The organism is Paenibacillus gansuensis (assembly GCF_042684925.1).
Classification (GTDB): Bacteria; Bacillota; Bacilli; order Paenibacillales; family DY6; genus Paenibacillus_N; species Paenibacillus_N gansuensis.
In genome coordinates this window covers 288,018-345,688 of the sequence record NZ_JBHUME010000007.1, presented here as the reverse complement: position 1 = coordinate 345,688, position 57,671 = coordinate 288,018, and the positions used below count along the sequence as shown (strand labels likewise).

The following is a 57,671-nucleotide window of genomic DNA, read 5'->3' as shown; positions in this document are numbered from 1 at the left end:
GAGTCAGGCAAGGAGGTTCGGCAAAAGGCGGCCAATCCAGCTCGCAAGCGAATTATGTAAATATCTCCGTTCAAGGAGACTCCTTGTTCAGTGCGTCTAAAAGTTTAGCCGGGAAAATGAGCCGCACTCCCTACTTTCAACATTTGAAGTTAATCGTGGTCTCGGAAGAGCTGGTTAAGGAGAGCAATGAGCTGCTTCGGGTCATGGACTTTTTTCTAAGGGAAAATCAGATGCGCCGGAGCGTCAACGTCATGATCTCCCGCAGCAAAGCGGCACCCGCACTGGAATCCAAACCGAAAGGCGAAAACTTTCCTGCACTGTATTTAAGCAATATCGCCGATAGTATCCAATCCAGTTCCTGGATGCTTCCTGAAACCAGAATCGGAAATCTGCACGAGCTTCAGCTTAGTAATCACAGTTATGCTGTCCAATATGTGAAAACTGAAAAAAATGAATCCCGCGTCACCGGGGCAGCCATCATGGATGGGCAAAAGCATGAAATGAAAGGCACGTTGACCGATGAGCAAACCCAGGGGCTCAATTTTCTAACGGGAGATGTGAAGGGCGGCGTACTGGAAACCACTGTAAAAGGAGAACCGCTGGCTCTGGAAATTATGCATGCATACCGAGATCTCCGCTTGTTGTCTTCTTCAAGGGGGCATTTCACTTTTCAATTCCGCATTGAAGTGGAAGGGGCTGTAGGGGAAATCCAATCCAACCTTAACCTTGATAAGGCGAAGCTGCTGGAAGAAGCTGAACGGGCCCTTTCAGCTAAAATCATGACAACTGCGAAAGATACGATCAGGACGTTAAAAGGATACCGTACGGATGTCCTCGGGTTACAGCAATATTTGTATGAGAATCACTACAACCTGTGGAAACCTGTCAGCAAGGATTGGGAGGGAGCGCACGGTTACTTTACCGACACCGAAATCCAAGTCCATGCTGATGTGAAAATCAGGAGAATCGGCAATATCATTCAATCGGAGAAGTGAGGGAACTGTATTGGCACATTTATGGGAAAGGATCATTGGATATGCTCCCAGGGGGCAGCTTTTGCTTTGCTGCATCCTATCGGTCCTCATTCCGGTTGTTGTGGAAAGAGCGAACCGTCTGCTGCATAAAGTAAACGATCCTCCTTGGCTGAAGGAGGATCGTCAACAGGAGAAAAACAATGCGGAGAGCGACCAAGCCTGAAGTTGAACACATCCGGGAAGCAAGCGTGCCCTCTGTCAGTGTTCTTCACCCGCCTGCCGGTTCCTTCTGCGCTGCTGGTTCGTCCGTATTTTCTCTTCCATGCCCTGTTCTGTTGCATGGTAGAACGCCGCTCCGTCCAGCCGGTCAGGCAAGTACTGCTGCACGACAAAGTGCCCGGGGTAACTATGAGGGTATTTATAGCCGACGTGGCCTAGTTTCTCTGCGCCTTTATAGTGCGCATCCCTTAAATGATGCGGGACCCCGGCTTCACCGACTGCATCAAATGCCGCCGATACCCGGGCGATCGCTTCAGGAATCGCATTCGATTTCGGGCTTTCCACCGCAAACAGGATCGCCTGCGCGATCACATATTTGGACTCGGGCCAGCCGATTTTGTGGTAGGCGTCCATCGCTGTAACGGACTGCACCATCGCCTGGGGATTTGCCAGGCCGATGTCTTCGCTGCTGGCGACGATCAGGCGCCGCAGGAAGGTCATCGGATCCATGCCGAGCTTCTCGACGGCATAGAGGAACCAGAACAGCGCGGCGTCGCTGGAGCCGCGGACGCTCTTGTGGAACGCGGAGAGGACGTCGTACTGGGTCGACTCGTCCGCCCGGACGGTCGGCCTGCGGATCGACTCCTCCGCGACCTCGAGCGTGACCGCCACGCTGCCGTCAGGCTGCGGAGGCGTGGTCAGCGCGGCGAGCTCCAGCGCGTTGAGGGCGCGGCGGATATCGCCGCCGGCCATGCGCGCGATGTGCTCGAGCGCCTCTTGGTCCGCACGGATCGGCAGCATGCCAAGTCCGTGCTTCTCGTCCTGGAGCGCGCGCTGCATGGCGAGCAGCGAGTGCTGAAAGCCGAGGCTGTGCAGCTCGAACAGCGTCGATCGCGACAGCAGGGCCCCGTTCACATGGTGGAACGGGTTTTCCGTTGTTGCCCCGATGAAGATGATCGTTCCATCCTCCACGGCCGGCAGCAGGGCGTCCTGCTGCTTTGTGTTGAACCGGTGAACCTCGTCGAGGAACAGGATTGTCTTACGCCCGTACAGCGAACGGGTCTGCTTCGCCTGCTCGATCACCTCGCGGACATCCTTCACGGAGGCGTCCACGGCATTGAGCTTAACAAACTCCCCTTGCGTGCGGTTGGAAATGATATGCGCCAACGTCGTCTTCCCTGTGCCGGGAGGACCGTAAAGCAGAATTGACGTCACCTGGTCGGCTTCAATCGCTCTGCGGAGCAGCTTGCCCTCACCGACGATATGTTCCTGCCCTATATATTCTTCCAGCGTCTTCGGACGCATACGGTCCGCTAATAACCGTCCCGCAGGCGTCTCCGAAGCGTTATAACTGAACAAATCCATCTGATCACAACCTTTAAACAACATTCCTTTCATTGTACCATATCTTGTCTCTATCAGCCTTTTCGGCAGCATTTTCTCCCTCATCCATCAGCGCTTATGTCCGCTGCTCTTTATTTCGCCCCTATGGCGGGTAGTTTCCACCCTTTCTCGGACACTTTGATCCCAATATTGATACTTTTATATGTCAAAAAAACCGTTGAAACGGGAGACCCGTTCCAACGGCTGTATTCCGGAGCGATCCGGTTATTTATTGCTGGCGGCCAGCAAATCCTTTACAACCTGGCTTACCATGATCAAACCGACCACCGGCGGCACAAAGGCATTGCTTGCAGGCGGCATTTGCGCTTTGCGGAAGTCCGGGGCGTTCTCCGGCACGATCGCCTGCGTGACATCCTCGCGGGGTTTCAGCGGTTCCTCCGTGGAGAAGACCACCTTCACTCCCTTGCGGATCCCTTCCTTGCGCAGCTTTGTCCGGACTACGCGGGCAATCGGGTCCATGGTCGTCTTAGATATGTCGGAAACCTGGAACTTTGTCGGGTCCATTTTGTTGGCGGCGCCCATCGCTGAAATAATCGGGATGTTGCGCTCGAGGCACTGCTTGATCAGATGGATCTTATACGAGATCGTATCGGAGGCATCCAGCACATAATCCAGCTTGTACTCAAACAGCCTTTCATACGTTTCCTCCGTATAGAACATGTGAAGCGAAATCGCATCGCATTCCGGGTTGATCAGCTTGATCCGGTCGCGCATCAAATCCGCTTTCTTCTGCCCCACCGTTGTAGTAAGAGCATGAATCTGACGGTTGATGTTCGTGATGTCGACGACGTCCTTATCGATCAGGATGATTCGGCCGACGCCGGAACGGGCCAGCGCTTCCGCGGCAATTGAACCTACGCCACCGATACCCAGTACCGCTACGGTGCTGTTTCGCATCGTCTCCGTGCCTTCAGGCCCGATCGCCAGCTCCGTTCTCGAGAATTGATGAAGCATTTATCCGTTCACACTCCCTGATTTCTCCTTGCGCGCCACGCGGATCGAAAGCTGCTCCAGCTGCTTCGGATCTACTTCCGACGGCGCTTGGCTCAACAAGTCCGTTGCACTAGCCGTCTTAGGGAAAGCGATCGTTTCACGCAGGTTCGTGCTTCCGGACAGCAGCATAACCAAGCGGTCGAAGCCGAACGCGATACCGCCGTGCGGAGGCGTACCGTACTCAAACGCATCCAGCAGGAAGCCGAACTGTTCGTTTGCTTCTTCCGGCGAGAATCCGAGCGCGCCGAACATTTTCTCCTGAACATCGCGCTGATAAATCCGCTGGGAGCCGCCGCCCACTTCATAGCCGTTCAGAACGATATCATACGCCTGCGCGCGGATTTGTCCCGGATCGGTCTCGAAGTAGTGCAGATCTTCTTCTTTCGGACGGGTAAACGGATGGTGCTCCGCCACATAACGTTTGGCTTCCTCATCATAGCCAAGCAGCGGGAAGTCCACGACCCATGCAAATTTAAACTCGTTTTCATTAATCAGGCCAAGCTGTTTACCGATTTTCAAGCGCAGGTTACCAAGCACATCCGCAACTACTTTCTTCGTGTCTGCGGAGAACAGCAGCAGGTCGCCTTCCTCGGCGTTCAGACGGTCTTTCAGGGCAGCCATTTCTTCTTCGGAGAAGAATTTCACGATCGGCCCTTTCATTTCTCCGTCTTTCACTTGAATCCAGGCCAGTCCCTTTGCTCCATAGCGGGCGGCGAACGGTGCCAGATCGTCGATTTCCTTACGGCTCCAGCTTGCGCAGCCTTTGGCATTCAAAGCTTTCACCTGACCGCCCTTCTCTACGACGGAGGCAAACACTTTTACGCCGGAGTTAGAAACGATGTCCGATACATCCTCAAGCTCAAGGCCGAACCGGAGATCCGGCTTGTCGGAACCGTATTTCCCCATAGCATCGGCGTACGTAATACGCTGGAATGGACGGGAAATTTCCGCGCCTACCGTCTCTTTCACGAGACGAACCAGCAGCTCTTCCATCATGTCAAGCAGCTGATCCTGCGACATGAACGAAGTCTCGATGTCGACTTGGGTAAATTCCGGCTGGCGGTCCGCACGAAGATCCTCATCGCGGAAACAGCGTGCGATCTGGTAGTAACGCTCCATGCCGCCGACCATGAGCAGCTGTTTGAAAATTTGCGGCGACTGCGGCAGTGCGAAAAACTCGCCAGGATGCACGCGGCTCGGCACCAGATAGTCCCTTGCGCCTTCCGGCGTGCTCTTCGTCAGGATCGGCGTTTCAATTTCTACAAACTCTTGATCGTCGAGGAAGTTACGGAAAATTTTGGCCGCTTTTGAGCGAAGCATCAGCGTCTTTTGCATTTCCGGACGGCGTAGGTCCAGGTAACGGTATTTCAGACGAAGGGACTCGTCGATTTCAATGCCGTCTTCAATAAAGAACGGAGGGTTCTTCGCAGCATTTAAAATTTCAATCTCCGTGATCTGCACTTCGATCTCCCCTGTCGCCAGGTTCGAATTTACAGTCTCGGCATCGCGTTCGACGACTTTCCCTTGAACAGCCAGCACATATTCATTACGGGCACGGTCACCGATTTGAAGCGCATCCCCGGAGAAATCCGGATTAAATACGATTTGGACAAGTCCGCTGCGGTCTCTCAGATCAATAAAGAGCACGCCTCCCAAGTCTCTTCTTCTTTGGACCCAGCCGTTCAGAACGACGGTCTCCCCTACGTTCGCTTTGCTCAATTGTCCGCAATGATGGGTTTTCAACATCATGATTCGAATTTCCCCTTTATTGTTTATTCAAAAATTTCTCGATGAAATTTTCTAAATCCAGTGCTTCCTGCTCGCCTGTTCCCATCGATTTGAGCACAATTTCGCCCCGCTCCAGCTCGTCGTCTCCAAGGATGGCTACATACTTGGCCTGAAGCCGGTCTGCTGACTTCATCTGCGCCTTCATTTTACGTCCGCCGTAGTCTTTCTCAGCAGTGACGCCTTGTGCGCGAAGTTCAAACAACAAGCGGGTTACTTCCCGTTCCGCCTTGTCGCCAAGACCGATCAGATACATGTCCAGCGGCTTGGAAACAGGCAGCTCAACCCCCTGCTTCTCAAGTACCAGCACCAGGCGCTCCATCCCTAAACCGAAACCTACTCCCGGCTGATCCGGTCCGCCTACTTCTGCAACAAGGCCGTTATACCGCCCTCCGCCGCCAATCGTGTCGATCGCGCCGATGCCCTCCGCTTTAAATTCAAAAGCAGTATGTGTATAGTAATCCAGTCCGCGAACGAGCCGTGGATTGATCACATAATTCACCTGCATCGAATCAAGGTACCCTTTTACCATATCAAAATGGCTTGTGCACTCCTCATCTAGGCTGTCGAGGATGGAAGGGGCTCCTTCGAAATACGCCTGATCCACTTTGCAGTCCAGCAGCCGAAGCGGATTGCGCTCAAACCGGGACTGGCAGTCGCGGCAGAGTTTCTCCTTCACTGGCAGGAGAAACTCCTGCAGTTTTGACTTGAACTGTTCACGGATTTCCGGCGTACCGACCGAATTAACCTCAACACGGACTCCGGTTAAACCCAGCTCCTTGTAGAACTGGTACCCAAGAGAGATCACTTCCGCATCCAGGCTCGGATCGACAGACCCGAATGCCTCTATGCCAAATTGGTGAAACTGGCGTTGCCTCCCTGCCTGCGGCCGCTCATAGCGGAACATAGGCCCAACATAATATACTTTGGACAAATCCGGTTCCCCGTAAAGTTTGTTCTCTACATAAGCACGAACCACTCCCGCTGTGCCCTCTGGACGCAGAGTCATGCTTCGGTTTCCTTTGTCTTCGAACGTATACATTTCCTTCTGCACGACATCCGTCGTCTCGCCGACACCTCTGGTGAACAATTCCGTCTGTTCAAAAATAGGTGTACGGATTTCCTTGTAATTAAACCGGCTGCACACCGATTTAGCCTTTTCTTCAATGTACTGCCATTTCTCTACAGTACCCGGCAGCAAATCCTGCGTGCCTGTCGGTTTTTGAAAAGCCATTCCCACTCAACCTCCCTATTCCAACTTCCATAACTGCTGCTATTTAGCACGATCTATACATGCAAAATAAAAAAATCCCCCACCCCTGACATCATTGCCAGGGACGAGAGATTAGAAACCTGAATCACCCGTGGTACCACCCACATTCCGGAGACAACCCGCGAATCGCAATCCACAACGACCCGGCTGTATTCCGCTTTACGGTTAACGCCCGCCTACGCGTACCGGCTACTATGCAGGCAACCCTCATTGCCGCCGTTCGCCGACCGTTCTCCGGGAGGTCTTTCATTCAGCCGTTACAAGGATGCTTTCAGCCAAGGGCATCCCTCTCTAAGTGCGCGGCACTGAACTACTCTGTCCCTTCAACGAATCAAAGGATTAAAATCATAAGTTGAACCTATTTTATATAAGTTGTCAAACGTTGTCAAGTCCAACCCTGTCTGATCTTACGTTGAGAAAGAAAGAAGCCTGCAGCAACGGGCCGCAGGCTTTAAGAAATTATATTAAAAAAGGGGGTCGAGTTCTATTGTAGGCTAATAATGTTAATGGACTGTGTTAATCAGATTACAGTTATATTACAATTTAGTAAGCGGTTTCGACAGCATCCGATGTCAGATCGAATCGACAGGCGGCAGCTCTGCACTGCGCGAAGCTCCGGGTGCGCAGTACTTCGCTTCAAGACGGCCACCCGGCTCTTTCAGGTTCAAGCACATTCGCCGCTGCCGTTCTTTAGATTCGTATTTTTCTCTGGCTGGTCCACGGAGCATGTTCGCCTGTCAACCCTGCATCGCTGCCTAAGCCATAGTTTTCGCCGGCTTCCGCCATCTTGATCGATTCCCGCACATGGTTATGCAGCAGCCTGTTCGTGGAAGACAGCAAGGTTTGTTCTTTTTTGGACTGGTGCATCCGTCTTCTCTCCTTGCTTTTCGTATGCATCCAGTTTGCCCCTTTTTACTGAAAAATAGCCTGGTAAGTCTTTAGTCTACTGTTCTTTGCTGTCCAAAATCAGCGTAACCGGGCCCCAATTCACTAGGCTTACCTCCATCATGGCACCGAATTCACCGGTTTCCACGATCAAGCCCAGCGAGCGCAGCCTGTCATTAAACAGTTCATAGATCTCTCTTGCAGGATCCGGACGCGCAGCCGCCATGAAATTGGGCCTGCGCCCTTTGCGGCAGTCTCCGTACAAGGTAAACTGGGATATGGACAGAATCTGCCCGCCGATATCCTGTACGGACAAATTCATTTTCCCCTCTTCATCGTCAAAAATCCGAAGTCCCGCCACTTTATCAGCCAAATAGCGAACATCCTGCTCCGTATCCTCATGGGTTACGCCTACCAGCAGGACCAGCCCCCGCTCGATGGCTCCCACCTTTATGCCTTCCACCGAAACCGCCGCTTCTTTACTTCGCTGTAATACTACTCTCATAGCAATCCCCTTCCTTGTTTCTCCTAACAAATACCCTCCAGTCTATAGACCGGAGGGCGGCGGTACTTTATTGCATTATTCTCTGCACTGAATAGACATCCTGAACCCGTTTGATCTTCTCAACGACGGATTGTAGATGCTCCGTATTGCGGATCAGGATCGTCATATGGATCATGGCCACTTTATTACGGTCCGTACGGCCGGAAACAGCGGAAATATTCGTCTTACTCTCGGATACCGCCTGCAGCACCTCGTTCAGGAAGCCTCTCCGGTCGTGTCCTGTGATCTCAATCTCTACGCTGTAGTTCGCCTCTACGGCCGTTTCCCAGGCAACATCGATCACACGGTGCACTTCTTCATTCTCCCCTTGGGGAATGTTCATGCAGTCTGCCCGGTGCACGGAAACGCCTCTGCCGCGGGTAATGTAGCCTATGATGTCATCACCCGGTACCGGGTTGCAGCAGCGCGCGAACCGGACCAGCAGGTTGTCGATCCCGTCGACACGAATTCCGTGTGTAGGCCGGGATTTGCGTTCCGCACCGGGAGCTTTGACTTCCTTAATCTCGCTTGTCAGCTGAATCTGTTGGGCTTCCTCAGTTTCCTTGCGCAGCTTCTCTGTCAGGCGAGTGCATACCTGCGCTGCCGTAATGCCGTTAAATCCGATGGCGGACAACATATCTTCAATATCGTTGAAGTTAAATTTACGGGCTGCTTCCAACAGCTTCTCGTCTGTCAATAAAGTAGGCGGGTCGATCCCCAGACGCTTCAGCTCCCGCTCAAGCGCTTCTTTGCCCTTGATGACGTTCTCTTCCCGCTTCTCTTTCTTGAACCACTGCTTAATTTTCGTCTTCGCGTGGGAAGATTGGGCAATCTTGATCCAATCCTGGCTCGGTCCGTACGAATGCTTGGAAGTCAGGATCTCGATTATATCGCCGGTCTTCAGCTTATGATCGAGCGGAACGATTCTTCCGTTGACCTTCGCTCCGATCGTCCGGTTCCCGACTTCAGTATGAATCCGGTAAGCAAAATCCAGCGGAACGGAACCGGCCGGCAGCTCGAACACTTCGCCTTTCGGTGTAAAGACGAACACCGCATCCGCAAAGAAGTCCATTTTCATCGATTCCATGAACTCCGAGGCGTCTCTTGCCTCATTCTGCAGCTCAATAATTTCACGGAACCAGGCAACTTTGTCATCGAACGGGGCGGCCGCACCCGGCGCGCCTGCAGGACCGCCCGTGCCTTCTTTGTAAGCCCAGTGGGCGGCGATCCCGTATTCAGCCGTCTGATGCATATCCCAGGTGCGGATCTGCACCTCGGTAGGCTCGCCCTTCGGTCCGATTACCGTCGTATGCAGAGACTGATACATATTGGCTTTCGGCATGGCAATATAGTCTTTGAACCGTCCGGGCATCGGCTTCCATAATGTATGAATGATGCCTAGCGTAGCGTAACAGTCTTTAATGTTGTCCACTATGATCCGGATGGCAAGCAGATCGTAAATTTCGTTAAACTGCTTTGCCTTCACCGACATTTTCGTATAGATGCTGTAGATGTGCTTGGGCCGACCGGAAATATCTCCTTCAATGCCCATCTCGCTCAATTTCTCTTTGATTTTATCAATAATGTCCGAAATATACTGTTCCCGTTCCGCCCGCTTCTTCTGCATCAGATTTACGATACGGTAATACTGCTGCGGATTCAGGAACCGGAGGGCGATATCTTCCATCTCCCACTTAATAGCGGAAATACCGAGACGATGAGCGATCGGACAGAAAATATCCAGCGTTTCCTGCGCGATCCGCCGCTGGCTTTCCTCGGACTGATATTTCAATGTACGCATATTATGAAGCCGGTCCGCCAGTTTGATGAGGATGACACGGATGTCCTGAGCCATAGCGACGAACATTTTGCGGTAGTTCTCGTTCTGCTGCTCTTCCTTGGACTTAAACTGGATTTTCTCCAGCTTAGTTAACCCGTCCACCAGCATGGCGCACGTATTACCGAAGTTCTCCCGTACGGCTTCTAAAGATACCGTCGTATCTTCGACCACATCATGCAACAGAGCCGCAATAATGCTGGTTACATCCATCTGCATGTTCACAAGGATATCAGCAACCGCCAGCGGATGCAGAATGTACGGTTCCCCCGATTTCCTAACCTGGCCATGATGGGCTTGATCGGCAAATTCGTAAGCATCCCTGATCCGGTTAAGGTCAGATTCCTTCATATATGCAGCTGCCTTCTCAATTAATTGCTCAATGCCCATGAATGGATCCTTTCTAATAAAAAAGAGACCGCCTGCGCGCTCTTAGAGTTTTATCTAATTATGCCCTTGAAACCGCGTTACGTCAACCGCGCAAGCGGACTTTCGAAGCATTTTCCGATAGATGATCCGACAAAATACGACAACACCCGATCGAATTGTCTGTTTTTTTCAAAAATAGGGGCTGACCCTATATGAAGTTTTTGCTAAGATGGGAATGGTTATCATATATATCGGTTTTAAAGGGAGGCTTGTTTTTTTGCAAAAAGTTATAGAAGTTCACGAACGACCACCGCTGGTCAAAACGATTCCGCTCAGTCTGCAGCACCTGTTCGCTATGTTCGGATCCACTGTACTGGTGCCGTTCCTGCTGAAGGTAGATCCGGCTGTCTGCCTGCTAATGAACGGGATCGGAACCTTGTTTTATCTGCTCCTATGCAAAGGCAAAATCCCCGCTTATCTGGGTTCGAGCTTTGCTTTCCTTTCCCCTGCGGGAGCGGTGATAGCAACGCAGAACGGCGGAGGCTATGCAGCTGCCTTAGGAGGGTTCATAGCGGTAGGTGTTGTATTCTCATTGGTTGCTTTATTAATCAAGTATGCAGGCACAAAATGGATAGACGTCGTATTCCCTCCTGCTGCTATGGGCGCCATTGTCGCCGTCATCGGATTGGAACTCGTGCCGGTAGCGGCCAATATGGCGGGATTGATTTCCGGCGGAAACCCGGAATGGTCACCTGATGGGAAAGTCATCACGGTTTCCCTGGCTACCTTACTGGTCACCATTTTGGGAACCGTGCTGTTCCGCGGGTTTATGAAAATCATTCCGATTCTTGTCGGCATCCTGATCGGCTATGTGCTTGCTGCATTCCTGGGCCTGGTCGACTTTCAACCTGTAAAAGAAGCCGGACTGTTCGTCGTTCCTGAATTTACTGCCCCGGTCTTTAACTGGTCCGCCATTGCAGTCATCCTGCCCGCTGCTCTGGTAGTAGTTGCGGAACACATCGGGCACCTGATCGTCACCGGCAACATCGTCGGGAAAGACCTGTCCAAGGATCCGGGCCTGCACCGCTCTTTGCTCGGTAACGGTTTGTCGACCATTGTCTCCGGTTTTGTCGGAGCAACCCCGAATACTACATACGGGGAAAATATCGGGGTATTGGCCCTGACCAAAGTGTACTCCACTTTTGTTATCGGCGGAGCTGCCGTGATTGCGATCCTCCTGTCTTTCTCCGGCACGCTGTCAGAACTGATTCGCAGCATACCCCAAGCCGTCATGGGCGGTGTCTCGCTCCTCTTGTTCGGAGTGATCGCGGCTTCCGGCCTCCGAATGCTGGTGGAAAGCAAGGTGGACTACTCCAAGCCTGTAAATTTAATCCTGACCACGGCAGTTCTAGTGATCGGACTTTCAGGAGCAAAAATTACGTACGGCAATTTCTCGATCAGCGGCATGGCGCTGGCAACGGTCGTAGGCATTCTGCTCAGCCTCCTGTTTCACCTCTTCTCCCGGTGGAATTGGACTAATGAAGAAGTAAACTAACAAAAAAGCTGTCGGTCATCCCAAAACGGGAATAGCCGACAGCTTTTCTTTTTAGTATTGCATAAGGGTAAACACTTCAATGCCTTTCATCTTCTCACGGCCGGTCAAGTACGTCAGCTCGATCAGGAATGCGGCGCCGACCACTTCTCCGCCCAGCTGTTCCACCAGGTTGATTGCCGTTGCGATCGTCCCTCCGGTTGCCAGCAGATCATCGGCGATCAATACGCGCTGGCCCGGCTGGATTGCGTCGTTATGCACGGCCAGTTTGTCTTTCCCGTACTCCAGGTCATAACCTGCTTCAATCGTTTGAGACGGGAGCTTACCGCTTTTGCGGATAGGCACGAAGCCTACACCCAATGCATAAGCCAAAGGTGCGCCGACAACAAAGCCGCGGGCTTCCGGTCCGGCAATGACATCAATTTTCAAATCTTTGACAAGCTGTTTCAGCTGATCGATTGCTTCTTTATAGACAGGGCCGTTGTTTAGAAGAGTGGTAATATCCTTAAAGCGGATCCCCTCCTGAGGCCAGTTCTCGATTACACGGATATACTCTTTGAAATTCATACGATTTCCTCCAATAATAAGGTGTTTTGCATTGGGGCCAGATGCCCCGTGAACCAGGCAGTCAGTTCGCTTGCGCTGGAGTAGACCAGCACTTGTTCCGCTTCGATATGGTCCACACGCCTGCGATAAGCAAGCGCTGACGTTAATTCCTGTTTGGACGGTGAAGCGGCGCAGCGGACATAGTCATCTGACTTCTCCGTAAACGATAATTCTTCGAACACAGAAAGTATAAACCCGCATATCGAATCAGACAACCCTAATCGGCGGCGAAGAAACTGCTGGAGCTCGCCTGTACGCAAATTCCATTGCTCTTTCGACTTGAGGGCGGCATACACTTTCTTAAAATCATCCCTGGACGGAAGCGTTAAACCTGAGCTGCCGCCGTCCTGAGATGAAAAGACGGCATAAATCCTCTCCATAGCTTGCCCATTTTCCAGTATTCGGACTACACTCTGCAAGCAGCCAGGCAGCGTATACAGTACCAGGTTCTTTGCTTCGGAGATCGGCACTCTTCTTGCGCTGTCATTTACCGGGACAGCCTTCCCCTCCGGTGTCCACGCCCAGATCGACAGCATTTCAAGCATCGGCCGGTTCGCCAGCTTCTCTGCTGCATCCGGTTCGGCAATCACTGCAGTTAACTCACCGCCTGCAGGGAGTTCCGACAGCTTCTCTTCAGGTTTCGGCATGCCCCTCCAGTCAAACACCTGCAGGTGCCGGACCCTGAGATCCTGAACTAAAATCTGCGGCTTCCGGACACCGTTCCATTCGTTGACGGAAATCTCCCCCAGCACATCCAAGCTGGAAGTTGCGGACAACGCATGCACGAGCTGCGGCCGATTAAACGCCACAGCCTCAATGGGGACGCTGCCGCCGGCGGCGTCGCAGAGAGTCAGCTTCACATGCTGGCGCTCTTTGCCCATCGTGCGGATCTCTTGAATGCGCAGCCCTTCAAAGACGAACCGCGGTGATGGATTCGCCATACCGAACGGGGCAAGCGATTCCATGAGCCCGATGGACTCCATCGTCACCTCAGCCAGCCTGCAGGCCAGATCGGCGGACATCACAGGCTGCAGATCCTCTGCAGTGAGCTGTTCCTCCGCCTCCTGATTGAGCGCCTCCCGCAGCTGCGGCAGTTTCTCACGCGAAATGGTCATTCCAGCGGCCGCCTGATGGCCTCCGTAATGATCGAACAGTCCGCTGCACGAACTGAGAGCACGGTATAGGTCAAACCCGGGAATCGAGCGCGCGGAGCCTTTGCACTTGCCGGTTTCTGGATCGATGCCGAGAACGATCGTCGGCCGGTAATATTTCTCCAGCAGCTTGGAAGCGACAATTCCGATAACTCCGACATTCCAGCCTTCTTTGGCCACTACAAGCACCTTATCGGCGGCTAAGCCTTCATCCTCGACCTGCTGCATCGCCTCGGCCGTCATCTCTTCCACAATCCGCTGGCGCTCTTTGTTCATGGCGTCCAGCGTATAACTAAGTTCTTCCGCTTCCTGCTCGTCCTCCGTTGTCAGGAGCCTGACACTAACACTCGCGTGATCCAGCCTGCCTGCTGCGTTCAGCCTAGGCGCCATAGCAAAAGCAATATTGCCTGCCGAAACCTGCTCCACAGACACCCCTGAAGCCGTAAGCAGCGCCCTAATGCCGGGATTGGCCGTCGTCCTCATTTTCTTTAATCCCAGCTTAGCAATGACCCTGTTTTCTCCAGTGAGAGGCATCAAGTCCGCTATCGTTCCGATGACGGCTATCTCCAGCAGTTCCTCAGGAAATCTGCCAAGCAGCGCGTGGGCAAGTTTCCAGGCAACACCGACGCCGGCCAAATGTTTATAAGGATATGGACATCCCGGCAGCTTCGGATTAATCAATGCGTATGCTTCGGGAAGCACTTCGGGAGGTTCATGATGATCGGTGACGATCACATCGATCCCCAAGCTGTTGGCATGCGCAATTTGTTCCACAGCACTGATTCCTGTATCCACTGTAATGATCAAGCTGATACCTGCCTCTTTGGCTGCATCCAGCGCAGCCGTATTCAGGCCGTACCCTTCCTTAGCCCGATGCGGTATGTAGAAATCAAATTCAGCATTCAGCCCTCTGAATAAATGGATCATTAAGGATGTGCTGCTGACCCCGTCGGCATCGTAATCCCCGTAAATCCGGATTTTCTCTCCTGTATCGAGGGCATGCCGTATCCGGGACACCGCTTCCTTCATCCCGCGCAGGAGCAACGGATCATGAACGTGTTCCGCTCCTCCCTCAAGAAACAGCCTTGCTTCCTCCGAAGAGGCGATTCCCCGGGTTAGCAGCAGTTTCATCAGCAGGGGATGAACGCCCCAGTCCGAAGAGAGGCGTCCGATTTCAGCTTCATCATGTTCTGTTATGTTCCATCTTGCTTTTGCTTGAAGCATTCCAACCTCCTATTGAAGCAGCGTCGGGATCGGGTCTTGATTGGAATCAACCGACTTTTTATAAGGGTATCCCGTTTCATACGGCGATACCTGAACCTGCACGTCGCTTATGTGTGTATAACGTTTTTTAATATGAGCTTTCACGGTTTTTGCCACGTCTTGCCCTTCCGCTACAGTGATTAACGGGTTAACGCTGATTTTCATTCGCACGGCAACATAGTGCCCGGCTTCCCTGCCTTCGATCTCATCCACTGTAATAACTCCGTGAATTCTCTGCACCAGCTCAGTCAGTTCTTGAGTATGTTCGTAAACGGCAGTATCGGCGTTCTCCGCAGACCGCAAAGCACTGGTTATGGTTTCGTACCCGTTTCGAAGCATCAGCAATCCGCAAAGAACGGCAGCCGCACTGTCAAAATACAACAACGGTTTCGCATCCAACCTGCCGCCGGCGTACGATAAAACGGCCCCAACCGCAGCTATGCCTGTTATCCAGACGCTCATAGCTTCAGCATTCTCTGCTCTATGTTCGGAAGCTTGCTTACGGCGTCTAAGAAGAAAAAATCCCCTCAAAAGAAAGGAAAACACCAGAATTACCGGGATATATAAGGCTGGAGCTTCCGGGAGACTGCCGAACAGGGACTGACCGGCCCGAAGCACTATTTCCAACCCCAAGACAACAACCACAACGGAGGAGAGCAGCGAAGAAGACCGTCCTTTGTTTCGCGGTTCCGCAGCCGGGTCGGCTCCATGAACGGCTGACCTTTTGACATCGGAAGCCATAGAAGCATATCGGACCGTCTTGCCTGCGGATACCGCGGCATCGGCTAACATTGCCTGGCTTGAACCAAGCAAGCCCAAGACCGCCTTTCCTGAGGCTAACAGTAAATGAGCTGTCATGGCCGTCCAGGCCGCCAAAGCCTGCTGCCCTATACGCTGTACGGACATCCTAGTTCCCTCCAACTTCAAGTTTTCGCCCAACCGATTGAAAAGCCGCGTATGCACGCGGCTTTAAAGTTCTATGCAGCTACTTTCTTTTTCTTTAACAATGCGTTCTTACGGAACCAAACCCACAATGGGGTGGAAATACAGAGCGATGAGTATACGCCGCTTGTCAAACCGATAATCTTAGCCAGAGCGAACAGTTTAATGGACTCGCTGCCGAAAATAAACAAGCAAAGCGCCGCAATCAACACCGTAATTACTGTATTGATGGAACGTGCCATTGTCTGCCAGATACTTTGGTTAACCAAGTCTCCCAAATCTTCTGCCGTCTTGATCTTCGCATGACGCAGATTTTCACGGACCCGGTCAAAAATTACAATTTTATCGTTAATTGAGTAACCTACTGTCGTCAGTACGGCCGCCACGAAAGGCAAATCCACTTCAAAACGGAAAATGGCGAAGAATGCAATAACCATTAATGCATCATGGAAAATGCCAATAACCGCTGCAAGTGCGATCGTCCAGTGGAATCGGATACTTACATAAATCATAATCAGAATGCTCGCAATTAATACCGCTTTTATTGCATTATTACGAAGCTCAATTGCTATATCCGGAGAAACTACGTTTACTTCCGGCGAAACATCTTTACCGAATTTCTCGGCAAATTTCGCATTAATCGTTTTGATCTGCTCATCAGTAAGCACCTCGTCAAATCTCATCGATGTATGCTTATTGCCGTTCCCCATCGTCACTTCAGCCAGCTTCGCATCGGTCTCCCCGACAACTGCCTCAATATCCTTCTGCGGGACAGCTTTTCCCAAAGCGTACTCAATGTTGGTTCCCGCTTTAAAATCGACACCGTAATTCAGGCTGAAGAATATCAGCATGATGAGTCCCGTTACCAGGATGAAACCGGAAAGTCCGTAGAAGATTTTGCGGTTTTTGATAAAGTCGTATTTGTTCTTATAGTCCACGGATCTCGTCCTCCTTCACGCCAAAGTAGGCCGGTTTGTTGAACGCCTTGCTCTTGATCAGCAGGTTCAACAATATGCGGGACAAGAATACGTTCGTTATCACGCTCAGCACTACACTTAAAATACTGGTTAATGCAAAACCGCGGATCGCGCCGTTACCGATATAGTAAAGAACGGCACTGGCGATAATATTCGTTACATACGCGTCCATAATCGTACGGAACGAGTGTTTGGAACCGGACTTCAAGGAAGAAAGAAGGCTCTTGCCGCTTCTCATCTCCTCCTTAATTCTTTCGTAAGTAATAATGTTGGCGTCAACCGCCATCCCGATACCGAGTACAAAGGCTGCGATCCCCGGCAGGGTAAGCGTTGCATTCATAAGATCGAATACAAGCAGCAGGAGCCAAGTATAACTTATCAGACAGATCGCCGCCACCACGCCTGGAATCCGGTAGAAGAACAGCATAAACAGCAGGATCAGCACGGAGCCGATAACAGCTGCTTTCACCGTTTGCTGCAGAGACAGCTTACCAAGGGAAGCTCCTACGCTCTGCGTATACTTCTCCGTCAGTTTCAGAGGCAGCGCCCCCAGATTGATGGTGTCCGCCAAATTCTTGGCTTCGTCGTAAGTGAAGCTGCCCGTAATCGTGGCAACACCGCCTGGTATCGCTGAATTGACACCCGGATTGGAGATCATCTGCTCATCCAAATAAATGCCCAGCTGCTTACCGATCAAGTCACCGGTTACCTTTTCGAATTTGGAAGCATCCTTCAACTTAATCTGTACAAGCGGCTGGCTGGAATTATCATAGCCTACACTCGCGCCACCCTGCACAAAATCGCTTCCGCGCAGTTTGATGTTGCCTTCCGGATCACGGAACGTCAGGTCTGCAGGTTTCTTCAGCGTCTTACGGATCTCCTCTTCGTTCATCGTACCGGCCAATCTAACCCGGATACGGTCCTTGCCTTCGGTTGTAATTTCCGGCTCGGCGATCCCCTGAGCATCTACCCGTTTCTCCAACGCGCGGGCTGTTTCCGTGAGCGAATCGGCTGTAACGGATTGTCCTTTCTCAATCGGTTCTGCGACATAAAGTATCTCGAAGCCGCCTTTCAAATCCAGACCAAGCTTAATGCGGTCAAGAAGCGCAGGGCTTGTCCCTGCAATGACTCCAAAAGTCACTATGACTGTTAAAATAAATGCCGCTATCCTTTTAAAGTCCATAACTGCGAATAGTCCCCTTTCAAATCCTCAATATTCCCATTATAAATTCTATTTCCCAAAAAGGAAAGCCGGGACGGAAAGCGTATTCTCGATGCGGAGTAAAGGTTTCGAACTCTTTCCAGTATTTGTTGCTGCCGCGGTTCTTGCCGAATTTATCTCCCGGCAAAGAAAAAGAACCGGATCAGAATCCGGTTCCGCGGTAAGCGTTCATCGTCATATGGTTCATCAGCTGCGTTGCCTTTAGCGACAAAATATCGTTAACCATCCGGTGAAGCGCCGGCGTTCCGTTTTTCTTGTACTTGCTGCTCGAACATTCCCATATATCTGCCGCAGTTACATGTTCATAACCGATCATTCGGAACTCGTCAGCTTTGCTCGCGCACAGCTGTTTCATCGTTCTTGTTGTGTCCGCGTCCAGTCCGGACTCTGCAAAGGGGTCTTTCGGGGGTTCCCCCGCCAAGTTCATCGAGTATAACATCTTAAGCCCTCCTCTACCTTGCCTATCAACCATGGATTCGACTTTCCTTTCCTGATTCCTGCCGGAGAAGAGCCGTTCCTTGAAAAATATAGCATGTCTGCCTGTTGGACGTGCATATGGTTTTAATAGTACATGCTTATCCTGTGAAAAGAAAGAAGGGAATGATTTTGACCAAGCAATCCTTCATCAAAGGCACCATGATCCTGCTGGCTGCCGGCATTATCAACCGCATTCTAGGCTTCGTTCCCCGGATTACGCTTCCGCGGGTAATCGGTGCCGAAGGAGTGGGATTATACCAGTTGGGCTATCCCTTTTTCATTGTCATTTTGACGATCATTACAGGAGGCATTCCGCTGGCTATCGCCAAGATGGTTGCGGAAGCGGAAAGCGAACGGAATGAAGAAAAAGTGAAACAGGTGCTGCGCACATCGATGATCGTTACGGTTATTGTCAGCATCCTGTTTACTGCAGCCTGCCTTGCGGCCGCGCCGTGGATCACCACACACGTCATCCCCGACTCTCGGGTCTATTGGACTTTTCTCAGTATGACCCCGATGATCCTGATTGTCGGCATTTCCTCAGTGTACAGAGGGTATTTCCAGGGCAGGCACAACATGATTCCTACGGCAAGCTCACAGCTTGTGGAGACAGTGATTCGGATTGCGGGTATGCTTGCTTTTTCGTATATGCTGCTCCCCTATGGTCTGGAATTCGGTGCGGCAGGGGCTATGCTTGGCGTTCTGGCAGGCGAGATAGGCGGGATGGCGGTGCTGCTGCTCCAATTCCGCAAAAACCGTAAAACGGATTTTAGTCCTGTTGACGGAGACACTCTTCCCCTTCAGCCTAAGCAAAATAAGAGTTCTCAAAGGAAAAGCTGGTTAGGGCTTGCCTATTTCGGTAAAATCATGAGGATAGCCGTGCCGGTTACCGGAGGAAAGCTGGTCGGTTCGTTTTCTTACCTGTTTGAATCCATCATGATCGCCCGCAGCCTCGCCATTGCAGGCATAGCGGTAAGTGAAGCTACAACTCAATACGGAGCTTTACAGGGAATGGTGATCCCCATTCTGCTTCTGCCCAGCGCTTTGACGTATTCCCTTGCGGTTTCGCTTATCCCGTCGTTATCGGAAGCTGCAGCGAGAAACGACATGAAAATCATCCATAAAAGGCTCCACCAGTCCCTTAGGCTTGCTCTTGTTACCGGTGCCCCATTCGCTGTGCTTATGTATGTGCTTGCTGAACCGCTCTGCACTTTGCTATACGGCAGCAGCGACGTTGCGCCCATGCTGAAAATGATGGCTCCGTTCGCGTTGTTCCTTTATTTTCAGGCCCCGCTGCAAGCGACGCTGCAGGCTCTTAATAAACCGGGAACAGCACTGCTGAATACGTTTATCGGCGCAGCCTTAAAGCTTATCTTGATCTACCAGCTTGCCACCAAGCCGGAGTTCGGCATCATCGGAGCCGTGATTGCCATCTGCGTGAACATCTTCCTCGTTACCGTCCTTCACTGGGGAAGCGTGGCCCGTCTGCTCCGGTTCTCCATGAAAGTAACCGATTTTCTTAAAGTAGCTGCCGGGATGGGCGGCATGGCTCTTACCGTGCTTTGCGTCATGCTCCGCCCTTGGGAGGAGTCACCTTCGCTTCAATTTGTATCAGCCTCCGCTGCCGGCGTGTTTGTATACTTATTATTTATGGTCTGGTTAAAGCTCATCGACCGCTCCGACCTGGAGCGAATCCCTTGGATCGGCCGCAGAATCATAAAGTGGATCTAAAGGCCTTCCCTATTTTTTCTTGTCAACATAAATCCGTCCTTTATGATCTATGGAGCAAAAGAAAACCTGCTTAAAATCGGATGCCCCTTTTTCCTGAATTTGATTTTTCAGCCAAAACCTTGTTTTTCCTATTTTCGCCAAATGGTTGTCCTGCACCTTCCCATCCATAATGAGCGGCAGCGGGAGACCTTCATACCGGTATAAAACCGGCGTGGGGGTCAGCGAAACTTCCCCCTGCTGCTCCGGCCGGTTCCGTTCCTCTTTCGGTATAACGGTCAGTTTACCCGAGGTTTCCAGGATAGCAAACTCAACGTCGGCTACGTTATAAACCCGGTTCTCCCTAAGCTGCAGCAGCAGATCGTCCAGATTATACCTCTGCCTCTGCATCTCCTGCCGGTCTATTTTACCGTGCTCAATCAAAATACTCGGAGGCCCTTCAAACAACAGGCGGAGCCATCTGCTTTTCAACATGACATAGGCAATCCCGATCTGAACGGCTACCAAAACAACCATCGGGAGAATTCCCGGTAACAGCGGCCGCCGAAAATCCTCCAGAACGAAGACGGCAATCTCGGCAATCATAATGGAGATGACCAAATCAAATATCGAAAGCTTTCCAATCTCTCTTTTGCCCATCAGCCTCATCATCAGAAATACGAAAAAATAGATAAAAATCGTCCGCATGGTTAAAATCCATAATTCCACCGTTGGCCTGCCTCCTTATAGAAAGAAGATAAGGTCTCTCCTGACTTGTTATTCCTAGTGTTTGCCGCCACCCGGGCAAGTCATGCAATTTCCGAACGGAGCAAATGTTGGCAGTACGGCAGCTCGTACTATTTTGCAGGACAGGATCATACAATGTGGTAGTTCAGGTTGATCAAGCATTTCCTTATTATTGGGCCTATGCGCCAGGGAGGCAATTTCGATGAATGTACTGAATCCGATCAGCAAGGTGAGTCAGGTACGCATTACTTCCCCTTTACTTTCGGGGTTTGTGACCGGTCTTCTTTGGCTTACGGCAGGAACTGTGCTCCTGTCTTTGGTCCTTACCTACACGGGGATGAAAGAGGAGTCTTTGCCGTCTTATATTTACACGCTCCACGGCATTGCCATTCTGTTTGGAGGTTTATCCGCTGGACGGAAATCCAGGCAAAAAGGCTGGTACTACGGAGGATTAACCGGTCTGATGTATGGCTTGTTCATTTTTATCGTTGGATTTTTAGGGTTTGATGCAGGTGTCACTTTATCGACACTAGTATCTACTGCAGCTTCCTTTGCTGCTGGAGCAGTCGGAGGTATGCTGGGGGTCAATCTGAGGAAATAACTGAATTACCCTTGTCACTCCGAAGTGTGATATACTGAATTGGTTTGGAACACCCATTCCAGGCTGAATGCTTAGGAGGACAAATACATCATGTTTATTTTTCAATCCATGACGAATATATCGATTGCAACGACTGTCGTTGTACTGCTGTTTCTCATGGTCAGCACCCGGCGGTCCCCGCTGGCTGCCGTTACCGCGATTGCTTCCAATTTGCTTAAATCCCGCAGCTATTTGTTCCATTTTGCCGCATTACTCGGGATTTTGTACGTAAACAAGCTGGAGATGAAGGTGGAATCCCAATTCCCAGTGGTTTATGATTTCGCCGCTTTGTTCCATCAGATTGAAGGAAACTTTGTCTATTGGATACAGCATACGTTTATGAACCCTAGTTTGACCTATGTGCTAACCTTTATGTACGTTATCGTCTTTCCTGCTTTGATGATTACGTCTTTATGCATCTATACGACTACGCAAAATTACAGACTGTTTTATGCTACGTGTATTGCCATTATGATGAACTATCTGGTGGCCATTCCTTTCTATCTGTTTGTGCCGGTTAACGAAGTATGGTTCTATCATCCGCAGGTGGATTTCCTGATTCCGTCTATCTTCCCGAGCTTCGAGACGGATTACCGGCCTCTGTCCGGGTTGAATAACTGTTTCCCGAGCCTACACACATCCATCTCGGTTACGGTTGCTTTGCTGGCATACCATTCCGGCAATCGGATCTGGAAATGGATCACCGGGATTAGCGCCGCAGTGATCGTCTTCTCGATCTTCTATCTGGGCATTCACTGGCTCACGGATATGATAGGCGGCGTCCTGCTGGCTATAGCTGCTTCTACTGTCGGCCTTAAGCTGGCTGCAAGAAGCGAAACAGTCGGCAGTATGAACCTAATGCAGCGCGTCCCTTCAAGGCAGAAGATGAGCGGACAGTAATTGCAGGGAAGTCAAAAGTAACGAAAAAAGAGTGCTGCACGGAGATCCGTGCAGCACTCTTTTTGTTATGCATCTTGTTACTTGTTACTTATTACGCTTTCTCTGTTACTTCTGCTGCGGCAGGCGCGCTGGTAACTATCGTGTTTACGGCGCTTCGGTCGAACGTTAGCTTTGTAACGTCATTGACACGCAGCACTACAGTATTTTCATTCATTTCTAGTACGGTACCGTGCATGCCGCCAATCGTTACTACTTTGTCGCCCTTCTTAATGGAAGACAGCATCGAGTTGCGCTGCTTCTGTTTCTTCTGCTGCGGGCGGATCAGCAAAAAGTAGAATACCGCGAACATCAAAATCAGCGGGATAAACATCCCCAACCCGCCTCCAGCTGCAGAACCTTCAGCTGCTACAAATACTTCGTTCATTAATTGACCCTCCTAGAACCCTTTATCATTGTCATGCAAACCGTAAGCCGTGAAAAATTCCTCACGGAAATCAAGAAGCCGGTCATCCATAATGGCTTGTCTCACATTGCGCATCAAGTCCAGCAGGAAATGCAGGTTATGATACGTCGTGAGACGGAGACCAAACGTCTCGTCGGCTTTAATCAAATGTCTCAAATAAGCGCGGGAATAATTGCGGCAAGTATAACATCCGCAGTTCGGATCCAACGGACCGAAATCTCGTGCATACTGTGCATTGCGGACTACAAGACGTCCCTGGCTGGTCATCGTCGTACCGTTCCGGGCAATCCGGGTAGGCAGAACGCAGTCGAACATGTCAATGCCTCGAATCGCACCGTCAATGAGTGCATCCGGAGAACCGACCCCCATCAGATAGCGCGGCTTGTTTGAAGGAAGAAGCGGTACAGTGTGCTCCAGCACCTCATACATGAGATGCTTAGGCTCTCCTACGCTTAAACCACCAATAGCATACCCCGGAAAATCCATGGAAGTCAAATCCAGTGCGCTTTGGCGGCGAAGATCCTCGTGCATGCCGCCCTGTACGATAGCGAACAGCGCCTGGTCGTGCGGACGGCTGTGGCTCTTGAGGCAGCGCTCGGCCCAACGGCTTGTCCGTTCCGTTGATTTCTTGACATATTCATACTCAGCAGGGAACGGCGGGCATTCATCGAAAGCCATCATGATATCGGAACCAAGCGCATTCTGAATTTCCATCGCCACTTCCGGCGAAATGAACAGCTTGTCCCCGTTTAGATGAGATTTGAACGAAACGCCTTCTTCCGTAATCTTGCGCATATCGCTCAGCGAGAACACCTGGAAGCCGCCGCTGTCTGTCAGAATCGGACGGTCCCAGTTCATGAACTTGTGAAGGCCGCCCGCTTCCTTGATCAGATCGTGACCGGGACGCAGAAACAGATGGTACGTATTACTCAAAATAATATGCGCATCCATCTCTTTTAATTCTTCCGGGCTCATCGTCTTTACCGTTGCCTGTGTCCCGACGGGCATGAACGTTGGTGTTTCAATGACACCGTGGGGAGTATGTACTCTTCCGAGACGGGCTCCCGATTGTTTGCATGTTTTAATGTGTTCATACGTTACTGCAGCCAAAATGGTTCCTCTTTTCTTGACTTTCTTATTCGTAAATCAACATTGCATCGCCGAAGCTGAAAAAACGGTACCTTTCCTGAACCGCTTCCTCATAAGCCTTCATAATGTTATTCCGGCCGGCCAAAGCGCTTACCAGCATCACAAGAGTGGATTTCGGAAGATGAAAATTGGTCAACAAGCAGTCCACTATTTGAAATTGATAACCGGGATACATAAATATACGGGTCCAGCCCGATCCCGGCTTAATTTCTCCGCCAGGATTCTTCCCTGCCGCCGTCTCCAGCGTCCTTGCGGAAGTGGTGCCTACGGCAATGACACGCCCTCCGCGGCGCTTTGTCTCGTTCAAGATTGTTGCCGTTTTCTCGGAAACTTCGTAATATTCCTCGTGCATCTGATGCTCTTCAACCGTATCGACGGATACCGGCCGGAACGTACCAAGGCCTACGTGAAGCGTAATGGGAGCGATCGTAATCCCTTTGTCTTCGATCCTGCTCAAGAACTCTTCAGTAAAATGAAGCCCTGCTGTAGGGGCCGCAGCCGACCCTTTATGCTTTGCGTAAACCGTTTGATAACGGTCCTGGTCATCAAGCTGTTCTTTAATGTACGGAGGCAGAGGCATCGTCCCAAGCTGATCCAATAATTCATGAAAAATGCCATTATAACTGAAACGCAGCTTCCTGCCGCCCATCTCCCCTTCAGCGCTGACTTCCGCAGCCAGCATAGGTGAGCCGGTTTCCGTGTTTACGCCGAAATGAAGCGTTGAGCCAAGCTTCACGCGTTTCCCCGGCTTAACGAGTGCTTCCCATTCGTCCCCTTCGGTATTTTTGAGCAGCAGCACTTCTACTTTAGCCCCTGTATCGGCTTTTACCCCGAACAACCGGGCAGGGAGCACTTTCGTATCATTAAGGACAAGAGTATCGCCGGGCCGAAGAAAATCAAGCAGCTGTGTGAACGTCCCGTGGGTTATTTCTCCCGTTCGCTTGTTCAGCGCCAGCAGCCTTGACTCCGTGCGGTTAAGAAGCGGAGTCTGGGCAATCAGCTCTTCCGGCAGGTCAAAATCAAATTGTTCCACATCCATATAAACGTCAGTCCTTACTTATGCTTATTCCATTGTAATAGTATTTCAATATCTTCTGGTAGTCATACCCAGATTCGGCAAGCGCCTTCGCGCCGTATTGCGACATACCGAGGCCGTGGCCGTAGCCGTAGCCGGTGAAACGGAATCGGATATCCGGCGAAGCGACACCCGCTTTTCCTGATCCGTCCATTACCAGCAGACTGCTTTGGGGCAGTTCACGAGGCGAGCCTCCGGAATTCCCGTCCAAAATATAAAGATCGTCCGATGCGTCGCTTTTCTTTATTGCTTGGCCGCCGGCACCAAGTATGGTGTAGTTCCCGGTTTCTTCCACCGTAAATTTCGTGCTTGGCAAGCTGTTAAACAATGAACGGTACAGATCCGGATATTTCACTGTCAGTACCTGGCCATTTGCCGTCATCTCCGTGACCCGGCCGGAAGGCCCGCGCCTTGAAACTTCCAGCGAGGAAAGGGTACCGGATAGTGAGGCAGACGTTTTGCCTTTCATAAAAGAAGCGATCTGCGCGGGCGTATAGGGACCGCGGACCCATTGGTAGGCGTTCGACTGCACCGTCTCTTCCATTATGACCACCTCTTCGCCTCTGGCCGACTTGGCAATGGCGGGATTGTTCACATCATCTACGTAGGGAAGATTCCTTAAGTTGGCGGTATCACTGTTCACTGTAGCCAAGGACAGACCCGCGGTGTTCTTAAAACCTCCGGTTTTCAGCAGATCAGACCTGATGTAGCCGATTTTGCCGTCCTCTGTCAGAACCCTGGACCACTTCGGCAATCCTTTCTGGGCGATCTCATCCGGGCTTTCCACACTTGTGAAATAGGACACCGGCGTTCCCCAAACTTCGGAAGGATCTGCCGTAACGCCGCCGCTATTCGAATAATAGAGCGGTTCTATCAGGTTTCCCTTGGCATCCGTCATGACTTCCCCTGCCGTTCCCTGAACCGCACTCACGGCACCCGGGAATTCCATCTTCAATCCATAATAAGCCTGGTCAGCCGTTGTATCGGAAATATTGGCGATCTTATAAGCCGTTCCTTTGCGCACCGCATAAGTTCTGGCTGCTATCGCTTGAGCTTTCAGCGCTTCCGCAGGCCAGCTGGCACCTAGTTCGGAACTGACAACAGCGTACAAATACTCTTCCATCGGCAGTTCGTTTACCGCAGCCAGCTTGAAGTTGTATTGTGAAAGTTCGAAACCGCCTCTATATACCCTGCCTGACTTCTCTTTCAGGGTAATTCCCGGCTGCCCGGAGCTAACCCATACCTTTGTTCCTCCTGACGGTATGGAAAAGTGCACTACCCCGGGTGCTGCAGACGTATTAAACGAAACATCCGTAAGCTGGAGCAGGTAAGGCGAGGTCGTATCCGCATCCGCAAAAGTTAATCCCGGGACAGCCGCCGCCGCTTTGGTTTTCAGCGCTTCCAGAGAAGCCGTATCGGCCTGCCGGCCGATCCACACGCCAAAGCTCGTGTTGCCAATGGCATCCGCATGAACAGCAATGTACGCTGAAATCCCGGCGTTTCTTATCACGGCTGCCTGAGCGGACGCTTCCTGTTCGGTTGCGTAGTCTCCGGCACTGGCATACAAAGGTCCTGTCAATACGGCCGCTTCCGGCGTGAACATCCCCTGCAAAGCGGAACTGCCGCTCATCCTGGCCTTCGCTTTGACTGCATCGTCCAGTTTCGCGTAAGGTCCAAGCACAACCTGGTAAGTCGTCGTCCCGTTCTTCTCCTGGCTAAAGACGGCAGGCATCTCCCCTGCGGATATCTTCTTATACAGTGTTAAAGCTCTGGTGAAATCCGTCGTCTCCAGCAGCTGTACGCCGTATTGGTTCAAACTGAACCGAACGGCTTTGCCGTCCTGGGTACTGTAGATGGGCAGAATGCCGTCCGGGCTGCGAATTCCGATCTGAAGCCCGCCCGGTGCCGATAGAGTCACGGCGGAAGCCGTAGGTTTATAGGATGCTGTATAATCCCCAAGCAGGGCCACACGAATCGTGCTCATCTTCGGCACTGCCGCCTCCGAAGCCGGAATCCAGCCGGAAGTCAGGATGGTGAACGCCGCTGCGGCCGTGCCCAATTTCCAGACCCATCTGCGGAGTCCGGCGGTTCCTGTACTCTGCTTGGATTTCAGGTATTCTTGCTTCTCATTCCCTTGTTTCAGCCACTCTCTGTACTTTTCGTTCACCTAGATGACCGCCTCTCCAGTTCGTGTTGTTCTTGTATGTTGGTTGTTTCCATTACTCCCCATGTCCAGCATTAAGAGTTCGTTCCCGGCACAGGCAGGCCCAAGTGAGCGTAAGCTGCCGGGGTTACGATCCGTCCCCTTGGCGTCCGCTGTAAAAAGCCGATTTGAAGCAGATACGGCTCATAAACATCCTCGATCGTCTGGCTCTCTTCCCCGATTGTCGCAGCAATGGTATCCAGCCCGGCCGGTCCGCCTTTGAAGCTGTGAATAATCGCCTGCAGCATCTTATGGTCGATCTGGTCGAGACCCAGACCGTCGACCCGGATCAGCTCCAGCGCCTGCCGGGCCAGCTCGAGGGTAATTACGCCGTCGCCGCGCACCTGTGCGAAGTCGCGGACGCGCTTCAGCAGCCGGTTGGCGATTCTAGGCGTCCCGCGGGAGCGCATGCCGATCTCGTATGCGGCTTCCCCGACAATCTGCACCTGCAGAATGTCCGCTGCCCTGCTAACGATGAATGCTAGCTCATCCACCGTATAAAACTCAAGCCTGCTCATGACACCGAAACGGTCGCGCAGCGGCGCTGAAAGCAGACCGGCGCGCGTTGTGGCACCGATCAGCGTAAAAGCAGGCAGGTCCAAGCGCACGGAACGCGCGCTGGGGCCTTTCCCGATGATGATGTCAAGGGCAAAATCCTCCATCGCCGGGTACAGCACTTCTTCCACCGTCCGGTGCAGGCGGTGGATTTCGTCAATGAACAGCACATCACCCTGCTGGAGGTTTGTCAAGATTGCCGCTAAATCACCCGGCCGTTCTATGGCCGGACCCGATGTCGTGCGTATGTTTACGCCAAGCTCGTTGGCGATGATATTCGACAGCGTCGTCTTCCCCAGTCCCGGAGGGCCGTACAGCAGCACATGATCGAGCGCTTCTTTGCGCATCTTGGCCGCTTCGATAAACACTTTCAGATTGTCCTTCACCTGGGACTGTCCGATATATTCGGCAAGATACCGCGGACGAAGGCTAAGCTCTACAGCTGAGTCCTCCATCATTAAATTCGCCGAAATGATCCGGTCTTCCATCGCGGAACATCCCCTCCCGTCTTCCTACCCCGCAAATAAGGCCTGCAGCGCTTTCTTCATCAACACATCCACGCCGTCCGTTTCCGCATCTACCTGCCCGCGGATCGAGCTCCATGCCCGGTCCGTCTCAGCATCCGTATATCCTAACGCCATCAGCGCCTCTTTAGCTTCATACCAGGCATGCCCGCCTGCATAATCCAAGCGGCTGTCGGCAATGGCAGCATCCGAGCCTGCCGAAGCTTCCCAGCCGGCTAAAGGCAGCGCCGAGAGCTTGTCCTTCAAATCAAGAATCATCCGCTGAGCCGTCTTCTTACCGATGCCCGGCAGCTTCGTTAGGAAGGTCACATTCTCCTGCTGAATCGCAGCGACCACAGCTTCCGGCCGGCCGCCGGACAATATGCCGAGTGCCACGCGGGGGCCGATTCCGGATACATCCAGCAGCCGGCGGAACAGCGTCTGCTCTTCCCGGGTTTGAAAGCCGAACAGAAGAATGGCATCTTCCCTTACGCTGTGGTGAATGAACACCGTGCACTCTTCCTCCGCTTTCGGCTGAAAAACAAACGGGTTCGGGCAGAACACCCGATACCCTACACCTTGTACGTCCAGTACGATATATTCCGTTTCCCGGTGCGCCAATCGTCCGCGCAAAAAGTCGATCATCGTTTATGTACCTCATTCATCTTGTTCATTAGTACGGCTGAATGCGCATGGCAGATCGCCACCGCAAGAGCATCCGCAACATCGTCGGGCTTCGGGACCGTCTGCAGATGCAGGAACAGCTTCACCATCTCCTGGACCTGTTTCTTCTCGGCCTTGCCGTAGCCCACTACAGCCTGCTTCACCTGAAGCGGCGTATACTCGCCGATTTGGAGTCCTTTTTGCACTGCGGCAAGAATCATAACGCCTCTAGCCTGTGCCACGGTGAACGCGGTCGTCACGTTGCGGTTGAAGAACAGCTTCTCAATCGCCATCGCGTCGGGCTTATACTTATCAATTAACTGTACTGTGGAATTATACACTTCAAGCAGCCTTACTTCCGGATCCGTATGCGCCTCGGTCTGAATGCTTCCGTATTGGACGGGAACGACCTTATTGCCGATTTTGTCAATAAATCCGAAGCCTACGATGGCAATACCCGGGTCAATGCCTAATACTCTCAACCTGCTCTCTCCCATCTTGCGCAAAAACAAAAAAACAAGCGAACATATGTGTTCACTTGTCCATTATAGCAGAAACCTTATGGGTTGAGAATCCATTTTGCCTCCCGGAAGAAGCAGCCAGTATTATAGAGGGCCTATAGGTCCTGGCTCATCACCCGTTTCGCTTCCTCCACTGCGAAATCGCTGAAGGTCGAGATAACGCTGTTATACTCGTCTACATCCGACACTTTAATCCCGCTGTACAGCTGTTTTAACGTCTCTTCCGGCAGACTGCTTTCCATTTGCTTGACATCCAGTTGAAAGAAGGTCCGGACCGCTTTTTTCTCCCCTTTTTGCGTATCGTAAAGGGTTAAGTTGCCTTTCTCGTCCATTCCAATAAATGCGTTATCCTTGCAAGCCGGAGAAAGGTCTTGGATCTGTTCCTTTACATGAAGCGTTCCATCCGGCGCCATAACTGCACTGTAACGCGGATTTCCAGTAAGCATGGAGATGATCTCCTGTGTGTCTTTGTTACCTACCGGTGTACTTTCCGTGCCGCATAAGTATTCTTTGTCCATGATCACCGGAACCGTCCCCGAAATCCGGCTTAGCGTCTCCACTGTTCCTTCGGTCACTTTATCGACAACGGGTTCCTCCGACGAACGTTTGGCAAAGACTTCAGCAGCCTGCTCATCACCGTTTTGCGACAACGCCCACACCAAGCCGGCGGACAAAAGCAGGAAGCATCCCAGCTGCAAAGTGCGGCGGGCGCGGCGGAGCCTTTTCTTCAATTGCTTGTACAAGTTGGTAAAAGTCAAAATAATCCCCTCTGTCTGTTTTATTCTAGGCGCCTGTTGGTTTTTATTATCATTTTGCCCAGGAGCGCGCAGGTTATTCCAGACGATGGGGAGTTGCTGTACATAAGCTTGGCACGGGCGCAAAAAAGCGCCCTTTCGGGCGCTTTAGCAAACGGAGAAACCGTTATACGTTCGTCCAGGGATTATTTTTTCCGGACTTCGGTTTGGCGGTGTTCCTGATTCGGGATTTCCGTTTTTGAACAGTAATAAATGCCTTCAATTGATCCGACTCGGACTGGCGCTTACGCTTTGGCCTTGAGTCCGTCTCAAATGAACCTTCCTGTTCCGCTTCATTCGTAAATTCCTCGGAAGCAAATTCGTCCGATGCCCTATCTTGAATCAGGGACTCTTCCCTGAAACCTTTGGATGCTCCTTTGACTGCCCCTTTGGTCGCTCCTTTGACCGCCCCTTTTGCTGCGTTTTCGACGATGGGCGCATTCGCGTTTTCATATGGACTGAAATTTGCAAATTGGCTCAAATCGCCCCCGAATGCGGCAGGGATAGAGGAGGTGCCCGGATTCATGTAGCCCGTCATACTATACTCCGGTGTCACACCGGAAGCCGCCGGGAAGCCCTGAGCCGAATAGGCAGGGGCTGCTTGTTCAGGAAGAGCGCCATACCCGTATGGACTTGCGCCGTAAACAAAAGGCTCCATCGGTGTAGGAAAGCCATAATAGGGAGGTACTGGATAACTGCTTGGTCCGCAGCATCCCGGCATGGTTTGCGGATAAGGAATGACTGGTAGCTGAGGCTGTGCCGAGCCGTAAGGCATACCGTATTGCTGTCCGTAAGGCTGACTATATTGCTGACCATATTGCTGGCCATATTGCTGTCCATCTTGCTGGCCATATTGCTGACTATACTGCTGATCATATTGCTGGCCATATGGCTGACTATATTGCTGATCATATTGCTGGCCATATTGCTGGCCATATTGCTGTCCGTAAGGCTGACTATATTGCTGATCATATTGCTGGCCATATTGCTGACTATATTGCTGATCATATTGCTGACCATCTTGTGGGACATATGGCTGGCCATATGGCTGACCGTCGGAAAACGCTCCAAAGGCTGGCTGAGCAGTACTCTGAAGCTGTTCCGATCCCGGGAATCCTCCATAGAATGTCCCCGATCCCGGCACCTGGCCTGCACCGGGGGCTGTTCCCTGGTAGAGTTCCGAGCCTGTGACCTGGCCTGTTCCGGCTGTCGTTCCCGGAAAGATACCTGGTGCCGGAACAGTTCCCTGCAAACTGCCTGCACCTGGAATAGCTGCTCCGGGTACTCCGGCTCCAGGTACGCTGCCGTAATACGACCCTAAACCCGGAAATTGGCCAAAACCTGCCCCGCCGTATGGAGACAAGCCTGGCAAGGAAGGCATGCCTTGAAAACTTCCGCCATATTCACTTCCCCCAGTACCTAGACCTGCGGCCGTTCCTGATCCGGGGCCAAAGCCTGGAGCCCCGTATATCTGCATACCTTCACCTTGCGCTTGAGGGACTGCGCCATAAGGCTGTATACTTCCACCTTGACCCTGCGCTGTCCCATAAGGCTGTATACTTTCACCTTGACCCTGCGCTGTCCCATAAGGCTCCATAACGCCGCCTTGCCCTTGCACTGACCCGTAAGGCTGAATAACGCCACCTTGCCCGTGCACTGACCCGTAAGGCTGAATAACGTCACCTTGACTCTGCGCAGTCCCGTAACCCGATGCTGCGCCAAAATCTGGAGAACCAGGCGAAATGCCCTGCATCATCCCAGTGCTTTCCGCTTCGGCAATTCCCGGATAATCGTCCGGGTTCCACGATTCGTGCTGGAGCTCCGGCACTTTGGGCATGTCATAAAACGACAGCGCTTCAACCGCCGGAATCTGCGTCTGCGCGAACAAGTCTTGAGCTTGATCTCCCGTTTCACCAGGAATGGCATCGACGCTCCCCGACTGCTGTCCTCCCTCCGATAAGGCGGCAAGCTCCCCTTCCTCCATCGAATCCGTCTGTACCGGCGATCCTGCCGGCAGCGTAGCGGCCGGTCCGCCTTCCGGCGCGACCTTCGGAATGTTCACTATCTCCCCGAACAGGAGGGCGTTCGGGTTTTTCAGCTGGGGATTCGCCTTGATCATATCGGCGAGTGGGACATTATACTTTTTGCCCAGCTGATATAACGAATCTCCTTGAACCACCGAATGCGTGTGCACAATTTCGTAGGACGGCGGGGCTGCAGGCTTCCCCTTAGGAATTTTCACCTTCATCCCTACATCGATCTGATTCGGGTCCGCAATTTGCGGATTAGCGTCGATGATTTGCTGCAGGTCCACCCCGTACTTTTTGGAGAGCTCATAGAGGGTGTCCCCGGATTTTACAATATGGATTTTCACGCACAGACCTCCCATTGCTTACTAGACATTACTACATTGTATGCTTGCTCTGGGCGATAGACCTCTTTTGGCGCAAAAAAATATCCTCCGCCTTTCCCGACGGAAAGATAGAGGATACAAAAGCTTCCACATTATGAAAACACTTTGACGCCGTCGACAGTAACGATGCCGCGGAACTCCTGCAGCAAATGCGTTGTAATCGGTCCCGCCTGGCCGCTCCCGATGATCCGGCCGTCCACTTCACGTACAGCGATAACTTCCGCCGCAGTGCCGGTAAAGAATACCTCATCTGCGACATAAACGTCATGAAGCGTAAAAGGCTCTTCTTTAAGCTTGTAGCCCAACTTCTCGCATAATTCAATGATCGCAGCCCTCGTAATGCCTTCCAGGGCACCGATATAGCAAGGGGGAGTAAACACGATTCCATTCTTGACGATAAAAATATTATCGCTGGACCCTTCCGCTACGTAGCCTTGAGCATTCAGCATGATCGCTTCGCCAACATCGGCCAGATTCGCCTGAATTTTCACCAAAATGTTATTCAGATAATTTAACGATTTGATCTTCGGATTCAGCGCATCCGGAATGTTCCGCCGAGAAGAAACGGAAACGGTCTTTAAGCCTTGGACATAAGCCTCTTCTGGATAGATGGCCAACTGCTCTACGATAATAACTACGCTCGCAACAGGACAACGGCGGGGATCCAAGCCCAGATTGCCCGTACCTCGGGAAACAACCAGCCGGATGTAGCCGTCTTTCATGCCGTTCCGGCGAATCGTCTCTACCAAAGCCTGCTCCATCTCTTCGTAAGAAAGCGGGATGTCCAGCATAATGGACTTGGCCGAATCGTACAGCCTGTTCAAATGTTCTCTGCATTTAAAAATGTTGCCGCCGTAAATCCGGATTCCCTCAAAAATACCGTCGCCGTAGAGAAAGCCGTGATCGAACACCGACACAACCGCCTGCTCTTTCTCCACAAACTGCCCGTTTAAATAGATTACTTGAGACATGCACCTTGCACCTCCGTTAATATGTCCGGCTGCAACTATGTATAGTTTGGATAGGAGCCCATGACCCTCACCTGACAGCCGATCGCCTCGATCTCCGCCAAAGCCGCCGGAAGCAGAACACTGTCCATCGGAGCTTCAATATCAATATAAAAATAGTAGCTCCCCAGTTTCTTCTTGGTCGGCCGGGATTCGATCTTGGACAAGTTGATTCTGCGCCACGCAAATGCGGACAACACCTGATGCAACGCGCCCGGGAAATCTTCAGGCAACGTAACCAGAATGCTGGTTTTGCGCTCGGAAGGTCGGTCCAAAGCGAGCGGTTCACCGCCGGCAAGCACGAATCTGGTAAAGTTGTTGTTATGATCCTGAATTTCCTCGTACAAAATATCCAGTCCGTGCAGCTTTGCCGCAGATTTCGTACCGACTGCCGCAAAACCGCGGCCCGGCCCGTTTCCTTTCACCAGCTTGGCGCCTTCAGCCGTAGTTCCTGTCTCGACCAGTTCGGCCTGCGGGATGACACTACGGAGAAATTGCCGGCATTGGGCAAGCGCGGTTGGATGAGAAGCAATCTTTTGAATGCCTCCAAGCTTTGCTTCTGCGGACTCCCCGGGAAGCATCGTTAGCTCTGACGAGAACCCGATGAGATTCATCGTAATGCGGTAGGCCCATTCCGCCTGGATAGGCAGATTCACTTCATGAACCAGCCAATCCAAGTGCAGGCTGACCGAACCCTCAATGGTATTCTCCACCGGAATGACGCTGTAATCCGTCACGCCGTTGACTGTAGCCAGGAACACTTCCGATATGAGCTTATAATGATGCAGCTCAACTTGTTGTCCGCTGTCGTCCAGCAGATGCCGCACGGCCTCTTCAGAGAATGTGCCCGGTCCGAGCAGGGCGACGCGTATCATAGCTGCACCTGCCCTTCCCAAAGCTCTTCAAACGGCACGCCGCTCTTTACGTGGCCGCTTCCGTAGACCTGTACGCCGTCAACATCCGGCTGCAGCCGCAGGATGCGGGCCTCGATGCCGTGCCGGCGCAGCGTGTCCCGCAGGAACCGCTCCAGGCCGGCCTCCGTGCCGCCGGCCTGATCGACCAGCGCCAGCAGCGTCGGACCGGCGCCGCTGAGAGCTACGCCTAACGCGCCGTGATCCGTCGCTTCGGCGAGAATCTCGTCCATGCCCGGAATGAGCTGCGAACGGTACGGCTGATGCAGCCGGTCCTTCATCGCATGACGGATCATGTCCAGGTTGCCCGTAGCCAGGGCTGCGGCGAGCAGCGACGAATGAGCGACGTTAAAAACAGCGTCCTTCATCGAAATTTGCTGCGGCAGCACAAGGCGCGCCTTTTCCGTCGACAGCTTGAACTCCGGAATGGCGACAAGCACCCCCAGCTGTGCCGGCGGATTCAGGCGAATCGCATTCGCCCGCTCACCGTCCCAGCTGGCCACGACAATGCCGCCGAACAAAGAGGCGCCGACATTGTCGGGATGCTGTTCGAGCGAGGTCGCCAGCTCGAACAGCTGTTGCTGCGTCAGCGCCTCTCCGATGAGCGCATTGGCCGCTGCCAATGCGCCTACAATCGCCGAAGCGCTGCTGCCGAGCCCGCGTGTCAGCGGAATGTCGCTGTACATGGAAATCTCAAGTTCCGGATAGTGCACGCCGGCTTGTTCAAACACCAGCTGGGCTACCTCGTAGATCAAATTTGTTTTATCCTTAGGCACGCCTTCCATCTGGTCCCCATATAGATGGAACCGGGTTTCTTCGGCGAAACCCATCTCAATCCAGGCATAGACATTCAGCGCCATGCCCAAAGTGTCAAAACCCGGCCCCAGATTAGCCGTGCTGGCCGGTACTCTGACACGCACTCTCCTGCTGTTCATTATAAGACACCTTCCAGTTGCTTGTTTTCCAGTTGGGCGATCGCCGCCATTACCGCTTCTGCGGAATCCTCCACAACCAGCGGTTCCGCATCGACGCTCTTGATGGCTACGTTCGGATCTTTCAAGCCATGGCCTGTCAGCACGCAAACCACCGTCTCTCCGCCCTTGAAGTAGCCTTCGCGTTTCAGCTTCATCACGCCGGCTACGGAAGCAGCCGATGCAGGCTCTGCAAAAATACCTTCACGCGAAGCAATCGTACGGTAAGCGTGAAGAATCTCTTCATCCGTTACATAATTAATCTGTCCGCCGGACTCTTCCGCTGCCTGCACAGCCGTTTTCCAGCTGGCTGGATTCCCAATACGGATGGCGGTAGCAATCGTCTCCGGATTCGGGATCGGCTCGCCTTTCACAATCGCCATGGAACCTTCGGCTTCAAAGCCGATCATGCGCGGCAAAGAGCTGATTTTGCCGGATTGGTGATATTCCTTGAACCCTTTCCAGTAAGCCGAAATATTGCCCGCATTGCCAACCGGAATCGCCAGCACATCCGGCGCTTTGCCCAGCTGATCGGATACTTCGAAGGCAGCTGTTTTCTGGCCTTCAATCCGGTAAGGGTTGACGGAGTTTACCAGCGTAATCGGTTGTTTAGCCGTAATTTCACGGACGATCTCCAGGGCGCGGTCGAAGTTCCCTTCGATGGCAATGACTTTCGCTCCATAAATCATCGCCTGCGCCAATTTGCCCAAAGCGATATTGTTATTCGGAATTAGCACGATACAGTTCAACCCGCCGCGCGCCGCATAGGCAGCAGCTGCCGCAGACGTATTTCCTGTGGAGGCGCACATGATCGTACGGCTGCCTTCTTCCATGGCTTTCGCAACGGCCATGACCATGCCGCGGTCCTTAAAGGAGCCCGTCGGGTTCAAGCCTTCATATTTGAAGTAAAGATCCAGCCCCAGTTCCTCGGAAAGATTCTCCGCACGCACCAGCGGCGTATTCCCCTCATGAAGCGTCAGCATCGGCGTATCGCTGTTTACCGGCAAATAGTTTTTGTAAGTCTCCAATAACCCCTGGTATCTCATGAAAGTTACTCCTTTAATAAAATGGATAATTACCCTTCTACGCGATAAACGCTCTTAATCTGATGAATAACTTCCAATCCTTCAAAATGCTTCAGCACATTGTTCATATTCGCTTTGCTCGCATCATGCGTAACAATGATGATCTCAGCTGACGGATTGCTTGGATTCGGCTGTTGCAGGACGGACTCCAGGCTGACTTCGTACTCCGCGAATACTTGCGTGATTTGAGCGAGAACCCCTGCTTTGTCGGCAACATGCAGTAAAACAAAATATTTGGAAGCGATCTGCTCGTCGGTTTTCAGCTTCTTTTCTTTGTAAGGTGCCTGTGCACGCTGGCCGTTGACGCCCAGCTTCATGTTCTTCACTACCGCCACCAGGTCTGCGACCACGGAAGTAGCTGTCGGCAGTTCACCTGCACCCGGCCCGTAAAACATGGTCTCCCCTACTGCCTCACCGTACACATAAACCGCGTTAAATACTCCGTTAACGGATGCGAGCGGATGAGATTTCTTGACCATCGTCGGCTGGACGGAAACGGAGATCAGGTCGTCCTGGCGCTCCGCGATGCCGAGCAGCTTCACTTCATATCCAAGGCGTTTGCCGTAGAGGATCTCCTCTTTGGTTACCTGGGAAATGCCCTTTACAGCCAGATCGTCCAGTGAGACGTTAGCGTGGAAACCTAACGTTGCCAAAATGGTCATTTTGCGTGCCGCATCCAAACCTTCCACATCGGAAGTAGGGTCGGCTTCCGCATAGCCGAGGGCCTGCGCTTCTTTCAAAACATCCTCGTAAGCAGCGCCTTCCTGGCTCATTTTGGTCAAAATGTAGTTCGTCGTTCCGTTCACAATCCCCATAATTTTCGTAATCCGGTCCGAAGAGAAGCCTTCCGACAAAGTACGGATGATCGGGATTCCGCCGGCAACGCTCGCTTCATACAGAACGTCGCAGCCTTTTTCTTTGGCCTTCTCCAGAATCTCGGTACCGTGCAGCGCCATCAAGTCCTTGTTTGCCGTCACGATATGCTTTCCCTGCTCCAGCGCAGCGAGAATATATGTTTTGGTCGTTTCCACTCCGCCCATCACTTCTACAATCACGTCGATGTCCGGGTGGTTAATGACTTCCCATACGTCTTCGGTCATCCGGTCTCCGTCCACGGCAATGTTTCTCGCTTTGGAGCGGTCCTGTACGACAATTTTCTCTATGACAATCGGCGAACCTACTTGGCCGAACAAATCTTCCTGATGATTTTCCACGATTCGAACCACGCCTGTACCGACTGTTCCCAAGCCTAGCAAGCCTACCTTAATTGATTTCATGTAAATATCCTCCCGTTGCTTATGAAATATATATTTCTTTACACTTTCTCCGTTAACCCTGCCCTATCACATTCGCGCGCTTGACGCCGTCCTGGGTATTCAGCGTATCAAGCATCGCCGACAGGCGGTCTACCATATGAGAAGTATCCACCGAAATGACGACATTGGCAAGCCCCTGAAGGGGAATTGTCTGGTTGATCGTAAGCACATTGCCTTCAAACCCTGCTACCAGCGCGAGTACTTTCGATAAAATGCCGGAACGGTGCTCCAAATCCATGGAAATCGTTACGATTCTCTCCCGTTCCAGTTTGTTCAGTGTAAATACGCCGTCTTTATATTTATAGAAAGCGCTGCGGCTCAAGCCCACCTGCTCCACCGCTTCATGAATGGTCTTCACTTCATTGCGGGCCAGCAGGTCTTTCGCCTGCAGTGTCTTGAGCAGCGCTTCAGGAAGAATATCTTCCCTGACTAAATAAAATTGCTGCTTAGGTACCGACACGTCCGATACGTCCTCTCTGTGGAGACTTTTGTACTCCTATAGAGGACATTATATAGAAGAACACGGCCACTTACAATAGGTTCACGGAAATTCATGAGGATGTCCATGCTTTTTCTTGGTATCAATTAATACTAAAAAAGACCCCCATAGGAGTCTTTTGCGATATGCAAAATTAATTCGCTTTACGGTTGGTCCCGGAGATACCTGCCGAACTATGCGCACCCGTTAACAATGCAAGCCGCTTCTCCCCTTCCCTGCGCTGAAGAAGCTGCCGCGCAACCATAAATCCTTCTTCGTACGTTTGAACCCGTTCAAACCAGACCAGCCTCATGCCTGTATTCAAAATAATATGTTCCCTCTCCACTTCCAGTTCTTCCGCATCGTGCCCCTGCAGGATTCTAAGAAAGATCTCCATCTGCTGTTTCTTCGTCCTCTTCATCAGCGGTTCCCTCCGAAAGCCCAGCAGGAGCGGGTCCACAACCATCGTCTGTTCCACACCTTCAGTAACTCTTCTTACCATACTGCTTTTATGCAAGGGCAGATTTTCCGAACCGTCCATTCCCTGAATAAAGATTGCACTCTGAAATCCCGCTTTGGAAAAGAGTTCGCAAGGCTCGGCTTCGTTACGGTCCTTTACTCCTGTAACGAGAGTCCGTGACTGCAGCGGATTCAGCATCCGTTCCACGGACTCCGCGATTGTAGGAATCCCTATTTGCCGTTGAACTGCCCTTAACTGGGCAAGAGGCGGGCATACTTGTTCCGATCGGAGGAAACCGATCCGGTTGAAATGAAACTTCTCTTCCCATGAAGAGTGGCTGCTTGCTTCTGCCCACCCTAATTCGGTCAGCAGCTCGCCCGCGGTATATCCGCCGTCAGGAGCACTTTCCACTCCGCCCTGAAGGACGATAGGTATGCCAACGGAAGCCAGCAGAAGGCTGACAACCGTTTCAACCGGAAAGTGGGACTTTAAGCGTACGCCCTCAACGGCGTAAACCGAATCGGAGAAGGATGCATAAGGCTGTATGTACTTTCGGAATACATCGGCAAACGCTCCTGCTTCTGCACTGGATTCTCCCCTGATCCGAAGTGCGGTAAGCAGGGAAGCGGTTTGCGCTTCCGAAGCTTCTCCTCTGGCAATGGCATGGGCCGCCGCAACCGCCTCATCGTAACTAAGATGTCTCGAGTGGCCGTTTCCAGGCACTAAAGGCTTTATCCATTGCTTCATACACAATCACCACCCGCATATTATATAAAGTAACTTAACAATATCCTTAATATCACATTTTTCGTATTATGTTAGGTTATATAACATATATAATACATGCAGACCGTTGGGAATTCAACCAGTCTCCACGTAAAAACTACGGAACATTCATTTGTTAATAGGAACGCTGCCAAAAAAAAGCTGCCCTTAAGGGCAGCCTAGTCTTGTTACTCATATTCCACAAATTCGAATTCGTAGCTGCCGATCCGGATAATCGTACCGTCCACGGCACCCCGCTGACGCAGCGCGTTTTCTACGCCCATGCGGCGCATAATTGTAGCGAAACGCTGCAGCACGTCTTCGTATTGCAAGTTATAACGCTCAATGTAGTCCTCCAGTTTGCGGCTTTCCACGATATACATTTCGTTCTCTCGCCGAATCGTGAACTCGTTATCATCCTTCTTCTTGTCCATCCGGTAGATTTTGCGTTCCTGCACATCCGCCACTTCTTCCACTTCAGGGGTGTCAGGTATAGCATCCAGCAAATCGGCGGCACGGTAAAGAATGTTCTGAACGCCCTGTTTTGTTACGGACGACATTTCATAAATCTCAACCTCGCCCCATCCGGCTTCGTTCATCTTCTCCCGGAACGCTTTCAGGTTCTCTTCCGCATCCGGCAGATCCATCTTGTTCGCGGCTACGATCTGCGGCCGCTCCGCCAGCTTGGCGTTGTAGAGCTCCAGCTCCTTGTTAATCTGCACATAGTCCTCGAACGGATCCCGGCCGTCGGTGGCGGCCATGTCGATGACGTGCAGAATCACACGGGTTCGCTCTACATGCCGGAGGAACTCGTGGCCCAGCCCTACCCCTTCATGGGCGCCCTCGATCAACCCCGGCAGGTCGGCCATCACGAAGCTCCGGCCGTCTCCCACCTCGACCACGCCTAAATTCGGCGTAATCGTCGTAAAATGATAGGCGCCGATTTTAGGCTTCGCGCCCGATACAACGGATAACAGCGTCGATTTGCCTACGCTTGGAAAGCCGACCAGGCCCACATCGGCCATAACCTTAAGCTCCAGGACGATCCAGCGTTCTTCGCCTTCTTCCCCATTCTCGGCAATGTACGGGGCCGGCGTGCTAGCTGTCGCAAATCGTGTATTTCCTCGTCCTCCTCGTCCTCCGCGAGCCACGATGACTTCTTGCCCGTGCCGCGTCATGTCGGCGATAATTTCCTGCGTATCGTCGTCGATCAGCACGGTTCCGGGCGGGATCCGTACATACATATTCTCGGCATTAGCGCCGTGCTGCGTTTTCGTTCCGCCGCGTTCTCCCCGTTCCGCTCTAAAGTGCTTCTGGTATTTAAAATCGACGAGTGTCCTTAAACCCTCGTCCACTTTGAAAATAACGCTGCCGCCCCTGCCGCCGTCTCCGCCGGAAGGTCCGCCCTGCTCCACATACTTTTCCCGTCGGAACGAGACGATTCCGTCGCCTCCGGCCCCGCCTTTGACGTTAATCTTCGCTTTATCTACGAACATGCTGTTTCTTCACCTCTCTATGTATGAAAAGGTACGTGACACGTCACACTAGCCTCTTCTTGCTCTGTATTTGCGGTATAACTTAATTGCAGTTCCGGGTAAATTCTACTGAACTTAGCCATCATTTCCTTGAGCCGCACTTCGTCCAGCCGTCCTTCCAAATCAAAACATACGGTGAGCGCCTGTTCTTCTTTATGGAACGATACCGTCAGTTTATGAATGTACTCTTCATCAGGAAGAGAATGCTGCCCTAGCCATTCTATCATCTCCTGAAGCCACTCCGCTGATTCGGTTAAGGGAATTGGCAGCAAGGACAGATCCAGCGGTTCGGCCGCCTCCACGTCCAATTCCATCGTCCCTCCGTTGGTCCGGTAGGAATGCAGGTATAAAACCAATGAAGGAAGGCCTAATTTGGAGACCTGGCTTTCTTTGTGCATCTTGTCCTTTATTTTATCCAGGAAATCGGGTAAATTATCATACTTGCGGAGCCTAATATATCCATAAAGCACCTGTAAATCATTCATCCAGTCATGGCGGTGGTGATTCATCGTACGCAAGAACAGTCCCCGATCACCGTTCCGCTGCCTATCCATATCCTGCTCCTGAGATCGCCTCATGCTTCTGGCCCACCAAGTGCCTGCCGCAACAACAGCTGCAGCCGCCGCAGTGTCCAACCAAAGCTTGTCCGTGTCCGCAAGCAGCACAACCAAGCCTCCGGCAGCCGCAGCCGCTGCGGCCAGGCTTCCAGCATTGTTCATCCGATTCACCTGTGTTCCCCCCGTAACTTAACAAACCATCCCGCTAAGTATACCACACAATGATGGCAATGTTCACCAAGTGCCGCCTAAGCTCAAGAAAAAAGGAAAACCCCTGACGCAATCGCCAGGGGCCAACAGAAGCGGATATTAAACTTCTACTGCTGCTGCAACAGGTGCAGCAGTTACCGGGTAGACGCTGACTTTCTTACGGTCGCGTCCCCAACGTTCGAATTTCACAACGCCTTCCACTTTCGCGAACAGCGTGTCATCGGAACCGATACCCACGTTCGTGCCCGGGTGGATTTTCGTGCCGCGTTGACGCACAAGAATGCTTCCGCCGGTTACGAGCTGGCCGTCCGCACGTTTCACGCCAAGGCGTTTCGCGTGGGAGTCACGGCCGTTCTTCGTGGAACCTACACCCTTCTTGGATGCGAACAATTGAAGATTCAATTTCAACATTAGGGTCTGCCTCCTTTATTGTAAGATTCTTGAATGCTTATATACTTCCCGTAGGACTCTTTAATCGTCTTTAACATTACGACCATCGATTCGAGCAGCAACTGCGCACGTTCTTGCGCATCTCCCTCAAGTAAGGGAACTTCTACACGGAGAAATCCATCCTCCATCTCGGTTTCCAGACCTTCGGAAGCCAATGCCTCGATCGAATTTACCGTACCTACCGCAACAGCCGATACGCCGGCGCATACGATATCTTTCCCGGGGTCTGCATACAAAGCATGTCCGGTAACAGTATATCCTGAAATCGAACGGTCTTCCTGCCGTCTACGGATCAAAACTCGGATCATACGGCCTCTTATGCTTGGATCTTGCCAATCGTCACTTTCGTGTACGGTTGACGGTGACCTTGCTTACGACGGTAGTTTTTCTTCGCTTTGTATTTGTAGACGATAATTTTCTGGCCTTTGCCGTGTTTCTCTACAGTTGCAGAAACAGTTGCGCCGGAAACCAATGGAGCTCCTGTAGTCAGGGACTCACCGTTGGAAACGACCAACACACGGTCAAAAGTAACGTTCTCGCCTTCAGCAGCGTTCAATTTCTCAATGAAAAGAACATCGCCCTCTTGAACTTTGTACTGCTTGCCGCCAGTTTCGATAATTGCGTACATAGTTGCACCTCCTTCATGTCTCAGACTCGCCTAATCTAGGTGACGCGCCCGCTTAACGAGCGGTACTTCCGGAACCCGATTCGTGCGGTTATAGCATGTTTTGCAACACGCACTAAAACATCTTAACACAGCCATCTATATAAAGCAACCAATTATAATCGAACTTATACTTCCAAATTGATTCTGTTTACAGCTTGCGGGTCCGCACCGCCACTTTGCCGCTGCCCTTGCAAGCCTGACAGGTTTCGATAAACCTCTGGCTTATATTCTCGCGGATTTTCCTGCGGGTCAGTTCCATTAATCCAAGCTTGGTCCAACCAATAACGTGGTGTTTGGAGCGGTCTTTCTTCATGGTGGAAACAAGCCGTTCCTGTACTTCTTCTTTATGCCGGTCCTGCTGCATATCAATGAAATCTACAATGACAATGCCCCCGATATCCCGGAGCCTGAGCAGCCGCGCGATCTCTTCCGCAGCTTCCATATTCGTATCGAACACCGTTAATTCCAGGCTGTCCTTCCCGTCTGTCCCTATGTATTTGCCTGTATTCACATCGATTACCGTAAGTGCTTCGGTTGAATCGACAACTAGATAGCCGCCGCTTGCAAGACTGACTTTACGCTGAAAAGAACGCTCCAGCTCCCTTTCGATCCCCTGCATTCTTGAACGGGATTCCGGAGTCGGCGCATAGGTCACCCTGGACACTAACTCAGGTGCGAAACCCTGGAGTAAAGACACGATACTTTGTAATTTGTCCTGTTCATTGATCGACATTCTGTCAATCTCAGTAGTGAACGCGTCCCTGACCAGGCGGGGTACTACATCCAGCTCACCGTATAAGAGGCAGGGAGCTTCCGATTCTTTTCTGCGTTCATATATGCTTGTCCATAGTTTCCTGAGAAATAATAAATCGTATGATAATTGCTCGGCCCCTGCTCCTTCTGCCGCCGTACGAAGGATGATGCCTTCACCGGGTTCCCTAAGCTGTTCACCGAGCAGTTTCAGCCTGTTGCGTTCCGCTTCACTCCCAAGCTTCCGGGACACCCCTACATAATCAGCAAAAGGCATATAAACCATACAGCGGCCCGGCAGCGCAAAATGAGTGGTAACACGGGCTCCTTTGGATCCGCTGGGTTCTTTTGTCACTTGGACGAGCAGCTCTTCGCCCTCCCTGACCAAAGCGGTGATGGAAGGCTTGTTCTTAGGTTGTTTCTCCAAATGAGGATCGAGCAGATCGTCCACGTACAGAAAAGCGTTCTTTTTCTGGCCGATATCTACAAAAGCGGCCTGCATGCCCGGAAGCACATTGACCACACGCGCTCTGTAAATGTTGCCGGCCATCGTTCTCTCCTGCTTGTGTTCCTCATAAAACTCCACCAGCTTGCCGTGCTCCAACAATGCTACCTCGGTCCGGTTCTCCCCACAATGAACGATAAGTTCATTCATTCGTTTCACCTCCCGCCCAACTGCATACATAACCTTATTCACCATACCTAACAGCATTTGCATCACCAATAATGGATCCAGGCCAGTTACAGCGGCTGTTCTCATTTTACATGAAAAGTTCAGATACTGCACTGCCTGGTTTGTTTTCCAAATAATAGAATCTGGTGACCACATGCTCCGGGAGTACCCTCACAATCTGGTCTTGTTCCCCGAGAACGTAGATTAGATGATATTTTTCGCGCATGAACAGTTTGGCTGTTTGAGAAACCGTATTCGTAGTGCGTACCACAATGGGGTTAGCTGATGTCCCCCGCTGAACCATCCGGGAGGAACGGCGTTCCCGGTACATCATATACCTGAGAAAATGATACGGAGCATGCAAATACCCATACCAATTGGAATAAACAAGAAACAGCCCTAATATAAAAAAGTTCAATTGCACCTTGCCCCCATACCCTCCCAAGGACAACAGCGTTAGCCCCGCGCCTAAGGCAAGGCTTACCCAGGCACAAATGAGGAGAGTCCGATGATAGGGGAAAATAAAGCCCAGCAAAGTGTGCAAAATCCTCCCGCCATCCAACGGAAGAACAGGAAGAAGATTAAATGCTCCGATCATTACATTAGCAGTGACAAAATAATCAGTCCATGACTCGCTCCACCAGCCCATCTGCCCGAACCACAACCCGAAACCGGCCATCAGCAGATTTTGCAGCGGACCTGCAAGTGCAACAACGACATCTTGTCCCGCGGGGGCCCCTGCCGGATCGTCCACAGCCGCTACGCCGCCGAACGGCAGCAGCATAATTTCCGTTACATTCCAACCGTATGCCCTTGCAGCCGCCGCATGGCCAAGTTCATGAATAAATACAATCGCAAACAAAGTGAGCAGCTCCAAAAATAAGCCCGTGACAAGTGAAAGAAGCATCATGACCACGAACAGCGGATGAAATTTGTAACGGATACCGAACAGATTAATCAAAGTCCATCACTTCCGTGGGATCCACAAAGGTTTTATTATGTTTTAAAGCAAAATACAAGGTTGAGCCTTCCCCTTCTGTTCCGCTCCTGTCAGCGCGTTTGGACTTTCCGATGGCTTCTCCCCCTTCTACCCAGTCATTAGTTTCTACGGAAACGGTGCTCAAGCGCCGATAATACGTCTGATAGCCGTCCGTATGCCGAATAATCACCGACCATCCTTCTTCCGGGGTTTCGCCGACATAAATGACACGTCCGGTCTGGGCAGCGGCTACCGGCTGAGCTGCTCCCGCATCGATTTCGATTCCTTTCAAGGTAGCGGCGAAGGCTTGTACTACCGTTCCGCGCGCAGGGACGATGAAATGTTCTCCTTGCGGAGCGGAAGCTTTCACTGCAGGAGCTTCATCCATTCCGTTAAACAAAGGCAGAAACACCGGCGTGCCGGCAAAGTGGTCATGATACCAAGCCTGAACACCGCTGTAATCAAAGGGCTGATGAAGCGCCTGATCCATGATCTGCTGGCCCTTTACTGCCAGAGGATGGTCCGATTGGAACATAGCCCAGGCCCCGCCGAATATCAGAACGCAGAACAGCAGTTTCCATTGCAGCTGTTTAAGTGTGGGAGGCTGCCTCCACTCTTTCCATCGCTGATCTTCGCTGTTGTAGGTACGGCCCGCTTCCTCGCTCCATTTGGTTTGAATCTGCTGTTTCCACAGCCATTCCGGATCCCTGTATTTCTCTTCGTCGACAACGGATGATGCAGTTGGAAATAACAACGAATGCTGGGTCAGCCGTCCTTCCTCGTAAGGCTGCGGAAGTGCAGGGGGCTTTGCATCCGGCTGAGATCCTTGGGATGTGATCGACCGGATCCGGTCTTTCCGCCTTTGACGGATATTATCTTTCATTTCCATACTTCATTTCCCCTTTATCGCCTGATTGGAGAGGGCTTGTTTCTATTATTTCTATGATTATTTCCTAGGGAATATGAGGAGTGTTTTTGAACAGCCTGAAAGGGAGAATGACAAAAAACAAAAAAAAAACTTCCCGAAGGAAGTTTTTGTTTCGTTGGAGTTCTTCTTATTATGCTGTAGTATAGCTGTTTTGGTGTGCCTTAATACTGAGCACAATCCCAACACAAACCATGTTAATTAACAGGGACGATCCTCCATAGCTTATGAAAGGAAGCGTAATCCCCGTCAGAGGCATCATGCCGATAAGCATGCCGACATTCTCAAAAATCTGAAACACGAACATGGAGACAATACCCACGATAATATAGGAGCCGCTTATATCCCTGCATTGAATGGCAATCAGAATCATCCTGTAGATGAGCAGGAAATACAGCAGCAGCAGCACGGATGCGCCGACAAAGCCGAATTCCTCGCCGATTACGACAAAGATGGAATCCGAGTAGGCAAAAGGGATGAAACGCTTATTCTTCGAATTCCCTTTCATATAACCGTCTCCCGTAAGAGATCCGGAGCCGATGGCAATCATGGAATTTCGGACCTGGTAGGACTGGTCGCTGGATGCCTGTTCGGGATTTACGAACGTATTGATCCGCTGGTACCAATGTTCCTTATCGTGATCCTCCAGATAGGTTTTGATGTTTTCGTTGTACGTATTGAACAAAAATAAGAATAAGACAAGCCCTGCACCGATTAAAGCCAAACTCATCAGCACATGCGCCAGTTTGATGTTCCCGATCCAGAACATGCCCAGCAGAATGATGACGTAGATAACCGCATTACCTAAATCGGGCTGCATCATCACAAGCAGGAAAGGTACAAACACGATGACCCCTATAGGAATGACATCCGTGAACAGCTTGAGCGGATTACCCTCCCGTTTCTGGAGAAAGTAAGCAACTACAATAATGATGGCAAGTTTCACGAACTCGGCAGGCTGTACGAGAAATCCGCCGACTCTAAACCAGCCCTTTGCACCGTTAATCTCGCTTCCGAGAAAGAATACCGCAATTAATGACAGTATGCCTACTCCGTAAATGACAAGCGAACCCTTTACTAGAATGCGATAATCGAACAACATGACACACAGCATTACAGCAAATCCTAAGCCGTAAAAGACAAGTGTCTTAATATCATAATTCAGATATTCAGGGTCTCCGTAAGTAGCTGACCTTACAATCAGCGTACTGGCCGCCATAAACAGCAGCATAATGCCCAGAATCTCAATATCGATCTTTTTTAATTTAGTAAGCAAGCAGGATCAACCCATTCCAAGAAACTTCTTCATTTTCTTCAGCATCCCCGGTTTTTCCTCCAGCGGCATCAGCGGAACGGTGTCGCCCAAGATACGGCGGGCTACATTTCGGTATGCGATCGCCGCTCTGGATTCCGGATTCATCACCGTAGGTTCGCCTGTGTTGGCTGCCTTGATGACTAATTCATCATCCGGTACAATCCCGATTAAATCAATAGCAAGTACTTGGCAAATTTCATCTATGCCGAGCATATCCCCGTTCTTGAGGAGGTTTGTTTTAATGCGGTTAATAATCAGCTTCGGCGAACGGATTCCTTCCTGCTCCAGCAAACCGATGATCCGGTCCGCATCGCGCACGGCTGCGTTCTCCGGCGTAGTTACGACAATGGCCTGATCCGCTCCCGCCACGGCATTTTTGAAGCCCTGCTCAATTCCGGCCGGACAATCGATAATGACATATTCAAAATCCTTCTTCAGCTCGAGGACCATGTCTTTTACCTGTTCGGGGCTGACGGCATGCTTATCCTTCGTCTGAGCGGCAGGAAGCATGTACAGCTCATCAAATCTCTTATCTTTAATCAGCGCCTGGTTTAAACGGCAGCGGCCTTCGGCCACGTCAACCAGATCGTAGATGATTCTGTTTTCCAGCCCCATCACTACATCCAGGTTACGCAGTCCAATATCCGTATCGACCATACATACTTTTTTGCCCAGAAGCGCAAGAGCGGTTCCCAGATTTGCAGAGGTCGTGGTCTTGCCAACGCCGCCTTTGCCCGATGTGATTACAATTGCCTCACCCATGATCTCACTCTCCCTTAAATTCCACCGCGTCCGGCCGAATCCGTCCCAGGTGATAAATTTTATCAATATGCATCATATCTTCGTTTAAATAGGCGAACTCCATAGCCGCGTCGGACAGTTCCCATTCATCCGGAGGGCGGCTGATGACCCCTGCGATCCGCAGTTGAGTCGGTTTCAAATAGGAAGCGGCAATGACAGCATTCCGGTTCCCTTCGGTTCCCGCATGCGCCATTCCCCGAAGCGCTCCCATGATATACAGGTCTCCGGAGGCGGATATCGTCCCCCCCGGATTCACATCTCCCATATACATTAAATTCCCGTCATAGTGAACCGTTTGGCCCGAGCGGATCATGCCCGACATGACCTTCAGCGTTTTGCAGGGATCGTTCGGGTCCCTTTCTTTCTCAGGCAAATCGGAGTCTACGGATTGAATCAGCAGATTTCCTCTCTGCCGGATACTTTCCCGGATCGACTGCTCCTCTTCATCGCTTACGATCCGTTTACCCAGCTTTACATGTACATGAATGATAGGTCCTGTCAGAAACTTCTGATGGGTGTTCTCCAATTTATGGTTTAACTCTTCCAGCAAGGAAGAAAACTCACATTCATCGTTGAGCAGAAAAATCAGGCCGTCTTTGACTCCTTTAATGGTCACCAAGTGCTTTGATGCGATCATAATTACTTACGCCCCCCTACCGTATACCTTTCTTCGTCAGCCGGGAGATTTCCTGCTTATTGCAAAGCGGAGCGGTTAAAGTAACAGCTTCTAGTCCTGCTCTTCTTCTCTGGGAGGACGCAGAGTTCCCTCCAGGAAGCGGCGTGCCGGGATATAGATAATCAGGGCAAATAGGACATTCAAAAACAAGCTCGGGATGATCTGATGCAAAACTGCCCACGTATACTCCACATTAACCTTGGAAAACAGGGTATAAATGCCGAAGATTAACGAATCGAGTAAAAAGTTGAAAACTAATACGGCAAACAGCGTCTGAGCCAGCCCGGATGCTCCTCTTCCAAGAAGAAGACCTGCCAGATAGGCTACAACCGCCATGCTGAAAGTATAATTCCCCAGCATATGTCCGTAATAGATCATATCATGCAGAGCACCGAACATCAGGCCGAAGGTCAGTGCGTAATACCTGTTAATATACAAAGCGATATAAATGATAAAAACAAACACTAGGTGAGGCGCTAAACGCACCTGTTCCTGCCAGCTTCCCGGAATGAGCCAAGGGAGGACGGACCCTTCCAGGACAAACAGGGCCAGCAGAATTAAAATTAGGTTTCTCCGCATGCTCTAACAACACCTCATGGTTTCGGTACTTCAACGATAAAGACGTCCTGAAGCTGCTTCAGGTCGGCCGCCGGCTTGATTTCAGCAACATGCGTTATGCCGAATTCGCCTACTTCCACTTTCATGACCGTACCGATGATAATTCCCCTCGGGTAAACGCCGCCAAGACCGGAAGTAATGACGGTATCCCCTTTCTTCAGCGGATCATTCGGAGGTATTTTGGTCATTTGAAGCATACCTGTTTTCGTATCATAGCTTTCAATCATCCCGAAGGACTTTGTGAGTTTCCCGTTGGACATTGTTGTGGCGGCGATCGCCTTCGCAGCAGATTCCTTAGCATCCAGGTCACTAATCAGCTGCACATTGGAATAGAATGCGGAAGTAGAAACGATCCGTCCTACCAAACCAAGTTCGCTCATAACGGCCATATTCGGCACGATGCCGTCCTTCTCGCCGAGGTTAACCGTTATTGTATGATTGTACGGATCCGGGCTTTGGGCCGTTGCTTCAGCGTAACGGAACGTGTATTTATTCGCGTTCTTCTGGCGCTCCGTAAAGTTGACTTTCGACTTTAATCTTTCATTTTCTTCTTCGAGATAATTCAGCTTAACCCGGTCTCTAGCATATTGAGCAACCGTAATTTTAAGAGATTTATTCTCTTCATAAATGACGCGAAGATTACGGATTTCCCCAAAGAAGCCCGCTATCGAGCCAGCGGGCTTATAAAACATGCTTTGGGTGAAGGATACCGTATCTTTAAGGAATTTTTCGGGCCAGGAGAGCTTGTACATTCTAGCGGAGGTGAACCCCATTAAGGCGATGAAAAAAATAAACGCCAGCATTAGAACAATTAATTTCTTGCTTCCCAAAAACTTAAACAACACGAACACCTTCCAACCTAAATTCCTTTAATCACCTTATTTTACCTCTTAAGGGCGGGTTCTGTTAACGTCTGCTCTTCGAAGAACCGGATTTTGTCTTGAACAAATGAATATTATCCAAAGCTCGGCCCGTTCCGATCGCAACGCAATCCAGCGGATTGTCGGCAACAATGACCGGCATGCCCGTTTCTTTGGAAAGCAGCTTGTCCAGGTTGCGAAGAAGCGCTCCGCCTCCTGTTAGAACAATACCGCGGTCCATAATGTCTGCTGCCAGCTCCGGCGGGCACTTCTCAAGCGTCACTTTCACAGCTTCTACAATCGCATTTACCGTGTCCTGCAGGGCATCCGTAATTTCATCGGAAGTCACCGTCAGCGTTTTCGGCAATCCGGTTACCAGGTCGCGACCGCGGATTTCCATCGTTTCCGGCTTGTCCGAAGTAGTAGCGGAACCGATTTCCATCTTCAGCTGCTCGGCTGTTCTTTCCCCGATCATCAGGTTGTACATTCGCTTAATATACTGTGTAATCGCTTCGTCCATTTCGTCTCCCGCAATGCGGATCGAGCGGCAGGTTACAATGCCTCCCAAAGAAATGACAGCCACTTCCGTTGTGCCGCCGCCGATATCGACAACCATGCTGCCTGTAGGCTCCCACACGGGCAGGTCTGCACCGATCGCCGCAGCAAACGGCTCTTCAATGGTATAGGCTTCTTTTGCACCAGCCTGCTTGGAGGCGTCTTCTACGGCGCGTTTCTCAACCGCAGTAATGCCTGACGGTACACAAACCATAACATTGGGATGGCGCGGAAACATCGAACGCTGTTTCTGAGCCTGACGAATGAAATACTTAATCATCGTCGCCGTAGTTTCAAAATCAGCGATTACACCGTCTTTCATAGGACGCACTGCACGGATATTTCCTGGAGTACGGCCGATCATTTTCTTAGCCGCTTCACCTACTGCTTCAATTGTTTTCGTATCTGTACGGAGTGCAACCACAGACGGCTCCCTCACGACAATTCCTTTTCCTTTGACGAATACAAGCGTATTCGCAGTCCCTAAGTCAATCCCAAGATCTTTAGTAAAACCACCAAACATTAGATATGTGTCTCCCTTCCATACTTGCGCTACTTTTCATTATATTACAATAAGCCCTGCTGCTTCAAACTTACGTACCTCTGGTCGCCGATGATGATATGATCCAAAACATCGATGCCTATAATTTCCCCTGCCTCGATTAACCGGCGTGTCATGCCGATATCCTCCGGGCTGGGCGAGGGGTCACCGCTTGGATGATTATGTACGCAAATCAGTGAGGCGGAACTGCGCTGGATCGCCGCCCGGAATACCTCCCGGGGATGGACGATGGAGGCGTTTAAGCTTCCCATAGACAGCGTTTCCTGCCCGATAATGTGGTTCTTCGTGTTAAGAAATAAACAGACGAAGTGTTCCTTCTTTAGATAACGCATGTCTTCCATACAATAGTTCGCAGCATCTTCCGGAGAACGGACCGTAACGACATCAGGCAGGGCTGTTTTGGCCAATCTTCTCCCCAACTCGATGCCAGCCTGAATTTGCAGGGCTTTAGCACTGCCAATCCCTTTTATCCGGATTAGTTCTTCCGTACGAAAATCCACGAGATCCCTTAATCCGCCAGCTTCCTGGAGCACTCTTTGTGCCAGTCGCACGGCGGACTCCGCTATTGTACCAGTTCTGAGCAGAATAGCAAGCAATTCGGCGTTACTTAGTGCCGAAGCCCCAAATTGAAGCATGCGTTCTCTGGGTCTGTCCTCATTGGGGACATCGCGCAACGTCAGGTTGAGCGACTCCATGGGTTCCCTGCTTTCTTTACTAGAGTGTAATTAAACCAAAAATCGATTTCTACAACACTTCCACGCCAAATCGTTCCAGCATATCCGAAAGCAGAGCAACCGGTAGGCCGACGACATTAAAATAGTCCCCGTTAATCTTCTCGATCAACGTAGCCCCGATCCCTTGGATACCGTATGAACCCGCTTTGTCGGATGGCTCTCCAGTCGCAATATAGCTGCGGATCCGATCGCCGGACAAATTCTTCATCTCCACTTCCGTAATCCGATGAGCTACCTCGCGCTGCCCTGTATCAACCGCAATGCAGCAGATACCTGTATAAACCTGATGACTGCGCCCTTGGAGGCGTGAAAGCATGCGAAACGCATCTTCTTCATCTTCAGGCTTGCCCAGCACTTCGCCGTCCAACACAACTATCGTATCGGAGCCAATCACAATGCGCTTACCCGCTTCCCCAGCAGATAACAGCGATGCTACCGCTTCCGCTTTGCGGACAGACAACATCTCTACAATGTCAGAGGGCGCTGTCCCTTCAGGCGTACTTTCGTCCACATGGCTGGCCGTAACCTCGTAAGGCAGCTTTAAGTTTTCAATCAGTTCTCGCCTGCGCGGCGAGGAGGATGCCAGAACAAGCGTATAAGAAGCATGAACCATTTGAAATGTCCTCATTTCTGTTAGAACAGAAAGGTCTACAGACCTACTGCTACTATATATGTATTCGTTTCAAAGCAACATCGGCAATTGTTGGAAAAACATTCACAAACTATAGGCGTCGGTAAATCCAAAACGAAGCAGCCAAGCCTGCGATGCTAAGCAAGCTTATTTTAACCGTTATTCTCAGATCATAACTAATTACGTCTAAATTCGCTCTCGGCTGCCAGGTCAAAGGCGTTGCCTTTGTCAAAAAGGAGATTTCCTCCACCGAAGACAGCAGGTGCGCAGCAATCGACCCTACAATGAGCCCGAGCAGCAGAAAAATCAGGAGAGTCCATGTATTCTTCTTCATCATTCGACATCCTTTGCTAGCTTTTTCTAACCCATTATAAGCCCAACCGAGGATACGTACAATGCGAATGTGGAGGAATACTTGGTACGATCAAAAGTGACTTTGGTGACTTTGGCGGCGTGGGAGCGACTCGAAGGAGCTAACGGACACAACGGCCGTTATTCATGGATATTTATGCTCGTTCCCATTTTAACGGACCTCAGGGACTCTATTATGCTGATTTGTTCGCGTTACAGTGCAATTTAGACCGTATAAGAGCACTGGTGTCCGTTAGAATAAATAAACCCCAAAAATCAATCAAATAATGGCTCTCATGTCCGTAAGACAAATAACCGGTACCTTTGTTTTCCGCTGGACACTGCCAGCAGCTCTTTTTCAACCAAGGCATGAAGTATTCGACGGGCGTGACGCTCAGAAACCCCTGTATGCCCAGCCAGCTCAGTCGGCGAAAATGGACGCAGCATTCGACGGGCAAAACGGACTGTTTCGGCTTCAAGACAAGTCAAGGCGGGCGGAACATCTGCGGCGATAAATTTCCCTATAAGAGCAAGGACCAGCTGTTGGCATCGCTTGGGCTCGTCCATGATCGAAAGATACGCGACCGGCATCAAAGTCCAACCGTCAAGCGCTAGGAAACAGTGCCGCCAGCATAAATCCTTGAAACGCCTAAGATCAATATCCCTTGCATGGGGAACGTAGCCTTGAATCTCGATCGCTGCTTCTACCCCGCCCGGCATGTAAGCCAAGTCTAAGTAGCGGAACCCGTTGCTATAATCGCGCACTTCCCATTCAGCATATAGATGTTCGAAGTTCTGAACCGCCGGAAACCATACTAACCGCAAAAATTCCAGTGTTCCATGTCCCAGTCCCTTATGAAGCAGCTCAAGCCTCCTGGGGTTTGTTTCTTCATCAAGCTGTTTCTTCATCCACATTTCATAGATCTGATTAAATGTCTGCAAATTCGTCAGCCTTCCTTTCCCGCAGCAAAAACAAAAAGCCGCCCCGATACAAAGTATCGAAGCGGCGTGTGCTTCACGGCCGATTTCCTATATATGTAAAGATATCAGCGCTAACATCAAACGTCAACCCTTGCAAAAACTTCTGTTCAAGAAGGATCGGCGGAAATTGCAGTAAGCCATTCCTTCTCGGCCAGGATAAATTGGAGCAGTGCGTTTTGGGCCTGCCACAAGTAAGAACCGGAAGGCTGCTTCTTATATTCCTCCATAGACAAAACAGCATTGCTCATAGCCGTGTTCATCTGCGCCATCAGCTTCCGCCCCGCTTCCGGCAGCCCTGCCGACGCCGAAGCGGAGAGCTTCATCCATTGCTGATGTGAGGCCGTCAATGCGTTCCACTCGGCTTCCGTTATCTGCGTTGCCTGTTCATCCTGAAGATGAGCTTGCGTCCATTGCGCCAACTGGCGGACCAGCTTGCCGCTTTGCTCCGCATACTGTCCCGGAGCGTCGGATTTTTCGCCGCTCCACAAAATACGTGACACCGCAGGCAGCACGAACGGTTTCACGTAAACCTCCAGCTGCTGCTGCTGAAGTAAGCCGCTAAGCAGTTTAGCCTGCTCCTGGGTATCTGCCAGTCCCGTAAAGACCGTATACTTATCCCCTGCTTCCCAGGCTACAGGGAACCCTTTGCCCGTAATCGTCTCTTTAGCGGTCTCTGCCCCTTCCTGAGAGCTGAACACGCCATTTTGCAGCACATAATATGTCCGGCTTGGCCATGCCGCCTCCGCTGTACCGGCTGCCGCTTCGGACGGCGTACCGCCTTCATTCCCGGAAACCTCCGTCCCTCCCGGAAGATTGCCCCCGCTGTTTCCGCTGTTCTGTGTATTCGTAGCGGCAGAGCCGCCGAACATATCCATCGGATTCAGCAGGTTCCCGCTTGAACCGGGACTAAACAATGACAGAACAACATAACCGAACAACGCACCGGTCGCAATAGCTGCCGTTACCGATCCGAATATTTTAAAGAGCGGTACCGATTCTGTTCTCACTGTGCGGATTTTGGAGGAAGGCCGCAGCGGACGGTCTTCATAAAACGGACCAAACTCTTGTTCCCGAAGGTCCGCCGGGGGCCTGTAATATCCGCTCTCGCCGTCTAACCTGGGAAGCTCCGGTTCCGGAGACTGCGCACCCGGGTATGCTTCATGGTCCGATTCCCTGATCAGCTTCTCAAGCCGGTACGTCTCGTCCGTGAAAGGGCTCTGCCACGCTCCAAAATCTGTCGTAAACTGATTTAAAGGCTGAGGGTCCAAAAACTCCTTCCCGGCCTTTCCGGCCTCCTGTACCCGCTCAGGCTCCTGCTTTCCGGCCGGAAACACGATGGTATCCTCAATGGTTTCCGTAACTCTCACTTCATCTTCCGTTAATGAAATCACTTTGCCTTGCGGAGGGGGCTCCGGTTTATTTGAACGTCCTGTTTGATCGAAACGGTATGTGATTCTCGCTTTGCTCATAGCCGATCTCTCCCTTGTCCTCTGATCTACTACCAACTCTATGAGACAAGGCGGGGGATTATGATAGATTTACAAAAGAAAAAGCGCCATAGGCGCTTTAACGGGGGAATCAGGACGTGAGCGGATCCCCTTTGATGAAGGTGGAGGAGTATAGCAGCCAGGCTCCATCTTTGTCCTGATGCAGCTCATGAACGATTTGTGCGCGGTAGTCCTGAAATTCAGGGCCTTTCACTTTTTTCACAGTCTGCATTGTATAAACGTAAGCCGTCTTCTCGTTAACCTCAAGTACGGTGCATTTTTCTAAGGAGTAATCAACATCATAAAGGCTGAACAGCTCTTGTGTGCTTTCTTTCGTAAATTCATACTGGGGCGAATCCGGACTGATCGTCTTCATCACGCCATCAAGATCTTCCTTCTCAGTTACATCCAGATTACGCTGTACCGCTTCTTTTATTGCTGCCAGAGCCTCAGGAGACGCGGAAGCCTCTTTATCAAAAAATCCGTCAGGAATCAGATATTCCCTGTCTACAATTTGAGTAGTGTTGAACTTCCATTGATCCCCTATTTTTCTCATTAGAACTAAACTTTCCGTCTTGTTATCCAAATAAAAAGGGCCGCTGATCTTTTTAGTCGTCTCAACCACATGTAAAACAGCCTCAGAAGATCTAATATCGGTTATTTCCAGACTGTCAAGCTTTACGAGCATATCGAATTGATCTAAACGTTCTTGCAGTTCCTGGTCAAGCCCATATACCGGTGAGGAAGGATCTACCAATGCCATAAAAGCAGCGGCATCCTCTTTACTTTCGGCGGTCATTAAATCGTTGTAAGCCTTGATCAATTTAGGCTTCTCCACCGAAAGATCCACTTTGTCCGCTATCTTAACGGAATTCAAGGAGGCATTCCACTGCACATCTTTGCCGGCAGCTTCGCCTATGAAACGCAGAGGGACGAACGTAAATCCTTTTACTGCCTGCGGTGCAGACGTCAATTGTTTCTTTACCCCATTGATGTAAGCCGACTTGCTTCCAAGCTGCAGAAAAATCTTGGTTTGGCCGTTGCTTGCTTTGATCATTTTGGTTTTGGGATCATAGCTGGAGGAATAGCCCAACTGTTTAAATACAGAAACAAATTCAACAAACACGGAACCGCCGCTGCTCACCGGAGCGGCACGAAAAGTGACCGGTTTTCCGTTGATGCTTACATCAATATCGTTAGATGCCGCATGAGATGCACTCGCGATTCCCCCAAACGCCGCACATGACATTAACAGTAGTTTCCATTTCATAGAAATACCTCCCAGCGTTAACTGCAAATCCCTCAGATTATAACGACAGGTTTAGAGTTTCGTCAACCTATATTTTTCCATAAAAAGAACCCCTGCCATGTAAGGCAAGGGTCTCCTTGATTTTCTGCTGAATTAACTGCGCGAACGAAGCTGCTTTGAAAGTCCGTCGGCCGCTTTCCAGATGTCACCGGCACCCATAGTAATTACCAGGTCGCCGCTTTTTACCCGCCCAAGCAAATAAGACTGAACCTCTTCTTTGGTCGGCAAATACATTGTATTCTTATT

At 51.2% G+C, this 57,671-nt stretch carries 57 protein-coding genes and 1 other annotated feature (2 of these 58 cut by a window edge); of the genes, 6 read left to right on the top strand and 51 right to left on the bottom strand.

What is annotated here, in order from left to right; translation table 11 throughout:
• A protein-coding gene (locus ACFSUF_RS09295) for a Ger(x)C family spore germination protein (RefSeq protein ID WP_377602311.1) crosses the window boundary here: on the top strand, positions 1 to 995 show its 3' portion. The gene continues 292 nt to the left of window position 1, outside the view; the window shows 995 of its 1,287 coding nt (coding positions 293–1,287); the start codon falls outside the window, past its left edge; it ends in the stop codon at positions 993 to 995.
• 10 nt (positions 996 to 1,005) lie between these two features.
• Entirely contained in the window at positions 1,006 to 1,197 is a 192-nt protein-coding gene (locus tag ACFSUF_RS09290) for a hypothetical protein (protein WP_377602309.1), read from the top strand.
• Positions 1,198 to 1,232: 35 nt separating this feature from the next.
• Here ACFSUF_RS09290 and ACFSUF_RS09285 read toward each other — a convergent pair whose 3' ends face one another.
• From ACFSUF_RS09285 to ACFSUF_RS09255, 7 genes are all read right to left on the bottom strand, one after another.
• Entirely contained in the window at positions 1,233 to 2,558 is a 1,326-nt protein-coding gene (locus ACFSUF_RS09285; protein WP_377602307.1) for a replication-associated recombination protein A, read from the bottom strand.
• A gap of 243 nt (positions 2,559 to 2,801) precedes the next feature.
• Positions 2,802 to 3,551, bottom strand: a complete 750-nt coding sequence (locus ACFSUF_RS09280) for a tRNA threonylcarbamoyladenosine dehydratase (RefSeq protein ID WP_377602306.1) — start codon at positions 3,549 to 3,551, stop codon at positions 2,802 to 2,804.
• Positions 3,552 to 5,336 (bottom strand): aspartate--tRNA ligase, encoded by a 1,785-nt coding sequence (aspS, locus tag ACFSUF_RS09275; RefSeq protein WP_377603138.1) that lies wholly within the window; start codon positions 5,334 to 5,336, stop codon positions 3,552 to 3,554. It lies immediately after the preceding gene.
• A gap of 19 nt (positions 5,337 to 5,355) precedes the next feature.
• Entirely contained in the window at positions 5,356 to 6,609 is a 1,254-nt protein-coding gene (gene hisS, locus ACFSUF_RS09270; RefSeq protein ID WP_377602304.1) for a histidine--tRNA ligase, read from the bottom strand.
• 729 nt (positions 6,610 to 7,338) lie between these two features.
• Entirely contained in the window at positions 7,339 to 7,545 is a 207-nt protein-coding gene (locus tag ACFSUF_RS09265; protein ID WP_377602302.1) for a hypothetical protein, read from the bottom strand.
• Positions 7,546 to 7,591: 46 nt separating this feature from the next.
• A complete protein-coding gene (gene dtd / locus ACFSUF_RS09260) occupies positions 7,592 to 8,038 on the bottom strand; it encodes a D-aminoacyl-tRNA deacylase (RefSeq protein WP_377602300.1) in 447 nt (148 codons plus the stop codon).
• A gap of 67 nt (positions 8,039 to 8,105) precedes the next feature.
• The gene (locus tag ACFSUF_RS09255; RefSeq protein WP_377602298.1) at positions 8,106 to 10,304 is read right to left on the bottom strand and encodes a RelA/SpoT family protein; all 2,199 of its coding nucleotides are present in this window, start codon (positions 10,302 to 10,304) and stop codon (positions 8,106 to 8,108) included.
• 256 nt (positions 10,305 to 10,560) lie between these two features.
• Here ACFSUF_RS09255 and uraA point away from each other — a divergent pair, with 256 nt between their 5' ends.
• A complete protein-coding gene (uraA, locus tag ACFSUF_RS09250) occupies positions 10,561 to 11,838 on the top strand; it encodes a uracil permease (RefSeq protein ID WP_377602296.1) in 1,278 nt (425 codons plus the stop codon).
• 51 nt (positions 11,839 to 11,889) lie between these two features.
• Here uraA and ACFSUF_RS09245 read toward each other — a convergent pair whose 3' ends face one another.
• The 6 genes from ACFSUF_RS09245 to ACFSUF_RS09220 all read right to left on the bottom strand — a co-directional run bounded on the left by ACFSUF_RS09245 (position 11,890) and on the right by ACFSUF_RS09220 (position 18,351).
• Complete coding sequence (locus ACFSUF_RS09245; RefSeq protein WP_377602294.1) at positions 11,890 to 12,402, bottom strand: adenine phosphoribosyltransferase; 513 nt, start codon at positions 12,400 to 12,402, stop codon at positions 11,890 to 11,892.
• Positions 12,399 to 14,816 (bottom strand): single-stranded-DNA-specific exonuclease RecJ, encoded by a 2,418-nt coding sequence (gene recJ, locus ACFSUF_RS09240; RefSeq protein WP_377602292.1) that lies wholly within the window; start codon positions 14,814 to 14,816, stop codon positions 12,399 to 12,401. Before recJ ends, ACFSUF_RS09245 begins: the two co-directional genes overlap by 4 nt.
• A gap of 9 nt (positions 14,817 to 14,825) precedes the next feature.
• A complete protein-coding gene (locus ACFSUF_RS09235; RefSeq protein ID WP_377602290.1) occupies positions 14,826 to 15,761 on the bottom strand; it encodes a cation diffusion facilitator family transporter in 936 nt (311 codons plus the stop codon).
• 71 nt (positions 15,762 to 15,832) lie between these two features.
• Positions 15,833 to 16,735 (bottom strand): protein translocase subunit SecF, encoded by a 903-nt coding sequence (gene secF / locus ACFSUF_RS09230; protein ID WP_377602288.1) that lies wholly within the window; start codon positions 16,733 to 16,735, stop codon positions 15,833 to 15,835.
• Positions 16,725 to 17,957: a protein translocase subunit SecD gene (gene secD, locus ACFSUF_RS09225; protein WP_377602286.1), complete on the bottom strand. Its 1,233-nt coding sequence runs from the start codon at positions 17,955 to 17,957 to the stop codon at positions 16,725 to 16,727. Before secD ends, secF begins: the two co-directional genes overlap by 11 nt.
• Positions 17,958 to 18,138: 181 nt before the next feature.
• Positions 18,139 to 18,351, bottom strand: coding sequence for a post-transcriptional regulator (locus ACFSUF_RS09220; protein WP_377603137.1), 213 nt, complete (start codon positions 18,349 to 18,351; stop codon positions 18,139 to 18,141).
• 251 nt (positions 18,352 to 18,602) lie between these two features.
• On the opposite strand from ACFSUF_RS09220, the gene spoVB reads away from it, so the two are divergent.
• Complete coding sequence (gene spoVB / locus ACFSUF_RS09215) at positions 18,603 to 20,204, top strand: stage V sporulation protein B (protein WP_377602284.1); 1,602 nt, start codon at positions 18,603 to 18,605, stop codon at positions 20,202 to 20,204.
• A 9-nt stretch (positions 20,205 to 20,213) separates the two neighbouring features.
• Here the strand turns inward: spoVB and ACFSUF_RS09210 are convergent, their stop codons facing one another.
• Positions 20,214 to 20,909: a DUF421 domain-containing protein gene (locus ACFSUF_RS09210; protein ID WP_377602282.1), complete on the bottom strand. Its 696-nt coding sequence runs from the start codon at positions 20,907 to 20,909 to the stop codon at positions 20,214 to 20,216.
• Between the two features lie 220 nt (positions 20,910 to 21,129).
• On the opposite strand from ACFSUF_RS09210, the gene ACFSUF_RS09205 reads away from it, so the two are divergent.
• A complete protein-coding gene (locus ACFSUF_RS09205; protein WP_377602281.1) occupies positions 21,130 to 21,528 on the top strand; it encodes a TIGR04086 family membrane protein in 399 nt (132 codons plus the stop codon).
• A 90-nt stretch (positions 21,529 to 21,618) separates the two neighbouring features.
• The gene (locus ACFSUF_RS09200) at positions 21,619 to 22,467 is read left to right on the top strand and encodes a phosphatase PAP2 family protein (RefSeq protein WP_377602280.1); all 849 of its coding nucleotides are present in this window, start codon (positions 21,619 to 21,621) and stop codon (positions 22,465 to 22,467) included.
• Between the two features lie 91 nt (positions 22,468 to 22,558).
• Here the strand turns inward: ACFSUF_RS09200 and yajC are convergent, their stop codons facing one another.
• The 37 genes from yajC to murC all read right to left on the bottom strand — a co-directional run.
• The gene (yajC, locus tag ACFSUF_RS09195) at positions 22,559 to 22,891 is read right to left on the bottom strand and encodes a preprotein translocase subunit YajC (RefSeq protein ID WP_377602279.1); all 333 of its coding nucleotides are present in this window, start codon (positions 22,889 to 22,891) and stop codon (positions 22,559 to 22,561) included.
• Positions 22,892 to 22,903: 12 nt separating this feature from the next.
• Positions 22,904 to 24,043 (bottom strand): tRNA guanosine(34) transglycosylase Tgt, encoded by a 1,140-nt coding sequence (gene tgt, locus ACFSUF_RS09190; protein ID WP_377603136.1) that lies wholly within the window; start codon positions 24,041 to 24,043, stop codon positions 22,904 to 22,906.
• A gap of 22 nt (positions 24,044 to 24,065) precedes the next feature.
• On the bottom strand, positions 24,066 to 25,118 hold the full coding sequence (gene queA / locus ACFSUF_RS09185; RefSeq protein WP_377602277.1) for a tRNA preQ1(34) S-adenosylmethionine ribosyltransferase-isomerase QueA: 1,053 nt from the start codon (positions 25,116 to 25,118) through the stop codon (positions 24,066 to 24,068).
• 7 nt (positions 25,119 to 25,125) lie between these two features.
• Entirely contained in the window at positions 25,126 to 27,321 is a 2,196-nt protein-coding gene (locus tag ACFSUF_RS09180; RefSeq protein ID WP_377602275.1) for a SpoIID/LytB domain-containing protein, read from the bottom strand.
• 71 nt (positions 27,322 to 27,392) lie between these two features.
• Entirely contained in the window at positions 27,393 to 28,400 is a 1,008-nt protein-coding gene (ruvB, locus tag ACFSUF_RS09175; protein WP_377602273.1) for a Holliday junction branch migration DNA helicase RuvB, read from the bottom strand.
• Between the two features lie 24 nt (positions 28,401 to 28,424).
• Positions 28,425 to 29,060, bottom strand: a complete 636-nt coding sequence (ruvA, locus tag ACFSUF_RS09170; protein ID WP_377602272.1) for a Holliday junction branch migration protein RuvA — start codon at positions 29,058 to 29,060, stop codon at positions 28,425 to 28,427.
• Positions 29,057 to 29,560: a crossover junction endodeoxyribonuclease RuvC gene (gene ruvC / locus ACFSUF_RS09165; RefSeq protein WP_377602270.1), complete on the bottom strand. Its 504-nt coding sequence runs from the start codon at positions 29,558 to 29,560 to the stop codon at positions 29,057 to 29,059. Before ruvC ends, ruvA begins: the two co-directional genes overlap by 4 nt.
• Positions 29,561 to 29,694: 134 nt before the next feature.
• Positions 29,695 to 30,357: a BofC C-terminal domain-containing protein gene (locus ACFSUF_RS09160; protein ID WP_377602269.1), complete on the bottom strand. Its 663-nt coding sequence runs from the start codon at positions 30,355 to 30,357 to the stop codon at positions 29,695 to 29,697.
• 163 nt (positions 30,358 to 30,520) lie between these two features.
• Positions 30,521 to 32,767 (bottom strand): LysM peptidoglycan-binding domain-containing protein, encoded by a 2,247-nt coding sequence (locus ACFSUF_RS09155; protein WP_377602268.1) that lies wholly within the window; start codon positions 32,765 to 32,767, stop codon positions 30,521 to 30,523.
• A gap of 131 nt (positions 32,768 to 32,898) precedes the next feature.
• Positions 32,899 to 33,777, bottom strand: a complete 879-nt coding sequence (ilvE, locus tag ACFSUF_RS09150; RefSeq protein WP_377602267.1) for a branched-chain-amino-acid transaminase — start codon at positions 33,775 to 33,777, stop codon at positions 32,899 to 32,901.
• A 35-nt stretch (positions 33,778 to 33,812) separates the two neighbouring features.
• Positions 33,813 to 34,688, bottom strand: coding sequence for a prephenate dehydratase (gene pheA, locus ACFSUF_RS09145; protein ID WP_377602266.1), 876 nt, complete (start codon positions 34,686 to 34,688; stop codon positions 33,813 to 33,815).
• Positions 34,685 to 35,659, bottom strand: a complete 975-nt coding sequence (gene thrB, locus ACFSUF_RS09140) for a homoserine kinase (protein ID WP_377602265.1) — start codon at positions 35,657 to 35,659, stop codon at positions 34,685 to 34,687. Before thrB ends, pheA begins: the two co-directional genes overlap by 4 nt.
• Positions 35,659 to 36,741: a threonine synthase gene (gene thrC, locus ACFSUF_RS09135; RefSeq protein WP_377602264.1), complete on the bottom strand. Its 1,083-nt coding sequence runs from the start codon at positions 36,739 to 36,741 to the stop codon at positions 35,659 to 35,661. The genes thrB and thrC overlap by 1 nt, the downstream gene beginning before the upstream one ends.
• A 29-nt stretch (positions 36,742 to 36,770) precedes the next feature.
• Positions 36,771 to 38,057 carry a homoserine dehydrogenase gene (locus ACFSUF_RS09130; protein WP_377602263.1) on the bottom strand — a complete coding sequence of 429 codons (1,287 nt, stop codon included), beginning with the start codon at positions 38,055 to 38,057 and terminating at the stop codon, positions 36,771 to 36,773.
• A 52-nt stretch (positions 38,058 to 38,109) separates the two neighbouring features.
• The gene (locus ACFSUF_RS09125; protein ID WP_377602261.1) at positions 38,110 to 38,556 is read right to left on the bottom strand and encodes an ACT domain-containing protein; all 447 of its coding nucleotides are present in this window, start codon (positions 38,554 to 38,556) and stop codon (positions 38,110 to 38,112) included.
• A gap of 172 nt (positions 38,557 to 38,728) precedes the next feature.
• Positions 38,729 to 39,781: an anthranilate phosphoribosyltransferase gene (locus ACFSUF_RS09120; RefSeq protein ID WP_377602260.1), complete on the bottom strand. Its 1,053-nt coding sequence runs from the start codon at positions 39,779 to 39,781 to the stop codon at positions 38,729 to 38,731.
• A 206-nt stretch (positions 39,782 to 39,987) separates the two neighbouring features.
• Complete coding sequence (obgE, locus tag ACFSUF_RS09115; RefSeq protein WP_377602258.1) at positions 39,988 to 41,295, bottom strand: GTPase ObgE; 1,308 nt, start codon at positions 41,293 to 41,295, stop codon at positions 39,988 to 39,990.
• 17 nt (positions 41,296 to 41,312) lie between these two features.
• A complete protein-coding gene (locus tag ACFSUF_RS09110; RefSeq protein WP_377603135.1) occupies positions 41,313 to 42,053 on the bottom strand; it encodes a Spo0B domain-containing protein in 741 nt (246 codons plus the stop codon).
• Between the two features lie 147 nt (positions 42,054 to 42,200).
• Positions 42,201 to 42,512: a 50S ribosomal protein L27 gene (rpmA, locus tag ACFSUF_RS09105; RefSeq protein WP_377602257.1), complete on the bottom strand. Its 312-nt coding sequence runs from the start codon at positions 42,510 to 42,512 to the stop codon at positions 42,201 to 42,203.
• Positions 42,512 to 42,859 (bottom strand): ribosomal-processing cysteine protease Prp, encoded by a 348-nt coding sequence (locus ACFSUF_RS09100; RefSeq protein ID WP_377602255.1) that lies wholly within the window; start codon positions 42,857 to 42,859, stop codon positions 42,512 to 42,514. Before ACFSUF_RS09100 ends, rpmA begins: the two co-directional genes overlap by 1 nt.
• Positions 42,860 to 42,867: 8 nt before the next feature.
• Entirely contained in the window at positions 42,868 to 43,179 is a 312-nt protein-coding gene (gene rplU / locus ACFSUF_RS09095) for a 50S ribosomal protein L21 (protein ID WP_377602253.1), read from the bottom strand.
• Positions 43,180 to 43,191: 12 nt separating this feature from the next.
• Positions 43,192 to 43,279, bottom strand: a sequence feature (ribosomal protein L21 leader region).
• A gap of 87 nt (positions 43,280 to 43,366) precedes the next feature.
• A complete protein-coding gene (locus ACFSUF_RS09090) occupies positions 43,367 to 44,623 on the bottom strand; it encodes an Rne/Rng family ribonuclease (RefSeq protein ID WP_377602252.1) in 1,257 nt (418 codons plus the stop codon).
• Between the two features lie 106 nt (positions 44,624 to 44,729).
• Entirely contained in the window at positions 44,730 to 45,602 is an 873-nt protein-coding gene (locus ACFSUF_RS09085; RefSeq protein WP_377602251.1) for a M50 family metallopeptidase, read from the bottom strand.
• On the bottom strand, positions 45,595 to 46,509 hold the full coding sequence (locus tag ACFSUF_RS09080) for a peptidoglycan DD-metalloendopeptidase family protein (RefSeq protein ID WP_377602249.1): 915 nt from the start codon (positions 46,507 to 46,509) through the stop codon (positions 45,595 to 45,597). The genes ACFSUF_RS09085 and ACFSUF_RS09080 overlap by 8 nt, the downstream gene beginning before the upstream one ends.
• Positions 46,510 to 46,678: 169 nt before the next feature.
• Positions 46,679 to 47,821: an FtsW/RodA/SpoVE family cell cycle protein gene (locus ACFSUF_RS09075; protein ID WP_377602248.1), complete on the bottom strand. Its 1,143-nt coding sequence runs from the start codon at positions 47,819 to 47,821 to the stop codon at positions 46,679 to 46,681.
• A 6-nt stretch (positions 47,822 to 47,827) separates the two neighbouring features.
• Positions 47,828 to 48,622: a septum site-determining protein MinD gene (gene minD, locus ACFSUF_RS09070; RefSeq protein WP_377602246.1), complete on the bottom strand. Its 795-nt coding sequence runs from the start codon at positions 48,620 to 48,622 to the stop codon at positions 47,828 to 47,830.
• A 4-nt stretch (positions 48,623 to 48,626) separates the two neighbouring features.
• Positions 48,627 to 49,298, bottom strand: coding sequence for a septum site-determining protein MinC (gene minC, locus ACFSUF_RS09065; protein WP_377602244.1), 672 nt, complete (start codon positions 49,296 to 49,298; stop codon positions 48,627 to 48,629).
• A 90-nt stretch (positions 49,299 to 49,388) separates the two neighbouring features.
• Entirely contained in the window at positions 49,389 to 49,916 is a 528-nt protein-coding gene (mreD, locus tag ACFSUF_RS09060; protein ID WP_377602242.1) for a rod shape-determining protein MreD, read from the bottom strand.
• A gap of 14 nt (positions 49,917 to 49,930) precedes the next feature.
• Entirely contained in the window at positions 49,931 to 50,800 is an 870-nt protein-coding gene (gene mreC / locus ACFSUF_RS09055) for a rod shape-determining protein MreC (protein WP_377602240.1), read from the bottom strand.
• 61 nt (positions 50,801 to 50,861) lie between these two features.
• On the bottom strand, positions 50,862 to 51,893 hold the full coding sequence (locus ACFSUF_RS09050; protein WP_377602238.1) for a rod shape-determining protein: 1,032 nt from the start codon (positions 51,891 to 51,893) through the stop codon (positions 50,862 to 50,864).
• Between the two features lie 44 nt (positions 51,894 to 51,937).
• A complete protein-coding gene (gene radC, locus ACFSUF_RS09045; protein WP_377602236.1) occupies positions 51,938 to 52,627 on the bottom strand; it encodes a RadC family protein in 690 nt (229 codons plus the stop codon).
• A gap of 49 nt (positions 52,628 to 52,676) precedes the next feature.
• On the bottom strand, positions 52,677 to 53,279 hold the full coding sequence (locus ACFSUF_RS09040; protein ID WP_377602234.1) for a Maf family protein: 603 nt from the start codon (positions 53,277 to 53,279) through the stop codon (positions 52,677 to 52,679).
• A 109-nt stretch (positions 53,280 to 53,388) separates the two neighbouring features.
• Positions 53,389 to 53,634, bottom strand: coding sequence for a DUF4321 domain-containing protein (locus tag ACFSUF_RS09035; protein ID WP_377602232.1), 246 nt, complete (start codon positions 53,632 to 53,634; stop codon positions 53,389 to 53,391).
• Between the two features lie 308 nt (positions 53,635 to 53,942).
• Complete coding sequence (locus ACFSUF_RS09030; protein ID WP_377603134.1) at positions 53,943 to 54,563, bottom strand: transcriptional regulator; 621 nt, start codon at positions 54,561 to 54,563, stop codon at positions 53,943 to 53,945.
• A 173-nt stretch (positions 54,564 to 54,736) separates the two neighbouring features.
• Positions 54,737 to 56,098 carry an SPOR domain-containing protein gene (locus ACFSUF_RS09025; protein ID WP_377602230.1) on the bottom strand — a complete coding sequence of 454 codons (1,362 nt, stop codon included), beginning with the start codon at positions 56,096 to 56,098 and terminating at the stop codon, positions 54,737 to 54,739.
• Positions 56,099 to 56,207: 109 nt separating this feature from the next.
• A complete protein-coding gene (locus tag ACFSUF_RS09020; protein WP_377602228.1) occupies positions 56,208 to 57,386 on the bottom strand; it encodes a stalk domain-containing protein in 1,179 nt (392 codons plus the stop codon).
• Between the two features lie 132 nt (positions 57,387 to 57,518).
• Positions 57,519 to 57,671 carry the 3' portion of a UDP-N-acetylmuramate--L-alanine ligase gene (gene murC / locus ACFSUF_RS09015; RefSeq protein WP_377602226.1) on the bottom strand. The gene runs 1,224 nt beyond the window's last position, so the window shows 153 of its 1,377 coding nt (coding positions 1,225–1,377); its start codon lies beyond the right edge, outside the window; it ends in the stop codon at positions 57,519 to 57,521.

Bases quoted from the DNA above. Each gene is read 5' to 3' on its own strand.
- rpmA (WP_377602257.1), bottom strand. From the start codon at position 42,512: ATGTTGAAATTGAATCTTCAATTGTTCGCATCCAAGAAGGGTGTAGGT.
- thrC (WP_377602264.1), bottom strand. From the start codon at position 36,741: ATGAGATACCAGGGGTTATTGGAGACTTACAAAAACTATTTGCCGGTA.
- obgE (WP_377602258.1), bottom strand. From the start codon at position 41,295: ATGTTCGTAGATAAAGCGAAGATTAACGTCAAAGGCGGGGCCGGAGGC.
- thrB (WP_377602265.1), bottom strand. From the start codon at position 35,659: ATGAACAGCAGGAGAGTGCGTGTCAGAGTACCGGCCAGCACGGCTAAT.
- radC (WP_377602236.1), bottom strand. From the start codon at position 52,627: ATGGAGTCGCTCAACCTGACGTTGCGCGATGTCCCCAATGAGGACAGA.
- ruvA (WP_377602272.1), bottom strand. From the start codon at position 29,060: ATGATCGACTTTTTGCGCGGACGATTGGCGCACCGGGAAACGGAATAT.
- ACFSUF_RS09040 (WP_377602234.1), bottom strand. From the start codon at position 53,279: ATGGTTCATGCTTCTTATACGCTTGTTCTGGCATCCTCCTCGCCGCGC.
- aspS (WP_377603138.1), bottom strand. From the start codon at position 5,336: ATGTTGAAAACCCATCATTGCGGACAATTGAGCAAAGCGAACGTAGGG.
- ACFSUF_RS09205 (WP_377602281.1), top strand. From the start codon at position 21,130: ATGAATGTACTGAATCCGATCAGCAAGGTGAGTCAGGTACGCATTACT.
- ACFSUF_RS09025 (WP_377602230.1), bottom strand. From the start codon at position 56,098: ATGAGCAAAGCGAGAATCACATACCGTTTCGATCAAACAGGACGTTCA.
- pheA (WP_377602266.1), bottom strand. From the start codon at position 34,688: ATGATACGCGTCGCCCTGCTCGGACCGGGCACATTCTCTGAAGAGGCC.
- ACFSUF_RS09285 (WP_377602307.1), bottom strand. From the start codon at position 2,558: ATGGATTTGTTCAGTTATAACGCTTCGGAGACGCCTGCGGGACGGTTA.
- ACFSUF_RS09280 (WP_377602306.1), bottom strand. From the start codon at position 3,551: ATGCTTCATCAATTCTCGAGAACGGAGCTGGCGATCGGGCCTGAAGGC.
- ACFSUF_RS09220 (WP_377603137.1), bottom strand. From the start codon at position 18,351: ATGAAACAGCTGTGCGCGAGCAAAGCTGACGAGTTCCGAATGATCGGT.
- ACFSUF_RS09130 (WP_377602263.1), bottom strand. From the start codon at position 38,057: ATGAAATCAATTAAGGTAGGCTTGCTAGGCTTGGGAACAGTCGGTACA.
- ACFSUF_RS09265 (WP_377602302.1), bottom strand. From the start codon at position 7,545: ATGCATACGAAAAGCAAGGAGAGAAGACGGATGCACCAGTCCAAAAAA.
- ACFSUF_RS09235 (WP_377602290.1), bottom strand. From the start codon at position 15,761: ATGTCCGTACAGCGTATAGGGCAGCAGGCTTTGGCGGCCTGGACGGCC.
- yajC (WP_377602279.1), bottom strand. From the start codon at position 22,891: ATGAACGAAGTATTTGTAGCAGCTGAAGGTTCTGCAGCTGGAGGCGGG.
- rplU (WP_377602253.1), bottom strand. From the start codon at position 43,179: ATGTACGCAATTATCGAAACTGGCGGCAAGCAGTACAAAGTTCAAGAG.
- mreD (WP_377602242.1), bottom strand. From the start codon at position 49,916: ATGCGGAGAAACCTAATTTTAATTCTGCTGGCCCTGTTTGTCCTGGAA.
- dtd (WP_377602300.1), bottom strand. From the start codon at position 8,038: ATGAGAGTAGTATTACAGCGAAGTAAAGAAGCGGCGGTTTCGGTGGAA.
- ruvB (WP_377602273.1), bottom strand. From the start codon at position 28,400: ATGGAAGACCGGATCATTTCGGCGAATTTAATGATGGAGGACTCAGCT.
- ACFSUF_RS09080 (WP_377602249.1), bottom strand. From the start codon at position 46,509: ATGGAAATGAAAGATAATATCCGTCAAAGGCGGAAAGACCGGATCCGG.
- minC (WP_377602244.1), bottom strand. From the start codon at position 49,298: ATGATCGCATCAAAGCACTTGGTGACCATTAAAGGAGTCAAAGACGGC.
- ACFSUF_RS09100 (WP_377602255.1), bottom strand. From the start codon at position 42,859: ATGATCCGAGTTTTGATCCGTAGACGGCAGGAAGACCGTTCGATTTCA.
- ACFSUF_RS09200 (WP_377602280.1), top strand. From the start codon at position 21,619: ATGTTTATTTTTCAATCCATGACGAATATATCGATTGCAACGACTGTC.
- ACFSUF_RS09050 (WP_377602238.1), bottom strand. From the start codon at position 51,893: ATGTTTGGTGGTTTTACTAAAGATCTTGGGATTGACTTAGGGACTGCG.
- ACFSUF_RS09255 (WP_377602298.1), bottom strand. From the start codon at position 10,304: ATGGGCATTGAGCAATTAATTGAGAAGGCAGCTGCATATATGAAGGAA.
- ACFSUF_RS09030 (WP_377603134.1), bottom strand. From the start codon at position 54,563: ATGTGGATGAAGAAACAGCTTGATGAAGAAACAAACCCCAGGAGGCTT.
- ACFSUF_RS09245 (WP_377602294.1), bottom strand. From the start codon at position 12,402: ATGAATTTCAAAGAGTATATCCGTGTAATCGAGAACTGGCCTCAGGAG.
- secD (WP_377602286.1), bottom strand. From the start codon at position 17,957: ATGGACTTTAAAAGGATAGCGGCATTTATTTTAACAGTCATAGTGACT.
- queA (WP_377602277.1), bottom strand. From the start codon at position 25,118: ATGGATGTGGAACAATTTGATTTTGACCTGCCGGAAGAGCTGATTGCC.
- ACFSUF_RS09035 (WP_377602232.1), bottom strand. From the start codon at position 53,634: ATGATGAAGAAGAATACATGGACTCTCCTGATTTTTCTGCTGCTCGGG.
- recJ (WP_377602292.1), bottom strand. From the start codon at position 14,816: ATGCTTCAAGCAAAAGCAAGATGGAACATAACAGAACATGATGAAGCT.
- ACFSUF_RS09120 (WP_377602260.1), bottom strand. From the start codon at position 39,781: ATGAAGCAATGGATAAAGCCTTTAGTGCCTGGAAACGGCCACTCGAGA.
- ilvE (WP_377602267.1), bottom strand. From the start codon at position 33,777: ATGTCTCAAGTAATCTATTTAAACGGGCAGTTTGTGGAGAAAGAGCAG.
- ACFSUF_RS09090 (WP_377602252.1), bottom strand. From the start codon at position 44,623: ATGAATGAACTTATCGTTCATTGTGGGGAGAACCGGACCGAGGTAGCA.
- ACFSUF_RS09110 (WP_377603135.1), bottom strand. From the start codon at position 42,053: ATGAACAATGCTGGAAGCCTGGCCGCAGCGGCTGCGGCTGCCGGAGGC.
- minD (WP_377602246.1), bottom strand. From the start codon at position 48,622: ATGGGTGAGGCAATTGTAATCACATCGGGCAAAGGCGGCGTTGGCAAG.
- ACFSUF_RS09020 (WP_377602228.1), bottom strand. From the start codon at position 57,386: ATGAAATGGAAACTACTGTTAATGTCATGTGCGGCGTTTGGGGGAATC.
- hisS (WP_377602304.1), bottom strand. From the start codon at position 6,609: ATGGCTTTTCAAAAACCGACAGGCACGCAGGATTTGCTGCCGGGTACT.